The organism is Actinomadura sp. 6N118, assembly GCF_044326415.1.
GTDB lineage: Bacteria > Actinomycetota > Actinomycetes > Streptosporangiales > Streptosporangiaceae > Spirillospora.
The window spans coordinates 1-54,767 of sequence record NZ_JBIRAZ010000002.1 but is presented as its reverse complement, the minus strand read 5'-3'; the positions used below and the strand labels follow the sequence as shown (position 1 = coordinate 54,767).

The 54,767-nt window shown below is 69.6% G+C and carries 58 protein-coding genes (1 of these 58 running past the window's edge); 18 read left to right on the top strand and 40 right to left on the bottom strand.

Going from position 1 to position 54,767, the window contains the following annotated elements:
* From ACH34W_RS04190 to ACH34W_RS04170, 5 genes are all read right to left on the bottom strand, one after another.
* Positions 1–466 carry the 5' portion of a hypothetical protein gene (locus tag ACH34W_RS04190; RefSeq protein WP_395959352.1) on the bottom strand. 215 nt of this gene lie to the left of the window's left edge, so 466 of the gene's 681 nt are visible here — the first part of the coding sequence; the start codon lies at positions 464–466; the stop codon falls past the left edge of the window.
* Between the two features lie 237 nt (positions 467–703).
* Positions 704–2,164 carry a glycoside hydrolase family 3 protein gene (locus ACH34W_RS04185; protein ID WP_395959351.1) on the bottom strand — a complete coding sequence of 487 codons (1,461 nt, stop codon included), beginning with the start codon at positions 2,162–2,164 and terminating at the stop codon, positions 704–706.
* Positions 2,161–3,015, bottom strand: a complete 855-nt coding sequence (locus ACH34W_RS04180; RefSeq protein WP_395959350.1) for a carbohydrate ABC transporter permease — start codon at positions 3,013–3,015, stop codon at positions 2,161–2,163. The genes ACH34W_RS04185 and ACH34W_RS04180 overlap by 4 nt, the downstream gene beginning before the upstream one ends.
* The gene (locus ACH34W_RS04175) at positions 3,012–3,986 is read right to left on the bottom strand and encodes a carbohydrate ABC transporter permease (RefSeq protein ID WP_395959349.1); all 975 of its coding nucleotides are present in this window, start codon (positions 3,984–3,986) and stop codon (positions 3,012–3,014) included. The genes ACH34W_RS04180 and ACH34W_RS04175 overlap by 4 nt, the downstream gene beginning before the upstream one ends.
* A gap of 137 nt (positions 3,987–4,123) precedes the next feature.
* Positions 4,124–5,395 (bottom strand): extracellular solute-binding protein, encoded by a 1,272-nt coding sequence (locus ACH34W_RS04170; RefSeq protein WP_395959348.1) that lies wholly within the window; start codon positions 5,393–5,395, stop codon positions 4,124–4,126.
* Between the two features lie 259 nt (positions 5,396–5,654).
* Between ACH34W_RS04170 and ACH34W_RS04165 the strand changes: the two genes are divergently transcribed.
* A complete protein-coding gene (locus tag ACH34W_RS04165; protein WP_395959347.1) occupies positions 5,655–6,878 on the top strand; it encodes an ROK family protein in 1,224 nt (407 codons plus the stop codon).
* Between the two features lie 130 nt (positions 6,879–7,008).
* Here ACH34W_RS04165 and ACH34W_RS04160 read toward each other — a convergent pair whose 3' ends face one another.
* A complete protein-coding gene (locus tag ACH34W_RS04160) occupies positions 7,009–7,155 on the bottom strand; it encodes a hypothetical protein (RefSeq protein WP_395959346.1) in 147 nt (48 codons plus the stop codon).
* Between the two features lie 263 nt (positions 7,156–7,418).
* On the opposite strand from ACH34W_RS04160, the gene ACH34W_RS04155 reads away from it, so the two are divergent.
* From ACH34W_RS04155 to ACH34W_RS04120, 8 genes are all read left to right on the top strand, one after another.
* Entirely contained in the window at positions 7,419–7,883 is a 465-nt protein-coding gene (locus ACH34W_RS04155) for an RrF2 family transcriptional regulator (RefSeq protein WP_395959345.1), read from the top strand.
* Positions 7,884–7,901: 18 nt separating this feature from the next.
* Positions 7,902–8,696 carry a DNA-formamidopyrimidine glycosylase family protein gene (locus tag ACH34W_RS04150; protein ID WP_395959344.1) on the top strand — a complete coding sequence of 265 codons (795 nt, stop codon included), beginning with the start codon at positions 7,902–7,904 and terminating at the stop codon, positions 8,694–8,696.
* Positions 8,693–8,983: a hypothetical protein gene (locus ACH34W_RS04145; protein ID WP_395959343.1), complete on the top strand. Its 291-nt coding sequence runs from the start codon at positions 8,693–8,695 to the stop codon at positions 8,981–8,983. Before ACH34W_RS04150 ends, ACH34W_RS04145 begins: the two co-directional genes overlap by 4 nt.
* Positions 8,984–9,072: 89 nt before the next feature.
* On the top strand, positions 9,073–10,209 hold the full coding sequence (locus ACH34W_RS04140; RefSeq protein ID WP_395959342.1) for a sensor histidine kinase: 1,137 nt from the start codon (positions 9,073–9,075) through the stop codon (positions 10,207–10,209).
* A gap of 2 nt (positions 10,210–10,211) precedes the next feature.
* Entirely contained in the window at positions 10,212–10,877 is a 666-nt protein-coding gene (locus ACH34W_RS04135; RefSeq protein ID WP_395959341.1) for a response regulator, read from the top strand.
* 81 nt (positions 10,878–10,958) lie between these two features.
* Entirely contained in the window at positions 10,959–11,867 is a 909-nt protein-coding gene (locus ACH34W_RS04130) for an ABC transporter ATP-binding protein (protein ID WP_395959340.1), read from the top strand.
* Positions 11,864–12,631, top strand: a complete 768-nt coding sequence (locus ACH34W_RS04125; protein WP_395959339.1) for an ABC transporter permease — start codon at positions 11,864–11,866, stop codon at positions 12,629–12,631. The genes ACH34W_RS04130 and ACH34W_RS04125 overlap by 4 nt, the downstream gene beginning before the upstream one ends.
* Positions 12,632–12,683: 52 nt before the next feature.
* Positions 12,684–13,568 carry a LysR substrate-binding domain-containing protein gene (locus ACH34W_RS04120; protein ID WP_395959338.1) on the top strand — a complete coding sequence of 295 codons (885 nt, stop codon included), beginning with the start codon at positions 12,684–12,686 and terminating at the stop codon, positions 13,566–13,568.
* A gap of 1 nt (position 13,569) precedes the next feature.
* On the opposite strand, the gene ACH34W_RS04115 is transcribed toward ACH34W_RS04120, so the two are convergent.
* Entirely contained in the window at positions 13,570–14,001 is a 432-nt protein-coding gene (locus ACH34W_RS04115) for a RidA family protein (protein ID WP_395959337.1), read from the bottom strand.
* 92 nt (positions 14,002–14,093) lie between these two features.
* Here ACH34W_RS04115 and ACH34W_RS04110 point away from each other — a divergent pair, with 92 nt between their 5' ends.
* Together ACH34W_RS04110 and ACH34W_RS04105 are read left to right on the top strand one after the other, a co-directional pair.
* Positions 14,094–15,254, top strand: a complete 1,161-nt coding sequence (locus tag ACH34W_RS04110; RefSeq protein WP_395959336.1) for a methyltransferase domain-containing protein — start codon at positions 14,094–14,096, stop codon at positions 15,252–15,254.
* Between the two features lie 87 nt (positions 15,255–15,341).
* Positions 15,342–15,908, top strand: a complete 567-nt coding sequence (locus ACH34W_RS04105; protein WP_395959335.1) for an NADAR family protein — start codon at positions 15,342–15,344, stop codon at positions 15,906–15,908.
* A gap of 20 nt (positions 15,909–15,928) precedes the next feature.
* Here the strand turns inward: ACH34W_RS04105 and ACH34W_RS04100 are convergent, their stop codons facing one another.
* The 4 genes from ACH34W_RS04100 to ACH34W_RS04085 form a co-directional block, all read right to left on the bottom strand.
* On the bottom strand, positions 15,929–16,435 hold the full coding sequence (locus ACH34W_RS04100) for a hypothetical protein (RefSeq protein WP_395959334.1): 507 nt from the start codon (positions 16,433–16,435) through the stop codon (positions 15,929–15,931).
* Positions 16,436–16,553: 118 nt separating this feature from the next.
* Positions 16,554–17,021: a DNA starvation/stationary phase protection protein gene (locus tag ACH34W_RS04095; RefSeq protein ID WP_395959333.1), complete on the bottom strand. Its 468-nt coding sequence runs from the start codon at positions 17,019–17,021 to the stop codon at positions 16,554–16,556.
* 146 nt (positions 17,022–17,167) lie between these two features.
* Positions 17,168–17,509, bottom strand: a complete 342-nt coding sequence (locus ACH34W_RS04090; RefSeq protein ID WP_151564666.1) for a helix-turn-helix domain-containing protein — start codon at positions 17,507–17,509, stop codon at positions 17,168–17,170.
* A gap of 111 nt (positions 17,510–17,620) precedes the next feature.
* The gene (locus ACH34W_RS04085; protein ID WP_395959332.1) at positions 17,621–18,940 is read right to left on the bottom strand and encodes a CinA family nicotinamide mononucleotide deamidase-related protein; all 1,320 of its coding nucleotides are present in this window, start codon (positions 18,938–18,940) and stop codon (positions 17,621–17,623) included.
* A gap of 394 nt (positions 18,941–19,334) precedes the next feature.
* On the opposite strand from ACH34W_RS04085, the gene ACH34W_RS04080 reads away from it, so the two are divergent.
* Positions 19,335–19,970 (top strand): hypothetical protein, encoded by a 636-nt coding sequence (locus tag ACH34W_RS04080; RefSeq protein WP_395959331.1) that lies wholly within the window; start codon positions 19,335–19,337, stop codon positions 19,968–19,970.
* Here ACH34W_RS04080 and ACH34W_RS04075 read toward each other — a convergent pair.
* The 11 genes from ACH34W_RS04075 to ACH34W_RS04025 all read right to left on the bottom strand — a co-directional run bounded on the left by ACH34W_RS04075 (position 19,967) and on the right by ACH34W_RS04025 (position 32,972).
* Entirely contained in the window at positions 19,967–20,479 is a 513-nt protein-coding gene (locus ACH34W_RS04075; protein WP_395959330.1) for a DUF1990 family protein, read from the bottom strand. The two genes, ACH34W_RS04080 and ACH34W_RS04075, sit on opposite strands and share 4 nt — an antisense overlap.
* A 66-nt stretch (positions 20,480–20,545) precedes the next feature.
* Positions 20,546–21,139, bottom strand: a complete 594-nt coding sequence (gene pgsA, locus ACH34W_RS04070) for a CDP-diacylglycerol--glycerol-3-phosphate 3-phosphatidyltransferase (protein WP_395959329.1) — start codon at positions 21,137–21,139, stop codon at positions 20,546–20,548.
* Positions 21,136–22,545, bottom strand: a complete 1,410-nt coding sequence (rimO, locus tag ACH34W_RS04065) for a 30S ribosomal protein S12 methylthiotransferase RimO (RefSeq protein ID WP_395959328.1) — start codon at positions 22,543–22,545, stop codon at positions 21,136–21,138. The genes pgsA and rimO overlap by 4 nt, the downstream gene beginning before the upstream one ends.
* A gap of 80 nt (positions 22,546–22,625) precedes the next feature.
* Positions 22,626–23,390, bottom strand: coding sequence for a helix-turn-helix domain-containing protein (locus ACH34W_RS04060; RefSeq protein ID WP_395959327.1), 765 nt, complete (start codon positions 23,388–23,390; stop codon positions 22,626–22,628).
* A gap of 246 nt (positions 23,391–23,636) precedes the next feature.
* Entirely contained in the window at positions 23,637–26,219 is a 2,583-nt protein-coding gene (locus tag ACH34W_RS04055; RefSeq protein ID WP_395959326.1) for a DNA translocase FtsK 4TM domain-containing protein, read from the bottom strand.
* A gap of 171 nt (positions 26,220–26,390) precedes the next feature.
* The gene (locus ACH34W_RS04050) at positions 26,391–28,076 is read right to left on the bottom strand and encodes a ribonuclease J (protein WP_395959325.1); all 1,686 of its coding nucleotides are present in this window, start codon (positions 28,074–28,076) and stop codon (positions 26,391–26,393) included.
* Positions 28,073–28,993, bottom strand: a complete 921-nt coding sequence (gene dapA, locus ACH34W_RS04045) for a 4-hydroxy-tetrahydrodipicolinate synthase (RefSeq protein ID WP_395959324.1) — start codon at positions 28,991–28,993, stop codon at positions 28,073–28,075. Before dapA ends, ACH34W_RS04050 begins: the two co-directional genes overlap by 4 nt.
* Before the next feature lie 376 nt (positions 28,994–29,369).
* Positions 29,370–29,567, bottom strand: coding sequence for a hypothetical protein (locus ACH34W_RS04040; RefSeq protein ID WP_395959323.1), 198 nt, complete (start codon positions 29,565–29,567; stop codon positions 29,370–29,372).
* 137 nt (positions 29,568–29,704) lie between these two features.
* Positions 29,705–30,736: a hypothetical protein gene (locus tag ACH34W_RS04035; protein WP_395959322.1), complete on the bottom strand. Its 1,032-nt coding sequence runs from the start codon at positions 30,734–30,736 to the stop codon at positions 29,705–29,707.
* Between the two features lie 215 nt (positions 30,737–30,951).
* On the bottom strand, positions 30,952–31,977 hold the full coding sequence (locus ACH34W_RS04030) for a hypothetical protein (protein ID WP_395959321.1): 1,026 nt from the start codon (positions 31,975–31,977) through the stop codon (positions 30,952–30,954).
* Positions 31,978–32,003: 26 nt separating this feature from the next.
* A complete protein-coding gene (locus tag ACH34W_RS04025) occupies positions 32,004–32,972 on the bottom strand; it encodes a DMT family transporter (protein WP_395959320.1) in 969 nt (322 codons plus the stop codon).
* Between ACH34W_RS04025 and ACH34W_RS04020 the strand changes: the two genes are divergently transcribed.
* Complete coding sequence (locus tag ACH34W_RS04020; protein ID WP_395959319.1) at positions 32,971–34,368, top strand: PLP-dependent aminotransferase family protein; 1,398 nt, start codon at positions 32,971–32,973, stop codon at positions 34,366–34,368. The genes ACH34W_RS04025 and ACH34W_RS04020 overlap by 2 nt on opposite strands.
* Here the strand turns inward: ACH34W_RS04020 and ACH34W_RS04015 are convergent.
* Positions 34,344–34,652 carry a hypothetical protein gene (locus ACH34W_RS04015; protein ID WP_395959318.1) on the bottom strand — a complete coding sequence of 103 codons (309 nt, stop codon included), beginning with the start codon at positions 34,650–34,652 and terminating at the stop codon, positions 34,344–34,346. The two genes, ACH34W_RS04020 and ACH34W_RS04015, sit on opposite strands and share 25 nt — an antisense overlap.
* 126 nt (positions 34,653–34,778) lie before the next feature.
* On the opposite strand from ACH34W_RS04015, the gene ACH34W_RS04010 reads away from it, so the two are divergent.
* The 4 genes from ACH34W_RS04010 to ACH34W_RS03995 all read left to right on the top strand — a co-directional run bounded on the left by ACH34W_RS04010 (position 34,779) and on the right by ACH34W_RS03995 (position 38,644).
* Positions 34,779–35,327 carry a CGNR zinc finger domain-containing protein gene (locus ACH34W_RS04010; RefSeq protein ID WP_395959317.1) on the top strand — a complete coding sequence of 183 codons (549 nt, stop codon included), beginning with the start codon at positions 34,779–34,781 and terminating at the stop codon, positions 35,325–35,327.
* Between the two features lie 90 nt (positions 35,328–35,417).
* Complete coding sequence (locus ACH34W_RS04005; RefSeq protein WP_395959316.1) at positions 35,418–35,960, top strand: GNAT family N-acetyltransferase; 543 nt, start codon at positions 35,418–35,420, stop codon at positions 35,958–35,960.
* Between the two features lie 153 nt (positions 35,961–36,113).
* A complete protein-coding gene (locus ACH34W_RS04000) occupies positions 36,114–37,775 on the top strand; it encodes an MFS transporter (RefSeq protein WP_395959315.1) in 1,662 nt (553 codons plus the stop codon).
* A 2-nt stretch (positions 37,776–37,777) separates the two neighbouring features.
* Complete coding sequence (locus ACH34W_RS03995) at positions 37,778–38,644, top strand: 1,4-dihydroxy-2-naphthoate polyprenyltransferase (protein WP_395960035.1); 867 nt, start codon at positions 37,778–37,780, stop codon at positions 38,642–38,644.
* A 59-nt stretch (positions 38,645–38,703) separates the two neighbouring features.
* Here the strand turns inward: ACH34W_RS03995 and ACH34W_RS03990 are convergent, their stop codons facing one another.
* Entirely contained in the window at positions 38,704–39,393 is a 690-nt protein-coding gene (locus ACH34W_RS03990) for a uracil-DNA glycosylase (RefSeq protein WP_395959314.1), read from the bottom strand.
* Between the two features lie 113 nt (positions 39,394–39,506).
* Between ACH34W_RS03990 and modA the strand changes: the two genes are divergently transcribed.
* Positions 39,507–40,307, top strand: a complete 801-nt coding sequence (modA, locus tag ACH34W_RS03985; RefSeq protein WP_395959313.1) for a molybdate ABC transporter substrate-binding protein — start codon at positions 39,507–39,509, stop codon at positions 40,305–40,307.
* Between the two features lie 5 nt (positions 40,308–40,312).
* On the opposite strand, the gene ACH34W_RS03980 is transcribed toward modA, so the two are convergent.
* The 16 genes from ACH34W_RS03980 to ACH34W_RS03905 all read right to left on the bottom strand — a co-directional run bounded on the left by ACH34W_RS03980 (position 40,313) and on the right by ACH34W_RS03905 (position 54,564).
* Positions 40,313–40,825: an SRPBCC family protein gene (locus ACH34W_RS03980; RefSeq protein WP_395959312.1), complete on the bottom strand. Its 513-nt coding sequence runs from the start codon at positions 40,823–40,825 to the stop codon at positions 40,313–40,315.
* Between the two features lie 135 nt (positions 40,826–40,960).
* Positions 40,961–42,022 carry an endolytic transglycosylase MltG gene (gene mltG / locus ACH34W_RS03975; protein ID WP_395959311.1) on the bottom strand — a complete coding sequence of 354 codons (1,062 nt, stop codon included), beginning with the start codon at positions 42,020–42,022 and terminating at the stop codon, positions 40,961–40,963.
* 158 nt (positions 42,023–42,180) lie between these two features.
* A complete protein-coding gene (locus ACH34W_RS03970) occupies positions 42,181–42,399 on the bottom strand; it encodes a hypothetical protein (protein WP_395959310.1) in 219 nt (72 codons plus the stop codon).
* Between the two features lie 331 nt (positions 42,400–42,730).
* Positions 42,731–43,270 carry a transglutaminase family protein gene (locus ACH34W_RS03965; RefSeq protein ID WP_395959309.1) on the bottom strand — a complete coding sequence of 180 codons (540 nt, stop codon included), beginning with the start codon at positions 43,268–43,270 and terminating at the stop codon, positions 42,731–42,733.
* Positions 43,267–44,007, bottom strand: a complete 741-nt coding sequence (gene dapB / locus ACH34W_RS03960; RefSeq protein WP_395959308.1) for a 4-hydroxy-tetrahydrodipicolinate reductase — start codon at positions 44,005–44,007, stop codon at positions 43,267–43,269. Before dapB ends, ACH34W_RS03965 begins: the two co-directional genes overlap by 4 nt.
* An 80-nt stretch (positions 44,008–44,087) precedes the next feature.
* On the bottom strand, positions 44,088–44,711 hold the full coding sequence (locus ACH34W_RS03955; protein WP_395959307.1) for an FMN-dependent NADH-azoreductase: 624 nt from the start codon (positions 44,709–44,711) through the stop codon (positions 44,088–44,090).
* 79 nt (positions 44,712–44,790) lie between these two features.
* Entirely contained in the window at positions 44,791–45,171 is a 381-nt protein-coding gene (locus ACH34W_RS03950) for a phage holin family protein (RefSeq protein ID WP_395959306.1), read from the bottom strand.
* Positions 45,172–45,275: 104 nt separating this feature from the next.
* Positions 45,276–46,601 (bottom strand): M16 family metallopeptidase, encoded by a 1,326-nt coding sequence (locus ACH34W_RS03945; RefSeq protein WP_395959305.1) that lies wholly within the window; start codon positions 46,599–46,601, stop codon positions 45,276–45,278.
* Positions 46,602–46,721: 120 nt separating this feature from the next.
* The gene (locus ACH34W_RS03940) at positions 46,722–49,061 is read right to left on the bottom strand and encodes a polyribonucleotide nucleotidyltransferase (protein WP_395960034.1); all 2,340 of its coding nucleotides are present in this window, start codon (positions 49,059–49,061) and stop codon (positions 46,722–46,724) included.
* Between the two features lie 336 nt (positions 49,062–49,397).
* A complete protein-coding gene (rpsO, locus tag ACH34W_RS03935) occupies positions 49,398–49,667 on the bottom strand; it encodes a 30S ribosomal protein S15 (protein ID WP_151564710.1) in 270 nt (89 codons plus the stop codon).
* A gap of 194 nt (positions 49,668–49,861) precedes the next feature.
* The gene (locus tag ACH34W_RS03930) at positions 49,862–50,815 is read right to left on the bottom strand and encodes a bifunctional riboflavin kinase/FAD synthetase (RefSeq protein ID WP_395960033.1); all 954 of its coding nucleotides are present in this window, start codon (positions 50,813–50,815) and stop codon (positions 49,862–49,864) included.
* Positions 50,816–51,026: 211 nt separating this feature from the next.
* Complete coding sequence (locus tag ACH34W_RS03925) at positions 51,027–51,698, bottom strand: hemolysin III family protein (protein WP_395959304.1); 672 nt, start codon at positions 51,696–51,698, stop codon at positions 51,027–51,029.
* 136 nt (positions 51,699–51,834) lie between these two features.
* Positions 51,835–52,704, bottom strand: coding sequence for a tRNA pseudouridine(55) synthase TruB (gene truB, locus ACH34W_RS03920; protein ID WP_395959303.1), 870 nt, complete (start codon positions 52,702–52,704; stop codon positions 51,835–51,837).
* On the bottom strand, positions 52,701–53,726 hold the full coding sequence (locus tag ACH34W_RS03915; RefSeq protein WP_395959302.1) for a bifunctional oligoribonuclease/PAP phosphatase NrnA: 1,026 nt from the start codon (positions 53,724–53,726) through the stop codon (positions 52,701–52,703). The genes truB and ACH34W_RS03915 overlap by 4 nt, the downstream gene beginning before the upstream one ends.
* Complete coding sequence (gene rbfA / locus ACH34W_RS03910; RefSeq protein WP_395959301.1) at positions 53,723–54,214, bottom strand: 30S ribosome-binding factor RbfA; 492 nt, start codon at positions 54,212–54,214, stop codon at positions 53,723–53,725. Before rbfA ends, ACH34W_RS03915 begins: the two co-directional genes overlap by 4 nt.
* Positions 54,215–54,267: 53 nt before the next feature.
* Positions 54,268–54,564 carry a DUF503 domain-containing protein gene (locus tag ACH34W_RS03905; protein ID WP_395959300.1) on the bottom strand — a complete coding sequence of 99 codons (297 nt, stop codon included), beginning with the start codon at positions 54,562–54,564 and terminating at the stop codon, positions 54,268–54,270.
* Positions 54,565–54,767: the final 203 nt, after the last annotated feature.

Genomic DNA, 54,767 nt, shown 5'->3' with positions numbered 1-54,767 from the left:
TCCGTTCCGCCCGATAGTCGGCCAGGTAGAACCTGTCGCGCTCCTCGGAGAAGATGAAAATGCGCAGATCAGCGTCGCCAAGGTCCCGGATGGTACCGCCGACCACGAAATCGCGGTCCTCGTGAAGTGCCTGGCCAGGCTCCGGGAACTCCACATTCACCCGAGTCTGTGGAACGGTCCGCGTGGGAGTCGGAGTGGCAGTGGGAGTCGGGCTGGTCTGGCGCGGCGGACCCGGGACCACCGGCGCCGGAGGCGGCACAAATGTGGGCGTGGGAGACGGGGTGCCGGTCCGATCGCTGGGAAGGAGCGCGCGTGCCTGCGGCGGTGGTTGGCCCTCAGCCGCCCCGACCAGGCTGGGGAGTCCCCGCAGCACAAACCCCGCGAAGACCGCCGCGACGCCGAACGCCAGAATGAATCTGCGTTCGAGGAACGACCGGGTCTGCAGCCGCTCACGACGCGTTCCCACGTCAGCTCACCGGCTCGGCCAGCCGACCCCCGGGACCGCACGCATGGCCACGACTACCAAGAGCATGACGACCTAGAGCATGACGACCATGAGGCGGCCATCCTCCGAGACTCACTCCAACCGCCATGTCGAACTCCTTGCGCCATTCGCCCCACAAAGTGTCAGCTGTACTTTCTGCCCCATTGGTAACCACCGTCAAGGCAATTGGCACATTTAATGGCCCGACCTGGGGTGTTGCTAGGGGGTGGGGGTCAGGCCCAGGAGTTCGGCGGCGGCTTGGGCGTTGGCGGCGGCGGCGCCGTAGGTGGCTACGTGGACGGCTCCTTCAGGGATCCAGACGGGAAGGCCCATCTCGACCACGATCGCGTCGGGGCGGGACCGGAGGAGGGCGGTGGTGAGGGCCCGCTGGCCCGCGTGGCGGTGCGCGTCACGCAGGACGACCACGAGACCACGGCCGGTGGCACGTTCCAGCAGGGAGGCCGCCTCGCCGGGGACGCCCTCGGCGCGGACGGTGTCGAGGGCCCAGGGGCTCAGGCCCCACGGTGTCGGACCGACCGCGATGTTGCCTGTGGACGCCAGCTCCACCACGAGCGGCCCGGTCGACAGACCAGGGAGGAGGCCGGGGAACTCTCCGGTGATGTGGACGGCCCGGCGCGCGGCCTCGATGCCCGCGGCGCGGTCCACGACTGCGGGGCTTGGGTCGGCCAGCCACTCCTTCATCCGGCGAGTACGTTCGGCGGCGTCGTGGAGGCGTTCCAGCGGCAGGCGTCCCGCGCGTACGGCGTTCCCGATGGCGGCGAGTACGGCTTGCAGGCTTTCCTGGTGCTCGTTCGGACCCAGGCAGAGAAGGTCCGCGCCGGCCAGCAGGGCCCGCACGGAGGCCTCGGGGATGCCGATGGCGCCGCTCGCACCCTGCATGTCGAGCGCGTCGGTCACGATGACGCCCTGGTAGCCGAGGTGCTCACGCAGGAGCCCGGTGATCGCGGCCCGCGAGAGCGTGGACGGGACGCCCTTGGTGATCGACGGCAGATTGAGGTGGCCGGTCATGACCGCCTGGGTGCCGGCCTGGATCGCGCCGCGGAACGGGAGGAGGTCGCGGCGGTCGAGGAGCTCCAGGTCGGCGTCCACGATGGGCACGCCGAGGTGGGAGTCCTCGACGGTCGCGCCATGACCCGGGAAGTGCTTGGCGCAGGCCGCGACCCCCGCCTCCTGGGTACCGATCACGGAGGCGACGGCGTGCCGGGCCACCAGCTCGGGGTCGGAACCGAACGAGCGGGTGCCGATCACCGGGTTGTCGGCGGCGGTGTTGACGTCCACGGTGGGCGCGAAGTTGAGGTTCACGCCGACCTCGGCGAGCTCGGCGCCCAGCGAACGGTAGACCCGCCGGGTGAGCTCGGGGTCGTCCACCGCGCCGAGCGCCGCGTTCCCCGGGTACGGGGAGCCGGTCAGATGCCCGCCGAGGCGGGTGACGTCGCCGCCCTCCTCGTCGATCGTGATGATCGGGTCGGCGGCCTTGCGCATCTCGGCGGTGAGCCCGGCGAGCGCCTCGGGGCTGGGCACGTTGCCGATCAAGGCGAAGAGGGTGACCCCGCCGAGGCCCCGCTCCAGCTCGTCCTGCAGCCAGCGCGGCGCGCTCGCTCCCGGGAACGACGGGAGGAGGGTCCCGCGGGCCAGCCGTTCGATCGAGCCGTCGCTCATCCCTTCACCGCCCCGGCGGTCAGGCCCGACACCATGCGGCGCTGGACCAGGAGGAAGAAGATGATCACGGGAATGGTGAGCAGCGTGGACGCTGCCATGATGGGCCCCCAGGCGTTGCCGCTGCGGCCGAAGAAGAACTGCAGCATGATCGGCAAGGTGTACTTGTCTTGGTCGTCCAGGAACGTGAACGCGAAGATGAACTCGTTCCAGGCGGTGATGAAGGAGAAGATGCTCGTGGCCACCAGGCCCGGCGCCACCAGCGGCAGCAGGACCGTGAAGAAGGTGCGGATCGGGCTCGCGCCGTCGATGGCCGCGGCCTCCTCCAGCTCCTTGGGCACGGCGGCGACGAAGCCGCGCAACATCCAGATCGCGAACGGCACGGCGAAGCCGACGTAGACGATCACGAGCCCGGGCAGGCTGTTGAGCAGACCGAACTGCTTGAGGTTCAGGAAGAGCGAGATGACCAGCGCCTCACACGGGACCATCTGCACGACCAGCAGCATGATCAGGAACGTGGTGCGGAACCGGAACCGGAAGCGCGCCACGGCGGTGGCCGCCAGCAGCGCCAGCAGGCCGGAGACCAGCACCGTGACGAGGGCGAGCACCGCGCTGTTGCGGAAGTACACCCAGAACGACGTCTCCGCGATGCCGCCGTTCAGCACCAGGTCGAAGTGGTCGAGCGTCGGGTTCGACGGCAGCGGCTTGGGCGTGCTGCTGAAGATCTCGGTGTTGGGCTTGAACGCGGTGGACGCCATCCAGAAGACGGGGAACACCGCGAGCAGGAAGACCACGATCCCTGCGGCGTTGAGGGCGCCCTTGCGGAAGACGCGAATACGGCGCGCGCGGCTCATTTCGTCTCTCCCTGTCGAACCATGACCCGCACGTACAGGGCCGTGACGATGAGCAGGATCACCGTGAGCACCATCGCGATCGCCGAGCCCATGCCGAGCTTGGGATTGAGCGACCCGAACGCCTCGGAGTAGGCGTACAGCGACAGGTTGAAGGAGTCACGGTTGGCCATCCCGGCCATCACGAACAGCTGGGTGAAGACCTTGAAGTCCCAGATGATCGACATGACCAGCAGGACCATGAAGATGGGCTTGAGGATCGGGAACGTGATGCTCCAGAACGAGCGCCAGGGCCCCGAGCCGTCCACCCGCGCCGCCTCGTACAGCTCCCCCGGCACGCTCTTCAGCCCCGCGAGCACCGACACCGCGATGAACGGGCAGGCCTGCCACACCACGCAGATCGTCAGCACCGTGTAGGTCGACAGCGGCGTGCCGAACCAGTTGAAGTCGTTCCAGCCGCCGCCGACGAGCCAGTCCGGCAGCAGATCGAGCGTCCAGTTGACCAGGCCGCCGGTCGTGCCGAACAACCAGGAGAAGATGATCGCCGCGGTCACCGGCGGGGTGGCCCACGCGACCATCACGCCGCCCGCCACGAAACTCGACATGCGCTTGCCGAGCTGGTGCAGCAGCAGCCCGATCAAGGTGCCGACGACCAGCGTCAAGGAGACCGCGACCACCGCGAACAGCACGGTGTGCTTCAGGGTCTGCCAGAAGAACGGATCGCTGAAGATCTTGTCGTAGTTCTCGGTGCCCACCTGCTCGGCGGGCTCGCCGCGGAGCTGGCGGTTGCCGACCTTCTGGAACGACATGATCCCGATCTGGATCATCGGCCAGAACATCAGGAGGGCGATGACGACCAGCGTCGGGGCGATCAGCAGATACGGCCCGAAGCGGGGACGGCGGCGCGGCCGGCCTGCCGTGCCGGTGGTCTTCCGACCCGGGTTCTTCCGAACCACGGGGGCGGTGTCGAGCATGGACTCAGTCCGATCAGCCGGGGTTGGGCGGGTCCTGCGACAGCGAGCGAGGACGAAGAACGAAGGGTGCGCGCGGCTGGGATCTCGGGGGCCTCCGGCCGGGTGAGGTCTCGAAGACCCCCGAGAGTTCAGGCGTCCTACGACACGTTGAGCAGGGTGTTGGCCTGCTCGTTGGCCTTCTTCAGCTCGCCGTCCGAGGACTTACCCTGCATGATGGCCTTGACCGCGTTCGGCAGGACCTTCTTGGCCTGCTCGAACTCGCCCCAGCCGGCGCTGATCGGCGGGAACTTGGTGTTGCCCGCGATGTCGGTGAAGATCGCCAGCTTCGGGTCGGTGAACTTCACGTCCGAGCGCATCGACGAGAAGCCGCTGTAGTCCGCCCAGGCCTGCGCGTTCTTGGCGTTGTTGAGCACGGTGATGTAGTCGAACGCCGCGTCCTTGGCCTTGCTGTCCTTCCAGACGGCCAGGTCCGAGCCGCCGGCCATGACGGGCGCGTTGCCGCCGGCCTTGGTCGGGATCGGGAAGACGGCCCACTTGCCGGCGTCCTTCTCGGAGATCTTCTTCATCTCCTTGAACGCCCAGCTGCCGTCGAAGTACATGCCGAGCTTGCCGAGGGCGAAGTCGCGCTGCGGGCCTTCGAGCTCGTTCTTGCCGACGTACTTGGCGGAGGCGACCTTGTCCTTGGTCACCAGACCGGCGTAGAAGTCGACGGCCTCCTTGACCTGCGGCTGGTCGAGCTTGCCGACGAACTTGTCGCCCTCCTTGGCGGCCACGTCGCCGCCGTTACCCCAGATGAAGCTGAGGAGGGCGTTGGTCTGGTCGCTCGGCACGCCGATGCCCGGCACCTTCTTGGCGTCCTGGATCTTCTTGGCGGCGGCGCTCAGGTCGGCCCACGTCTTGGGCTGCTGGATGCCCAGCTCGTCGAACCAGTCCTTGCGGAACCACACGCCGCGGACGCCGCCGTACCACGGCACCGCGTAGGTCTTGCCGTCCGACTGGTCGTTCTCCAGCGCGGTCTTGTTGAGGGTCTTGCCGTCGGCCCACTTGCCGTACAGGTCGGTGACGTCGGCCAGGCTGCCCTGCTCGATGTGCGACTGGACGTCGGTGTTGCCGAGCTCGGTGACGTCCGGGCCCTCCCCGCCGGCGGCGGCCTTCTGGAACGTGGTGGCGACCTGCGCCCACGGCACGTACTTGATCACGACGTCCGTACCCGGGTGCTTGGCCTTGAAGTCGGTCTCGACTCCGTCGAGGAACTTGGTCTGCTCGGGCGTGCCATCACCCATCATCCAGACCTTGAGCTGCGCCGGGGCCTTGGCCGCCCCGCTGTCGGCCTTGTCATCGCCGCCGCCGCAGGCCGTGGCGGCCAGGGCGATCGCGGCCGCTACGGCCGCAACCTTGGTGTACTTCACTGGGATTTTCCTTTCCAGCATGGCATCGCCGTGAGTGCATCCCCGACCGTCGGGGCTATGGATCGGGCCTGGACCCTTTAGGGTCCAGCCATGCCCGACACTTGCTCGCACCGGCCGCGGGACGCCCTGCTCGCCAGTCGGCGCTCGATGTGCGTCTCATCACCCGGTCTGGGCTGCCGAGGCGCTTGGGCGTAAACTAACAAGAAACTTTCCTAAACAAAACCGCCTGTTAGCGGATTGAGACTTTGAGGGGTCCAGCATGCCGAGACGACCGGGGACACCGCGGCTGCTGCGCGAACTGAACGACCGCGCCGCGCTGGACCTGCTGGTCGGCCAGGGACCACTGACCCGCGCACAGATCGGCGAGCACACCGGGCTTTCCAAGGTCACGGCCTCCCAGCTGCTCTCCCGGCTCGAGGAGCGCGGCCTGGTCGAGGTCGTCGGGGAGCAGGCGGGCGGCAGGGGGCCGAACGCGGCGCTCTACGCGGTGGTGCCGTCGAGCGCGTACGTGGCGGGCCTGGAGGTGGGCCCCGACGGGGTCACCGCGGGCGTCGCGGACATCACGGGCAGCATCGTGGCCCAGGTCACCGTCGACCCGAACGGCGCGGACGATCCCGTCAAGACCGTTCACAACGCCGTCGTGAAGGCCTGCCGATCCGCCAAGGTCGCGCTCTCCCGCCTGAACGCCTTCGTCATCGGCACTCCCGGCGTCGTCGACCCGCGCACCGGTGACGTGCAGTTCTCGTTCGACCTGCCGTCCTGGCACGAGGGCGTTCTCGCCGGGCTGAAGACCGACCTCCGCCGCCCGGTGATCATAGAGAACGACGTGAACCTCGCCGCCATCGCCGAACGCGCGTACGGCGTGGCCAAGGATGACGAGGACTTCGCCCTGATGTGGCTCGACCGCGGTATGGGCCTGTCGGTCATGCTCGGCGGCCGGCTCCACCGCGGCCGGTCCGGCGGCGCGGGCGAGATCGGCTACCTGCCCGTGCCCGGCGCGCCCCTCCCGTCCGGCGACGTCCGCCGCGACCCGGCCGACGAGGGCTTCACCGAGTCGACCACCTGGGGCATCCCGGCGCTGGCCGGCGGTTACGGCTCGCTGGTCGGCGCCGACGCCGTCCGCGGCCTCGCCCACACGCACGGCTTCACCGAGCCCACCGCCGTCGAGTGCGTACGGGCCGCCGCTCTCGATGAGGAACGCGGCGGATCGTTCCTGGACGAGCTCGCCAACCGCATCTCGTACGGCGTCACGTCGGTCAACATCGTCCTCGACCCGGGCCTGGTCGTTCTGGCGGGCCAGCTGGGCCGCGCCGGCGGCGAGCCCCTGGCCACCCGCATAACCCGCGCCGTCAGCCGCATCTGCCCGACCACTCCCACGATCGCCGTGACCGGTGTGGAGGGCAACGCCGTCCTCCGAGGCGCACTCCACGCCGCCATGGAAAAGGCCCGCGACGAGGTCTTCTCCTCACCCCCTGGATCCTGACCCAGGAACGCGAAACGCCTCCGCGGGGGAGCGCGGAGGCGTTGATCAGGCGGGTTACTGCTGTTTGAGCGTTACTGCTGTTTGGCGGTTCATTACTGCCTGGCGGGTTATAGCTGGTCGGCGGGTTCGGTCAGGCGGCCACTGGCCGGTCTTCGGCCTTGGCGGGTCGGTGGCCGGCCTGGCGCCTCGGGTCCTGCAGGGCGCGATCCCGGACGGTCTGGCTGATGATCTGGCGCTTGCGCCGCTGTGCGGCCGCCCATCGTGCCGTCGGTGTCATCGTCATTCCCCGTTCCGCGGTGTGTCACCGCATCCACGTGGCCCCCTATGACCTCTATGGTCCTGAAGAAACAGGCGTATCGTCATCCACCACAGGGATGATTTGCCGTCAGACCTCTAGGGGAGACGCATCCGTCCCAAAGTCCCGGGTGCTTGCGAAATTCGCCCGGAAACGGTTCGGTGTGCATACCGAGAACCGGGACAGAGCGTGGACCAGCCCCCCGGTAAGCCCAACCAGTCCGATCGGCAAGGGATAATACGTTCATGCGATTGTCCGCCCGGGTTGACTACGCGCTGCGTGCCGCCGCGGAGCTGGCGGTGGCCGGGAGTCATCCGGTGACCGCCGTCCAGCTCGCCGAGGCGCAGCAGATCCCGCCCAAGTTCCTCGAGAACATCCTCGGCCAGCTCCGCCGGTCCGGACTCGTCCGGAGCCAGCGTGGCCCCGAAGGTGGCTACTGGCTGGCCAGGCCGGCTGAACAGATCTCCATGGCCGACATCATCCGCGCCATCGACGGCCCGCTGCTGGGCGTCCGTGGCGAACGCCCCGAGCACGTCGGGTACGAGGGGCCCGCGCGCTCGCTCCAGGAGTTGTGGATCGCGCTGCGCGCCAGCGAACGCGCCATCCTCGAACAGGTCTCACTCGCCCACATCGCGACGGGCGAACTACCCGCATTCGTGAAGAAGCTCACCGAGGACCCCTCGGCCTGGGAAAGCCCTTCCTTCATCTGACAGGACGGGACAGCTGACGTGCCGGAAGGCGATGTCGTCTGGCTGACCGCCCGGCGCCTGGACGAGGCGCTCACCGGGCGGCCGCTGACGCGCAGCGACTTCCGCGTCCCCAAGCTGGCCACCACCGATCTGCGCGGGCGGCCCGTCCTGGGGGTCCTCGCTCGCGGCAAACATCTGCTGATCCGGGTCGGCGGCGGCCTCACCGTGCACAGCCACCTGCTCATGGAGGGCTCGTGGCGGATCCGCCGGCCCGGCGCTCCGCCTTCCGACCATCGCATCCGGGTGATCCTGGCCAACGCCGAATGGCAGGCGCTCGGCTACTCCCTCGGCATCCTCGAACTGCTCCGTACGTCCGACGAGGGACGGGCCGTGGGGCATCTCGGCCCTGATCTGCTCGGCCCGGACTGGAACCCCTCCGAGGCTGTGCGCCGCCTGTGCGAGCAGCCCGACCGGGCCATCGGCGAGGCGCTTCTCGACCAGACGAGACTGGCCGGCATCGGAAACGTCTACAAGGCAGAGATCCTCTTCCTGCGCGGCGTTCACCCGTGGACCCCGATCCGGGATGTCACCGACCTGTCCGCGATGGCCGAGCTGGCCCACCGGCTCCTCGTGGCCAACAAGGAGCGGCACGGCCACATCACCACGGGCGATCTGCGGCGCGGCCACGAACACTGGGTCTACGGACGCGCGGGCCGCCCCTGCCGCCGCTGCCGCAGCCGAATCCAGCGGGCGGACCAGGCGTCCGACTTCGGCAACCGGGTGACCTACTGGTGCCCTCGCTGCCAGCCGGCCCCGCCGACCCCAGAGGCATGATGAGCGAGGGCACCTGGGCGTTGCTGGTCGAGGAGCGGAAGGGCTCCAACGGCGAGTGGCATGTCTCGCTGGTGATGCCCGCCGGGGACGATCTCGGCCGGGCACGCGAGGCCGCAGAGGACCTGGCGTTCGTCCATCGGCCGCAACTGGCCGGTCTGCGGATGCGGCGCGACGTCTACCAGGTGGGCGAGGACGTCTGGATCGTCTCCCACCGCGCCAAGCTGGGAGGCGGGCCGACCTACTTCAAGGTGAGCGTCGTCCGCCACCTCGGCACGGCCGAAGGGTAACGCCGAAGAACATCCAGGCCGCGATCCTCCCTGAGGATGATCCACGGTGGTCGGATGTGCGGCGCCGCGCCCCCGGATAGCGTGCGCACGTGAAGATCGCCCGTACCCGCCTGCTGGTCGGCCTGGACGTCCTGGTCGCGGTCCTGCTGGGGTTCGTACAGATCCAGATCGCGGGCAACCTGCTCAAGGACCGGCCGGACTTCGCATTCGCCTTCGTGGCGGCCTGCCTCACCGCCACCGTGCTCGCCGCCACGGTCGCGGTGCGCCGGCGGTGGCCTTACCAGGCGCTCGTCGCCGCGCTGGCCGTCTGGATCATCGCGTACGTCACCGGCGCGTTGTGGGGCGCCTATGTCGCAGTGGCCCTCGCGCTCTACACCGTCGCCGTCACGGAAGCGCCTCGGCGGTCACTGCGCGCCCTCGCGATCTGCCTGGCGGGCGCGCCGGTGGCGGTCGCCGCCGACCCGTACCACGGCTGGGTCGCCGCCGCCTGGGGCACCGCGGCTGCCTGGCTGCTGCTCGGCGGCACCTGGCTCGCCGGCCGTACGGTGCGCGGCCGCAGGCTCACGGCGCTCCAGGCCGAACGCGACCGCGCGCACCAGATCCTCGTGGACGAACGGCTCCGGATCGCACGCGAGCTGCACGACGTCGTCACCCACGGCATGGGGTTGATCGCGGTGAAGGCCTCGATCGCCAACCACATCGCCGACGACCGCCCGGAAGAGGCGCGCGAGGCCCTGCGCGTCATCGAGGCGACCAGCAAGGGCGCACTCACCGAGATGCGCCGCCTCCTGGGCGTCCTGCGCGAACCGGACGAGAGCGGCCTGGCGCCGTCCCCGGGCGTCGCCGCCCTGCCCGAGCTGGCCGAACGCGTGGCGGCGGCGGGAGTCCGGGTCGAGCTCACGATCGACGACGCCTACGATCTTCCCGAGGCCGTCCAGCTCACGGCGTACCGGATCGTGCAGGAGGCCGTGACCAACGTGGTCAAGCACGCGGCCCCCGCGCACTGTCAGGTAACGATCATGAGGGCAGCGACGGAGGTGAGGATCGAGGTGACCAATGACGGCACGGTCGTCCCGGCGGTCCGCCCGGATGGCGGCGGCCACGGGCTCGTCGGCATGCGCGAGCGGGTCGCGATGTACGGCGGGGTCTTCACCGCCGCTCCGCGCCCCGATGGCGGCTTCACCGTGACCGCCACCCTCCCCCACCAGGACCGGGACACCGCGTGAGCGTGGCGGCGATTCGCGTGCTGGTCGCAGACGACCAGGCGCTCCTGCGCGGTAGTTTCCGGGCCCTCATCGAGACCTCGCCCGGCCTGTCGGTCGTCGGCGAGGCGGCGGACGGAGCCGAGGCCGTCGAACTGTCTCGGGCGGTGGTGCCCGATGTGGTGCTGATGGACGTACGGATGCCGGGGATGGACGGCATCGAGGCCACCCGCCGGATCCGCGAGGCGCCCGCGACCGCGGGCGTACGGGTCCTCATGCTGACGATGTTCGACCTCGACGCGTACGTTTTCTCGGCACTGCGCGCGGGGGCCAGTGGCTTCCTGCTCAAGGACACTCCACCCGGCGATCTGCTGGACGCCATCCGGGTCGTCGCGGCCGGTGAGGCCCTGCTGGCGCCCACCGTCACCCGGCGGCTCATCGAGGAGTTCGCCGCGCGCCCGGAACCCGCCCGGCCGCTCCCCCGCACGCTCGAGGGCGTGACCGAGCGCGAACGGGAGGTCCTGACGCTGATCGCCCGCGGCCTGTCCAACACCGAGATCGCCGAGCACCTGCACCTCAGCCTGGCGACGGTCAAGACCTACGTGGGACGCCTGCTCGCCAAGCTCGGCGCCCGCGACCGCGCGCAGCTGGTGATCATCGCGTACGAGTCGGGCCTCGCCTCCACCCGCTGAGCCGTCATCCCGGAGAGGACGCCGCGAATGTCCATCGTGGGCTGATGTGCCGGTCGTGCGCCGACGGCGATCGTGGTCGGCATGATCGAAGTACGTGAGCTGACCAAACGCCATGGGCGTGTCACAGCCGTCGACGGGTTGTCGTTCGTCGTACGGCCCGGACGGGTGACGGGATTCCTCGGGCCGAACGGGGCCGGCAAGTCGACGACGATGCGCGCCATCATGGGCCTGGACCTGGCGGACTCCGGTGAGGCACTGGTGAACGGCCGCCGCTACCAGGCCATCGAGCGGCCCCTCCACGAGGTCGGCGCGCTGCTGGACGCGGGTGCGGTGCACAGCGGGCGGACCGCGTTCGACCACCTGGACTGGCTGGCCCGCAGCAACGGCATCGGCCGCGCGAGGGTCCTTGAGGTGCTCGAACGGGTCGGGCTGGGCTCTGCTGCACGGCGCCGCGTCGGCGGGTACTCGCTGGGCATGCGGCAACGACTCGGAGTCGCGGCGGCGATCCTCGGCGACCCGGCCGTGCTGCTCTTCGACGAACCGATCAACGGGCTCGACCCCGAGGGCATCCGGTGGATCCGCGAACTCATGCGGGCACTCGCGGCCGAGGGCCGCACGGTCCTGGTCTCCAGCCACCTCATGAGCGAGATGGCCCTGACCGCGGACCACCTCCTGGTCGTCGGGCGGGGGCGGCTGATCGCCGAGACGTCCATGGCGGACCTGTCAGCGCGGTTCAAGCGTGACGTGCTCGTACGTTCGCCCCGTACGACCGCCCTCGCCGCAGCCCTCACCGCCGCCGGCGCGACGGTCGCGCAGATGTCCGGCGAACTGGTCGTCGCAGGCCTGGACGCGACAGAGATCGGCGACCTGGCCTTCGCCCATGGCGTCCCCCTCCACGAACTCACGCCGCGCAGCGCCTCGCTCGAAGAGGTGTTCTTGCAGTTGACCGGAGAGACCGTCGAATACCGGGCCGAAGGAGTCAGCCGATGAACACTGCGATCTCGGCCGAGTGGCGCAAGCTGTGCACGGTCCGTTCGACGCGGTACATCCTCGGTTCGCCGCTCGTGGCGTTGGCCGTCGGCGGCCTGGTGGCGGTGTTGATGACGGCCGACTGGGACGGCTCGACGGCCGCCGAACGCACCACGTTCCCCGGCGCCGATCCCGCCATCCTGGCCGTGCCGTTCACCCAGTTCTGCCTGGCGGCTCTCGGCGCGCTCGTGATGACCTCGGAGTACGCGACCGGCATGATCCGCACCAGCCTGGCGGCCGTCCCGAGGCGGCGCAGGCTGATCGCGGCCAAGGCGGCCGTGGTCGCCTCCGTCGCCTTCGTCTCCGGCCAGACGATCGCGGTCGCCTCGTTCGCCCTCGGCGGGCTCATCACCGGCGACCGACCGGCGCCGATCGCGGCATGGGAGTCGGTGCCCGAGGGCCTGGCCGCCGCGTTCGGGAACGGCCTGTCGATCATGGTCATCGGTGTCGTCGGGCTCGGGTTCGGCGCGGTGCTGCGTTCGACGGCGGGAGCCTTCGTCGCTGTGGGCGCGGTGCTGTTCGTGCTGCCGACGGTGGCGCGCATGGTGTTCCCGAGCTGGGGCGAGGACATCGCGTCGCTGCTCCCCGCCGGGCTCGCACCGCAGTTCGCGGGCACGGCCGACGACCCTGTGCTGCCACCGGTCCTCGCGCTCGCCGTGATGCTGGGGTACGCGGCCTTCGCGCTGATCGCCGCGGTCTTCGCCCTGACCCGGCGCGACGCCTGAGTCCGTCAGGCGGAGCCTGCCCGCACGGCGATTAAGGCTTAGCTTTGGGCTCATGACGCTGGACGACCTGCGTGTGTTCGTCGCGGTGTGCGAGGCCCGCAACCTCAGCGCCGTGGCGAGGAGCCTGTCGTGCAGCCAGTCGGCGGTCAGCCAGCACGTCAAGCGGCTCGAACGGGAGACCGGGCTGACGCTGCTCGAACGCCGCCCGCGCGGTGTCGCGCCGACGCGGGCGGGCCAGGTCCTGCGGCGCGCGGCGGCCGAGGGCATCGCCGGGCTGGACGGCGCGTTGCGGCAGCTGGACGACCTTCGCCGGGGCGTCGCGGGCACGATCCGGATCGCCACCGGCGCCACCACGGTCCGGCACTTCATGGCCGCCGGGGTGACCTCGTTCCGGGCTGGCCATCCCGAGGTCAACCTGCAGTTCGTGACCGCCGACTCCAGCCGCCGCTGCCTTGAGGCGGTCCGGTCACACGAGGTCGACCTGGCCTGGGTGACGATCGGCCCGCCGATGGACGGGGTGGAGCAACGTTCGTCCTGCGACCTGCCCTGGGTGCTCGCGGTCCACGTCGCCGATCCGCTGAGCCACCGGCAGACGATCACCCCCGCGGAGCTCGCCGGCATCCGCCACATCGAACTGCCCGAGCACTCCACGTCCCGCGTTCACCTGGAAATGCATCTCGAACGCCACGGCGTGCGTCTCACCTCGACCACGAGCGTGGCCGACTGGGACACCGCGCTGCTCCTTGCCGAGCTGGGGCTGGGCCATGCCGTCCTCCCCGCCCTGCCGGGCTGGGGCCGGGGCCCGGGCGGGGTCGTACGGCTGATCCCGATCCCCGAACTCCCACCCCTCGGCGCGGGCTGGGCAGCGCGCCAATGGGACGCGCTGAGCCCGCTGGCCCTGGAGTTCGCCGACACCGTGGTGACCGCACTGGCCTGAGTCAGCCGGATTCGTGTTCTTCGATGATCACGGCTGTGGCCTCGACCTCGACCAGCTGGTCGAGGTAGCCCAGGACGGCCACTCCGAGCAGGGTGCTCGGGGCGTCGTGGTCGCCCATGTGCTCGCGGACGACGTTCCAGGCCTCGACGAGGTCCTGCTGGCGGGAGGACGCCACGTACACGGTGGTCTTCACGATGTCGTTCAGGGAGGCGCCCGCGCTCTCCAGGGCGGCCGCGAGATTGATCATCACCTGCCGGGCCTGACCGGCGACGTCCCCCACGGCGACGGTGTCGCCGCTCGCGTCGAGCGGGCAGGCGCCTGCGGTCCAGATCGCCCGCACCGGCGCGTCGGCCACCGCGGCGTAGGCGTAGTCCACGGTCTGAGCAAGATCCTTGTTGCGGATCAATCTGACGGAAGTGTCCGGACCGGTCATGGTCACAGTCTCGCAGACCAGCGCAAATGGTTTCAGACGGTGAATTCAGGCGCGGTGTTGAACCGTGGCGCCCGGGCTTGCAGGGTGGATGGATGACCACGGAAGAACGAGTCGAAGGCCTGGCCGAGCTGCTCGTGACGACCGGACGCCTCACCGATCCGCTCTGGCGTGAGGGACTGCGGGCCGTACCGCGGCATCTGTTCGTTCCGGAGACGGCATGGGCGGTACCGGACCGGCCGCGGTACGAGGGATTCGCGATCGACCGGAGAGCCGATCCCCAGACATGGTGGAACGCCGTCTATACCGACACCGCGATCGCGATCCAGCTCGACGACGGCGCGGGCGACCCGCTGAGCGGCACCGGGACCTGGACCAGTTCCTGCTCGGCGCCGGGGATCGTGGTCACCTTCCTGCAGGAGCTCGGCGCGCTCGACCATCACCGCGTTCTGGAGATCGGCACCGGAACGGGCTGGACGGCGGGGCTGCTGACCTGGCGGCTGGGGCCGGGGAACGTGACGTCGGTCGAGATCGACGAGACGCTCGCCGCCCAGGCCGCCGAGAACCTCGGGGCCGCGGGCCTGGCGCCCCAGCTGATCGTCGGGGACGGCGTCGTGGGCTTCGCCGACGGTGCCCCTTACGACCGGGTGCACGTCACGTGTGGAGTCGAGCGCGTTCCGCATGCGTGGGTCGAACAGTGCAGGCCAGGCGCGAGCATCGTCCTCCCGTGGTCGCCGGGCTGGGGCATCGGGCACCTCGCCCAGCTCACAGTGACCGGTGACGGCACTGCCCTCGGCCATCTCACCGGGCCGGCCGGATTCATGATGCTGCGCTCTCAGCGGCGCCCGTTCGGCGGTCCTGAACGCGCCGTCGAGCAGAGCAAGAAGGCGGAGGTGTCCACAGCCCGCCTCGACCCGCGTTCGGTGATGGCCCAGGCCCCTGGAGCCGAGGTGGCGATCGCCGCGCTCGTCCCGAACGTACGGTCGCATCTGGAGGCGGCGCCGGACGGCAGCTACCGCATCTGGGCGGTCGAGAGCCGGGGTGACGACCCGTCGTGGGCGTGCGCGGACTTCGAGCCCGGCCGGACAGACCGCGCCGTGCGGCAGTACGGGGCGCGGCGCCTGTGGGACGAGGTCGAGAACGCCTACCTGCAGTGGGTGACATGGGGCTCTCCCCCGCGTGAACGTTTCGGCCTCACAGTCGACGCGACCGCCCAGCAAATCTGGCTCGACGATCCCCACCGCATAGTCAGCTGACTGCAGCGCCGTTGAGAGGCAACTGGTCTTGTGGGCTTGACGGGAATGTGGTTGCGCGAGACCGGAGCGTTCGGCGAGAGTCGGCGCATGTCATTCACCGCCCGCGACGTTCGCAGCGTCGCTGACGTCCGCCAGTTGCACGATCAGGGAGAACGGCCGAAGTATCTCTACTTCTGGGGCCATCAGCCGGGCAAGGAGGGCGCCGTTGGCTCTGGTTGTCTGAGCCAGTGGTGGCCCCTGCATCCGTTCACCTTTGAGGGCGTTGACTACCGTTCCGCCGAGCACTGGATGATGGCCGGCAAGGCGCGGCTCTTCGGGGACGAGGCCATGCTTTCCCGGATCCTCGAAGCGAAAAGTCCCGCAGAGGCGAAGGCGTTGGGCGGGAAGGTGAAGGACTTCGACGAGGAGACCTGGGCCGCGCATCGCTTCGAGATCGTGGCCGAGGGGAACGTCGCCAAGTTCGGCCAGCATGACGATCTGAGGACCTACCTGCTCGGCACAGAGGCGCGCGTCCTGGTCGAGGCCAGCCCGCGTGACCGCGTCTGGGGCATCGGCCTCGCCGTGTCTGACGAACGAGTCGCGGACCCGCACAAGTGGCGCGGGCTCAACCTGCTTGGCTTCGCCCTCATGGAGGCCCGTGCCCGGCTCAGGTAGCTTCCGTGACGCGGGCGGGCTCAGGTAGCTTCCGTGACGCGGGCGTTGGTCACGACGAGCCTGGCCTGCGGGCCGCCTTCGCCGCAGTCCGGGCCGTTGGGGAACGTGGCGTGCGGGGTCACGTCCAGCCGTTCGCTGAGCAGGCGCTTGCCGGAGGCATCGCGAAGATCCACGGTCACCTGGACGGGAGACTTCGGTAGACCCTGAACGTCGGCGAAGCCGTGCTTGTCACCGGTGGGTGAGGCGATGGCGCCGCAACTGCCATCGGGGGCGTCATCCGTGCAGCCTTGGGGGACGCTCTTGCTGGACGTCATCAGCCGCACCTTGGACGTGCGGCAGGTCCCGTTCCAGCAGACCTTCATTGAGGCGCTGGCGACTTTGGCCGCGTAGGGGGCCTTGAGGTCAAGGCTCACGCCCTCAAGCGAGCCGATCGCTGTGCAGGGCCTGTCGCCGGCGGCGAGTCCGGTCCCGCAGGCGGTGGCGGCGGCGAGGGACGAGAACGCCACAAGCTTCGCAAAGGTGGCCATGACCTCTCGACGCGGCCCGGCGTTCCACGGTTCCCTGTGCACGCGAATTCCCTGCGAACGCGCTCCGCTGGAAACGCGAAGAGCCCCGATCCGGAGATCAGGGCCCTGCGCGTCAAGGTCAGTGCTGGACGGAGAACATCCAGTGCTGCTTCTCAAGCTCGGCGGTGAGGCCGATGAACAGGTCCTGCGTCACCGGGTCGGCGTCCTCGGTGGCCGCGATGCGCTCGCGGAACCGCGTGATGATCTGCGCGAGCACGTCGGTGATCGCGGCGACGACCTTGTCGTCGGTGATGTAGCCGGCGTCGAGCTGCGGGTTCGCGGTGCGGTCGGCCAGGGTGCGGACGCGGCCGTCCGGGTTGACGCCGATGGCCACGGCGCGTTCCGCCACGGTGTCGGCGTACTGGCGGGCCAGATCCACGACCTCGTCAAGGTGCTCGTGGACCTGCTTGAAGTGGCGGCCGGTGATGTTCCAGTGGGCTTGCTTGCCCACCAGCGAGAGATCGAGCAGGTCGACGAGGGCGCCCTGCAGTGTCTCCCCTGTGATCTTCTGGGCGGCATCGCCGAGGGGGCTCTTGACCATCGCCATAATGAGGGCTCCTTCCACGTCGTTCCGGTATGTCCGTTACAACGACGAAGGGTTCCCCCCTATGCCGTGATCACTCGTGAGCCCGCCCACACCTGAGGCCCGGTGGGAGCTGGGCTCAGGTGGGAGCTCGGCTCAGGCGGCCATGTTCAGGCCGCCACCATGTCGGCACGGAACTCGCCGGTGATTTCCTCCGGCGTCTCCGGAATGCGCTCGTGCTCGGGCGGCGCACCCGCCATGACGGGCTCGTGCTGCAGCTCGGCGAGCGCCAGTTGGTCCGCTACCTCTCTCAACACGTGCGAGAGCGGAACCCCCAGTGCCTTGCAGATTGACGCGAGCAACTCCGACGAGGCCTCTTTCTGACCCCGTTCGACCTCGGAGAGGTACCCGAGGGAAACGCGCGCCGCCGCGGACACCTCGCGGAGGGTGCGTCCCTGGCGCAGCCGCAGCTGCCGGAGTACGTCACCGAGCAGCTGGCGAAGCAGGACCATCGTCTCGCTCCCTCCCTCAGTTCGGACCATCTGACAGTTCCACCGTACCCGGCTTGAAGGCAGCCGTGGCAGACCGTGGATTTCGTGTTCGCTTGGAACGTAACGCTGTAATCAGCCCTTCTCTTCCCGATCTTCTTCAGATTCACCGGCTCCGGGCTCCGCGTCAAGCCCCAAAATATCGCGTCGTAGCAGCTCAAGCGCATGGACGACGGTGAGCCTGCGGATCACATCGCGAACCTCGGCACTGGCACCCGGCACGATGAGTTGCGGACTGACTACAATCGGTTCATTTCCAGGTCCGGCCACAGAAATGTAGACCGTTCCGACCGGGTGGCCATCCTGCGGTTCGGGGCCCGCCACTCCGGTCACCGCGACGCCGTAGGACGCCCCGAGGCGGTCCCGGACACCCGCCGCCATCGCCGCCGCCACCTCCGGATGCACGGCGCCATGCTCACGCAGGAGGTCGTCGGGGACACCGAGCAGCGTGTGCTTCCTGTCGGTGGCGTACGTGATCATGCCGCCGACAAAGGTCTTCGACGCCCCGGGGACGGCGGTGAGCTCGGCGCCGATCAGGCCGCCGGTGAGTGACTCGGCGGCCGCGACGGTCCGCTCGCGTTCGATCAAGAGCCGGTGCACCACGCCGGCCAGTGTTTCGTTATCGGCTCCGTACACCAATGTGCCCAGCAGATCCCGGGTCAGCTCCTCCGCGCCGCTGAGCCGCTGCACGGCGTCCGCCCCCGACGCCGTGATGCGGACCTTCACCTCGCCCGGCGACGGCAGATAGGCCAGCTTGATCCCGTCGAGCGCCTCGACCTCGGCCAGCCTGGTGGCGATCACCGACTCCCACACGCCGGCCGTCCGCAGCGTACGGCGTGCGACCTGAGGATCGCCGGCCCGCTCGACCAGCTCCGGGATCACCACCTCGGTCATGATCGTGCGCATCTCGAACGGGACGCCCGGCAGCGCGTACGCCACTCCCCCGGGCAGTTCGACCCGGAGCCCCGGCGCGCTCCCGGCCGAGTTGCCGAGCAGGCCCGCGCCCTCCGGCACCTCCGCCATGCGCAGGGCCATCGGGGCCAGCGGCCGGTTGGCCGCCGCGACCCGGGCGCGCAGCCGTTTCTCCAGCATCGGATCGCGGACGAGGGCCACGCCCGCCGCCTTGGCCAGCGCGTCCCTGGTCAGATCGTCGTACGTGGGCCCCAGGCCGCCGGTCGTGATGACGGCGTCCGCCCGGCCGAGCGCCTCGTCGACCGCCGCGATGATCACATCCAGCTCGTCGCTCACGACCACGCTGCGGGTGACCTCGATGCCGCTCTCGGCGAGCCGCTGCCCCATCCAGGCCGCGTTGCCGTTGATCGTGTCGCCCAGCAACAACTCGTCCCCGATGGTGAGCAACTCGATCCGCATGGCGATCCTCCCGATAGCGATCATGATTCCACCGTCGAATCTACCGCCGCCGCCGTTCCAGGGTCCGCACGGCCTGATCGCGCTCAGGGAGCGGAGGACGCCACCACCGTTCGAGGCGCCCACAAAAGGCACGGGAATTTCGTCAAAGGAAGCCAATATCGCCACCTTGAAACCACCACCAAGGAGGTCACAAGGTAAAGCGCGGCACCCTCCTCGAACCCGCCTGCTCGACGGGCTGTCCGTGCTCGCACGGCACGCCGTGAACGCGGGACCAGCATCTGTACGGTCTGTACGCCATTTCTCTAAACCATTCCCCATGGGTTAATGTTTGACGGCGCGCTGCCTGGATAAGCCGATCTATTAAGCGGACCATTACTTCGCTTGTAGGTGCAAATCGCGGGCTCTGGAAGGACGGCATATGTCAGTGCCGTACGACGCAAAAGACACTGGGCCGAGATGGCGGGCAGCCGTATCCCGGCGTCAATTCAGTCCGCTCCACTCGGCGATCCGCGCCACGACGAGCGTCCTTGTCGTCGGTTCGGCGGCTCTCTACCTGCCGGTCGCGGCCAGAGGGCTCCTCCTGCTGACCGCCCCGCCCGCCCAGATGGTGATGAAGGACACCAGGCCGCAGCATGTCGGCCGTGCCGTGGCAGAGAACGCCCCAGGGGCCGGGCCGTCCACTCTGTACGGGCCGCTTGCCATCGCGGGCGCCCTGATCGCCGGGCTGCTGCTGTTGTGGGCGGGAACGTCCGGCCTCTGTGCCTTCCGTGATCAACGAGCGTGGCGGCAGCGGCAAGGCCTTCCGCTGGTGGCCTACACACTTGGAGCGGTCGCGTTCGGCCTGGCACATCTGAGCGTCTCGGGCGCCCCCGTCATCTGGGACGGCCCGAACCCGCTCATCCCCAGTGCGCTGCTCGGCCTGCTGGTGGCGACCGCCACCCTCGTCCTGCCTCCCACGCGATCGTTGAAGGACTCCATGATCGACCACGCGGGAGGGCGGTACCGCCCGGGTCGGCCATCCGCGCCTGGCCCCCGCTCGGGCGCGGATGGCTAATGCGGGCGGGCGAGCCTGCGCAGCACCGCACCGCACCTGCGTGCGTACGCGCGCTGCATGAACGGCACCAGCGGCCCGCCCAGCCGCACCAGTCGTCCGCCCGGACGGCTGAACGCGGTGACGGTCAGCCAGACGTCCCCCGTGTCGTCCATGTGCACCACGAACGCCTCCTCACCCTCCTCGGGGTGACCGGGCAACGTCCCGTACGCCCAGCCGACACGCTTTTCCTCGTCCTCGACCCAGACCACGCGGCACGGCGCCTTGAGCCGCAACGGGCCGATGCCCAGCCCCACGACCACGCTGATCCCGGGCGCCACCCGCCGGGCCGAAGCCTCGATCCGCACCGGGATGGCCCGGTGCATCCAGAACTCCATGAGCGCGTCCGCCGCGTTCCGCATCGCGACCGGCCCCTCGCCGACCAGCGTGCGCACGCGCATATGGCTGTATCCGTCCGGCAAGTCCAGGGTCTGGGTCGCCCCCACCTCGGCGTACGTGAACTCCTGCGTCACAGGGCCTCCTCCTTCAACAACCGCCACGCCGGGATCAAGTTTCTGAACGCGTTCAACGGCTCGCGATCAAGAGTCGGACGGTGACGTGCGCCGCAGGCGCCAGGCCTGGACGACGTAGTCGAGGCCGGTCACGACGGTGACGACCAGCGCGGCGGCCATGAAGCCCCACCGCAGGGGATCGAGCGGGCCGGGCAGGATGTAGAGGCCGATCGCGATGACCTGCAACATCGTCTTGAGCTTGCCGCCCTTGCTGGCGGGGATCACGCTGGTCCGGATCATCAGGAAGCGCATCAGCGTGATGCCGATCTCGCGGACGAGGATCGCGATGGTCACCCACCACCAGAGCTCGCCCAGCACCGACAGGGTGACCAGCGCGGCGCCCGTCAGCGCCTTGTCGGCGATCGGGTCGGCGATCTTGCCGAAGTCGGTGACCAGGCCGCGGGCGCGGGCCAGGTCACCGTCGATCTTGTCGGTGATCGAGGCGACCGCGAAGACGGCGAACGCGGTGAGGCGCCACGCGGTGCCCTCCTGGAGGAGCAGCCAGACGAAGACCGGCACCAGCAGGATGCGCAGCAGCGTGAGGTAGTTGGCGACGTTGTAGATGCTCGCCTGCGGCGGTGTCGCGATCGGTTCGTCCCGATCCGACGGACCGGCGATCATGGCACGTCCGCCACGAGATCCACGCCGTCGCTGTCCACGACGACGGCGGTGACGATGTCGCCGAGGGCAAGACCCGCCCCGCGGACGAGGACGGTGCCGTCGACCTCCGGCGCCTGGTGCTCGGCGCGTCCCTCGAACGCGCCGTCCTCGGTCTTGTCCTCCAGGAGGACGCGGATCTCTGAGCCGATGCGGTCCTCGGCACGCTGGGCGGTGAGCTCCTCGGCGAGGGCGGAGACCTCCTCAACGCGCCGGGCGACCTCGTCGTGGTCGAGCTTGCCGTCGAGGGTGGCGGCCTCGGTGCCGTCCTCGTCGGAGTAGCCGAAGACACCGATCGCGTCGAGACGCGCCGCGCTCAGGAACTCGGTCAGCTCGTCCAGGTCGTGCTCGGACTCGCCGGGGAAACCCACGATGAAATTGGACCGCACGCCCGCCTCGGGCGCGTGGGCGCGGACCGTTTCGAGCAGCTCCAGGAAGCGCTCCCGGTCGCCGAAACGCCGCATGGAGCGCAGCACCGGGCCGCTGGCGTGCTGGAACGACAGATCGAAGTAGGGCGCGATGCCGGGAGTCGAGGCGATGACCTCGATCAGGCCAGGCCGGGTCTCGGCGGGCTGCAGGTAGCTGACGCGGACGCGCTCGATGCCCTCCACCGCCGCCAGCTGCGGCAGGAGTTTCTCCAGGGCCCGCAGGTCACCGAGATCCTTGCCGTACGAGGTCGAGTTCTCGCTGACCAGGACCAGCTCGCGGACGTCGTGACCCGCCAGCCAGCGCGCCTCCTCCAGCACCTCCGCAGGCGGGCGGCTGACATAGGCGCCGCGGAACGCGGGGATGGCGCAGAACGTGCAGCGCCGGTCACAGCCGGAGGCCAGCTTCAGCGGGGCCACCGGGCCGCCGCCCAGACGGCGCCGGAGAATCCGCGGGCCGGTCGCCGGGGCGACGCCCTCGGGAAGATCACCGTGGCCGGGAATGGAGATCTGAGGGGCCGCGGCGGTGCGTTCCACGGGGCTGATCGGCAGCAGGGTGCGCCGGTCCCGGGGCACGTGCGCCTCGCGCTGCCGGCCCTCGACGACGTCGTCCAGCCGTTCCCCGATCGCGGCGTAGTCGTCGAAGCTGATCACCGCGTCGGCCTCGGGCAGCGCCTCGGCCAGCTCCGCCCCGTACCGCTCGGCCATGCAGCCCGCCGCGATCACCTTGGCGCCGGAGTCGTGCGCGGCCAGCAGCGTGTCGATCGAGTCCTTCTTCGCCGCGTCGATGAAGCCGCAGGTGTTGACGACCACCACGTCGGTGCCGTCGGCCGACTCGCTCAGGTCCCAGCCCGCGTCCTCCATCCGGGCGGCGAGCTCCTCGGAGTCGACCTCGTTGCGGGCGCATCCGAGCGTGACGAGTGAGACCGTGCGGCGTGTGGACATGCCCCTAACGGTAATGGGCGCGGGCCCCTACACCGACCAGCGACCGCCCAATTGGGAGGTTGAACGCGGGTCGCCAGTGATCAGGCGCCGTCGGGGTCGTCGGGCGTGAAGCTCAGCCGGACGACGCCGCCGCCGTCCTGGTCGGGGGTGCCGAGGTCCTTGCCGTTGACGGTCAGCCGGACGCCGTCGCCGTTGCCGATCAGGATGCTGATCTTCTTCTTGGCCGACCACTCGCGGACGTCTCCGGTGCGGAGCATGCCGCTGAACAGCGTCTTGCCCTTGTCGCCGCGCACGTTGATCCAGGTCGTCCGGCGCGCCTTGACCTGCAGCTCGACCTTCTTGCGGGGCGCCATCGCGACCGGGTCCTTGCGGGTCGGGGTGGCCGATGGCGTCGGCGTCGCCGCGGGCTGCCCGGCTCCGGGACCGCCGGCCACCTGACGTGCCTGGCGCCTTTCCGTGCCGGTTTCGTTGCCGACGACCTGCACGATGCCGTAGATGACGACGAGTACCAGCGCCAGCGCCATGGCGGCGCTCCAGTTGGGCGCGCGGCGTTCGCGGAAGGCGACCGCCGTCTCCGGCTCGAACGCGGTGACCGCGGAGACCGGCTGCGGCGCGCCGCCGTGCATCTCGTCGAACTCGCGAACGAGCGGTTCGGAATCGATGCCGATGACGCGGGAGATGCTGCGGATGTGTCCGCGCGCATAGAAGTTGCCACCGCACGCCGAGAAGTCGTCGCGCTCAATGGCACGGATCACGGTCTCCCGGATCCGCGTCTGCAGACTCACCTGTGTCACCGTGAGACCAGCCTGCTGACGTTCTTGAGTCAAGGTCTCACCGATGCTCACTCCGAGCCTCCCTTAGACCGCCCCATGGCCGACCCCACACACTCCAGCAATCACCATCCTAGGAACGGCCATGCCCATTGGGCGACAGCCAACACGTTCGAAACAGGGCAAGATTTCGCATCATTCGTGAACGCGTGTTCCCAAGATCGCTCTCGCCCGCCCTGAGATCACCCGGATTCCGCCTGCGTTCATCCACACGCGCTGCGTTTTACACGGCGCGTTCACACGCCGCGTTCATGCGCGCGTTCACCCACCACCGCGGAGTTCTGCTAGGACGCCGGGGAGGTCGTCGGGTTTGGTGAGCACGTCGCGCGCCTTGGAGCCCTCGCTCGGGCCGACGATGTCGCGGCTCTCCATGAGGTCCATCAGCCGGCCGGCCTTGGCGAAACCGACGCGGAGCTTGCGCTGCAACATCGACGTGGAGCCGAACTGCGTGCTGACGACCAGCTCGATCGCCTGCACCAGCAGGTCCATGTCGTCGCCGATGTCCTCGTCGATGTCCTTCTTCGGCCCGGCCTTCTCGGCGACGTCCTCGCGGTAGACCGCCTCCATCTGGCCCTTGCAGTGCTCGACGATGCTGTGGATTTCTTTTTCGGCGACGTAGGCGTTCTGGATGCGCATGGGCTTGCTGGCGCCCATCGGCAGGAACAGCGCGTCACCTTGGCCGACGAGCTTCTCTGCGCCGGGCTGGTCGAGGATGACGCGGCTGTCGGCCAGCGAGGAGGTGGCGAACGCCAGCCGGGACGGCACGTTCGCCTTGATGAGCCCGGTCACGACGTCGACCGACGGCCGCTGGGTGGCCAGCACCAGGTGGATGCCGGCCGCGCGGGCGAGCTGCGTGATGCGCACGACCGAGTCCTCGACGTCGCGCGGCGCGACCATCATCAGGTCCGCGAGCTCGTCGACGATGACCAGCATGTACGGGTAAGTCGTGTAGACGCGCTCGCTGCCGGGCGGCGGGACGAGCTTGCCCGCGGTCACCGCCTTGTTGAAGTCGTCGATGTGCCGGAACCCGGAGGCGGCGAGGTCGTCGTACCGGCGGTCCATCTCGCCGACGACCCACTCGAGGGCCTCGGCGGCCTTCTTGGGGTTGGTGATGATCGGCGTGATCAGGTGCGGGATGCCCTGGTACATGGTGAGCTCGACCCGCTTGGGATCGACCAGGATCATGCGTACCTCGTCCGGCGTCGCCCGCATCAGGATCGAGGTGATGAGGCCGTTGATGCAGGTCGACTTGCCTGCGCCGGTCGCGCCCGCGATGAGGATGTGCGGCATCTTGGCCAGGTTGGCCACCACCGTGCGCCCCTCGACGTCCTTGCCCAGGCCGACGATCATCGGGTGGTGCTCGTTGGTGGCGGCGGGCGACCGCAGCACGTCGCCGAGGCTGACGATGTCCTTGTCGACGTTGGGGATCTCTACGCCTATCGCCGACTTGCCCGGGATCGGGGAGATGATCCGCACTTCGGCGCTCTTCACCGCGTACGCGATGTTCCTGGTCAGCGCGGTGACCTTCTCGACCTTGACCGCCGGGCCCAGTTCGATCTCGTACCGCGTGATCGTCGGTCCCCGGGTGAACCCGGTGACCTGCGCGTCGATGTCGAACTGCTCCAGCACGCCGGTGAGCGCGTTGACCACGGTGTCGTTGGCCTTGGTCCGCGGCTTGGCGATGCTGCCGGGCCGCAACTTCGCCGGTTCGGGCAGCTCGTAGATCTCACCGGACGACGACAGCGGCAGTTGCTCGGACCGGGTCGGCGAGGGGGTCGGGTCGGGCACGGCCGGCGGCGCCATCACCGGCTCGTCCATCGGCTCGTCCACGGGCGCGGCGGGCAGCGGCACCTCGGGCTCGAACGGCTCGGGCTCGAAGAGGTCGTCGGCGAGGTCGCGCTGCTTCTTCGGCTTGTCGTCGAGAACGGGAGTGTCGTACGGCTTGGAGTGCTCACCGACCTCAAGCCCGGGGTCGTCGCCGTCCGCCTTGCTCTTGCGGCGGCGCTTCGGCTTGGCTCCCGAAGCCGAGTGGGCCTCGCCCTTGTCGTCCTCGTTCTGCCGTACGGGCCGTCCCTGCAACGTCGCGACGGACCACAGCTCGGCCATCCGCTCGGGCACCCGGTTGATCGGGGTCGCGGTGACGACCAGCAGGCCGAACGCGGAGAGCAGGAGCAACAGCGGCACCGCCACCCAGCCGCTCAGGGCGGCCTCCAGCGGCGCCGACGCCAGCCAGCCGACCACACCGCCCGCATGGCGCACGCCGGGCATGTCCTTCGCGGGTGAAGGCAGGCCGGCGGCGATGTGCAGGACGCCCAGCGCGCCGACACCGAGCGCCGTCATGCCGATGATGATGCGGCCGGTCTCGTCGTTGTGCTCGGGGTGGCGCAATGTGCGCCATGCCAGCACGGCGAGCAGAACGGGCAGCGCCATGGCGATGACGCCGATCCCGCCGCGGACGACCTTCTCGAGTGCGATCGTCACCACACCGTCCGGCCGCCACCAGGTGACCGAGGCCAGCACGATCGATGAGCCGAGCAGCGCCAGCCCGAGCCCGTCACGGCGGTGTTCCTCGTCGAGGTCGCGCGCGCCCTGCCCGTACGCCCGGAAGACCGAGCCGACGGCGACCGCCGCCAGGGTGTAGAGCTTGACGACCAGCTGGAACAGGCCGCGGATCAGCTGGAGGAACGGGTCGTTGTTCTTCTGGGGAGGACGCCCGCGGGACGCGCCTCCGCCCTTGGCGCCACCGCTCGAACGTTTGCGGGGGGCCGAACCGGACGACTTGCCGCGGGCCGCACTGGCCCGGGTACGCGAGTTCTTCGTACCTCCGGACGCACGTGTGGCCATGCTGATGAGACTAACCAAACGCCCCACGGGTTCCCCAGACCTAGTGCGGCGTGTTGCGACCTGCGCCCATCAGAGACGCAGCTCACGCATCAGCGACGCAGCTCACGCAGCGCATTCTGGATGAACTCCCCCGGCCCTATCAGCCAAGCGGATAGGGCCGGGGGGCGGCGATCAGACTTCGACGACCACGGGGATGATCATTGGGCGGCGGCGGTAGTTGTCGCTCACCCACTTGCCCATGGTGCGCCGGATCAGCTGGTTGAGCTGGTGCGTGTCGTTGATGCCGTCGGCGGCGGCGTCCTGGAGCGTGCCCTCGATCCGGGCGATGACCTCGTCGAAATCCTGGTTGACGATGCCGGCGCCGCGGGCGTGGATCTCCGGGCCGGCGACGAGCTTGCCGGACGTGGAGTCGATGCCGATGACGACGGAGATGAAGCCCTCCTCGCCGAGGATCCGCCGGTCCTTGAGCGAGGTCTCGGTGACCTCGCCGACCGACAGCCCGTCCACGTACACGTAACCGGCCGGCACCGCACCGACGATCTTGGCCTGGCCGCCCACGAGGTCGACGACGACACCGTCCTCGGCGATGACGATGTTGTCGTCGGGCACGCCGGTGAGAGCGGCCAGCTTGGCGTGCGCCCGCAGGTGCCGCCATTCGCCGTGGATGGGCATGAAGTTGCCCGGCTTGGTCACGTTCAGCACGTACAGCAGCTCGCCCGCCGAGGCGTGCCCGGAGACGTGCACGAGCGCGTTGCCCTTGTGCACGATGCGGGCGCCCCACCGGGTGAGTCCGTTGATCACGCGGTTGACCGCGGTCTCGTTGCCCGGGATCAGCGACGACGCGAGCATGACGGTGTCGCGCTCGGTGATGCGGATCGAGTGGTCGCGGTTGGCCATCCGCGACAACGCCGACATCGGCTCGCCCTGCGAGCCGGTGCAGACCAGGACGAGCCGGTCAGCCGGGATGGCGTCCAGGTCCTTGGGGTCGACCATGATCTCGTCGGGCACGTTGAGGTAGCCCAGCTCGCGGGCGACCCCCATGTTGCGCACCATCGACCGGCCGACGAAGCACACCTTGCGGTTGTTGGCGACCGCGGCGTCCAGCACCTGCTGCACCCGGTGGATGTGCGAGGCGAAGCAGGCGACGATGATCCGTTCCTTGGCGGCGTGGAAGACCTCGTCGACCACCGGGCCGATGTTGCGCTCGCTGGTGACGAAGCCGGGCACCTCGGAGTTGGTCGAGTCGGACATCAGCAGGTCGATGCCCTCGGCCCCGAGCCGGGCGAACCCGGGCAGGTCGGTGAGCCGGCCGTCGAGCGGCAGCTGGTCCATCTTGAAGTCGCCGGTCGCCAGCACCAGCCCCGCCGGCGTGCGGATCGCCACCGCCAGCGCGTCCGGGATGGAGTGGTTGACCGCCAGGAACTCGCAGTCGAACGGGCCGAAGCTCTGCCGGCCGCCCTCGGCCACCTCGACCGTGACCGGCTTGATCCGGTGCTCGGTGAGCTTGGCCTCCAGCAGCGCCAGCGTCAGCCGCGAACCGACCAGCGGGATGTCACGGCGTTCCCGCAGCAGGTACGGGACGGCCCCGATGTGGTCCTCGTGGCCGTGGGTCAGGATGACCGCCTCGATGTCGTCGAGGCGATCACGGATGTATTCGAAATCGGGCAGTATCAGGTCGATGCCCGGTTGCTCGGTCTCGGGGAAGAGCACGCCGCAGTCGACGATGAGCAGGCGTCCGCCGTACTCGAAGACCGTCATGTTGCGGCCGATCTCCCCGAGCCCGCCCAGCGCGACGATGCGCAGGCCGTTCTCCGGCAGGGTGGGCGGGGTGGACAACTCAGGGTGAGGATGGCTCACCTATTAACCTCCGGAATTTTGACTCCCCCGTGCAGTAGGTCTTCACGCAGTCGCGCCGCGAACTCTGGTGAGGCCTCGCAGAGCGGGGGCCGCAAGGGGCCGCCCGGGAGGCCCTGCAGGTTCAGCGCTGCCTTGACGGCGATGGCGCCCTGCGTTCGGGTCATGATGGCGGTGACGACGGGCAGCAGCCGGCGGTGGATCTCCAGCGCCCGTCCGGTGTCACCGGCGCGGTATGCATCGATCATCTCATGGAGATCGGCGCCCACGACATGGCCGACCACGCTGACGAACCCGGCGGCGCCCATCGACAGCCAGGCCAGGTTGAGCGCGTCGTCGCCCGAGTAGAAGACCAGATCGGTCGCCGCGAGCACCTGGGAGCCGGCGAAGAGATCGCCCTTGGCGTCCTTGACCGCGACGATCCGCGGGTGCTCGGCGAGCCTGATCAGGGTCTCGGTGTGGATCGGCACCCCGGTGCGGCCCGGGATGTCGTACAGCATGTTGGGCAGGCCGGTGGCGTCGGCCACCGCGGTGAAGTGCCGCAGCAGCCCCTCCTGCGGCGGCTTGTTGTAGTAGGGGGTGACGACCAGCAGGGCGTCGGCCCCGGCGGCCTCGGCCGCCCTGGCGAGGCGCAGCGTGTGCTCGGTGTCGTTGGTGCCGGCACCGGCGACGACGCAGGCGCGATCACCGACCGCGTCCACCACCGTGCGGAGGAGCTGCTCTTTCTCCGCGTCGCTCGTCGTCGGCGACTCTCCCGTCGTCCCGCTGATGACGAGGCCGTCGTGGCGCTGCTCGTCGACCAGATAGGTCGCCAGGCGCGCGGCTCCGTCGTAGTCGACGCCGCCTTCGGAGGTGAACGGGGTGACCATGGCGGTCAACATCCGCCCGAAAGGAGCGTCGCTCGTTGTGCTGGGTGCCATGCACCGAAGGGTACTGTTCCAGCCGGTCGGCGTGGACCCGCAGGGCCCCTTCCAGTGTGTCTTCGCCCCGGAGTCCGGGCCGTCCGGCGCCCTGGACGGGGTCATACACGGGCGATCCGGACGCGGGCGGAACGGCGGCGGCCTCAGGCGAGGGATTGTCGCCGGAACGGGGGCGGAGGTTCCGGAAAGAGGGAAGAAGCCGCCGCCACACGCTCGGGGGTACGCGTGGCGACGGCTTCTACATCCACATCGTGGCACGCAAATGCCGCGTTACGGGGTCAGTCCAGCCAGTTTCCGGACTCGGTTGGATAACGTGCGCACGCCCTCCTCAAGGGGCCGGGTCGCGCGGCGGCTCCCGGGCCGCCGTACGGGTCGATCAGGCGCTTTGCCTCACGGAGGTGATTTCGTGCAGACGAGCGCGCAGTTCCTCGACGTTGGGGGTCCGGACGAGTTCGTTGCCTCGCACAGCCCACCAGTGCCCGGAACCTCCTCGGCCGAGCCGCCAGCCGGCGAACTCGGCCGACAGCTCCAGGAGCCGGTCGGCATCGTGCCACGCGGTCTGCTCAATGCTCATCGGCCTCGATCCCCACTTCCCTTTCGTCCGCCAGGAGGTGCTGATACCCCACCGAGCCTTACCCCTGGTTCGGGTCTGTGCAACAAGCCTTCTGAACTGCCGGAACCCGGGAAAAGGAACGTGACAAGCAGGCTTGCCTAACCGCCAACGTTTGCTGGCCCGCGCGGCAGCCATGTTGCCCGGTAACGGGCCCATTCCGCCGGACTGGTCGTCCAGTCGGCGTACACGCCCACGCCGAAGGGACGAGCGGGCGGTCTGTCCAGGGCGTCCAGCCCCCGCCGGACCCCGCGCAACGCCCCAGGCAGGTCCTCCGCCCACTCCATTGACGGCTCGTACGTGGGGACGCCGATGAAGACGGTGGTGCGGTCGCCGATGAGCCGCAGCGTCTGTTCGGTGTGCCAGGCGAAGTGCAGGCCGGCCAGCGACCGGGTGGGCAGCCCTACGTCGTAGGTCATGATCGCCACCTGGTCCGCCCGGTCGGCGATCTTCGTCAGGTAGTCGCGGGTGGGGCGCGGCGGGTAGTGGGGCCGACCCCAGCCGCGGGGCAGGAACGCCTCGTACACGGGCTGGAGCGCGTCGACGGCGGTGAGCTGCTCGATCGCGACCGAGAGCAGCCGGCCGCGGGCCCGGGTGAGCGCGCGGGTCTGGTCGAGCAGGGTCAGGAACGCCTGATCGCCCGGATAGATCGGCTCGAAGTCGTAGTGGATGCCGGCGAAGCCCAGATCGAGGAAGACCGTGTCGGTCTTCAGGACACGTTCCCGTACGGCCGGATCGTCCAGGTCCACCAGCCCGTACCCGTCCACCTTGCGGATCTGCCCCAGGTAGGCGTGCGGGCGCACGGCCGGCGCGTACTTCCGCATGGCGGCGATCAGCCTCGCGGCGTAGCGGTACTTGGCCGGCGGCACACTCCCGTCGGGCTCGAACGGCCCGGTGTGGAAGTAGACGTCGGTGATCCGATTGTCGCGGACGAGCCCGGCGAACGCCCGGTACTCGTCCTCGGTGTGCTCCTCCCCCACCCACTGGTGCCGCGCCCACAGCGCGTTCACCTCGGTGCCGCGCGCGTCCGGCTCCGGTTGCCACCACACCCAGGCCCCCGCGAACACCAGGGCCACCAGCCCCAGCACGTACGCGGCCAGCCAGGCGACCTTCTTGAGTACACCGCGGATCATGCTCATCACACGGACAGACGCGCCAGGACCGGTTCTCGTTCACGCAGGCGGACCACGAACACGCCGATGCCGCCCGATCGAGGAATGACCGGCCCCCGCCAGGCGGTGGCCTCATCCGGCCAAGATCACAGAGACACGATCGCAGAGAGTGGACGCCCCGGCCCCGTCCCAGGCCCACCGGGACCGGGGACCGCCGGGACCGGGGCCCGCCGGGATCAGAAGACCGGGATGATGTCCTCCGGGTCGATGACCTCGACCTTGACGCCGTCGATGTCGAGCTCGGGGATCGCGGGGAACTCGATGCCCCAGCGCTCCACGATGGCCCGGACGCGGGCGATGGCGAGCTTCCAGTTCTCCGCCTGCTCCTCGAACGAGAGCACGCCGAGACCGGCCTCGCGGGCGTGGCCCATCAGCACGCGGTGGTTGTCAAGGAAGTACGGGGGCAGGTCCCAGAATCCCTCCGGGGGCTCCCAGAGGATCATCGACAGGAAGACGAACCCGGCGCGCAGCTGCTTGGTGATCTGTCCCTTGACGTCATCGGTGAGCCCGGGCCACTCGTTCTCCAGGATCGTCATGCAGATCTGCAGGTGCCGGGACTCGTCGCGGCCGATGCGCTGGAACATCTCGCCGAACACCGGGTGCGTGGTGCCCGACGCCATGCCGCGGAACAGCGTGGACGCGGCCATCTCGCCCATCATGAAGCTGGTGAACAGCACGGCGAGCGAGTACTTCCCGACGGCGCTGGTGTAGCCCTGCCAGTAGCGGCCGCCGTTGTGGTAGAGCCAGCCGATGTTGTTGTGCGCGGCCTTCTCCAGGTCGGTCTCGGGCGTCCAGTTGAGCGGGCCGCCCGGCCACAGCGCGGCGATCGACCGCTGGCAGCACTCCTCGTGGTTCATCTCGTCCCGGGTGATCGAGAAGAAGCACTTGCGGACCGGGTCCTCCTCGTGCTGCTCGAACGCGTGGATGGTCGCGCGGGCGAACACCGCGGGCCCGGAGGCGTCGAAGTTGGCCAGCACCGCGAACCAGTACATGATCCCGAGCCGCTGTTCCGGCGTGAAGTCCTCGGCGCGCAGGCCGTCCCAGGGCAGGTCGGCGGGGTTCCAGACCATGCGCTTGGACTTCTCGTAGATGGCGGCGAGCTTCTCGGTCTCGACCCGCCACTCCATCGGATAGATGTTCGGCTGCGGGACCTCGGGGGCGGGCCAGAAACCACCCTCGGGAATGCTCAGATTGTCGGCCATGCGTGGCTCCTGAGGTCTGGCAGGCGTCACGGCCTTGTGACGCTTACTCTCTCATCGTGCGGGACGGTGTCACATCCCGCAAGGGTGTCGGGTGCCCTGCGGACCCGGGTGCGCTGGGTGAGGGCGACGCAGACCAGCACGCCCAGCGCCGCCAGGCCGGTGGTGGTGTCGATGAGCTCGTCCAGGAAGAGCCCGGACCACAGGAGCGTCAGGATCGGCTGCGTCAGCTGCACCTGGCTCGCCTGAGCGATTCCAATCTTGGCCATGCCCGCGTACCAGGCGAAGAAACCGAGGTACATCGAGCCCACCGACACGTACGTGAAACCGGCGACGGCGCGCCCCGTCCATTGCGGTCCGGTCGTGGCCAGCAGCCAGAACGTCACCGGGACCGTGATGGGCGCGACGAGTATCAGGGCCCACGAGATGACCCGCCAGCCAGGCATCTCGCGGGCCAGTCTGCCGCCCTCCGCGTATCCCACGGCACAGACGATGAGCGCGGCGAACAACAGCAGGTCCGCCATCGTGAAGTGACCCGCCCCGCGGACGAACGTGAAGCCCGTGATCCAGAGGGCCCCGGCGCCGCTCGCCAGCCAGAACGCACGGGACGGCCGTTCCCCCGCCCGCAGCACCGCCATGACGGCGGTCGCGGCGGGCAGCAGGCCGACGATCACAGCGGAGTGCGAGGACGAGGCGCCGCGGTCCAGCGCGAGCGTGGTCAGTACCGGAAAGCCGAAGACGACCCCGCCCGCGACCGCCGCCAGCCCCGCCCATTGACGGCCGCGCGGGAGCCGCGCCCGGACAGCGAGGAGGGCGACCGCGGCAAGGGCGGCGGCGACCGCGGCACGGCCCAGACCGATGACGTATGGATCGAGCCCGTCGAGGGCCAAGACCGTGCTGGGGATCGTGAAGGAGAAGGCCAGGACTCCTAGGGCGGCCAGTCCCAGGCCGCCGAGCGCTATCGACGAGGGGGCAGTAGCGCTATTGTCTACTCTCATGAATCAGGATAGCAGTGTGGTCACGCTCGCCGATCGGCTGCGTACCGACGTGGGTGGGATGCGCGCCGGTGAACGCCTGCCGTCCAGCCGGACGCTCGTCGAACGGCACAAGGTCAGCCCGGTCACGGTGTCGCGGGCGCTGGGCCTGCTGGCCGCCGAGGGCCTCGTGGTGACGCGGCCCGGCAGCGGTACATTCGCCGCAGACCGGCCCGCGCCCGCCCCGGGGCCGACCGATCTGAGCTGGCAATCGGTGGCGCTCGGCGAGCGTTCAGTTGACGCGAGCGGAGTGTCCTGGCTGCTCATGCCGCCACCTGAGGGAACGATTCCGCTCAGCGGCGGCTACCTGCATCCCTCGTTGCAGCCGCTCCGGGACCTGGCCGCCGCGGGTGCGCGGGCGGCGCGGCGGCCGGACGCGTGGGAGGCGCCGCCGCTGAACGGGATCTCCGGGCTGCGCTCATGGTTCGCCCGTTCGGTCGGGGGTGACCTCACCGCGGCCGACGTTCTCATCACCGCAGGCGGGCAGCAAGCGCTCACCTCCACGTTGCGAGCGCTACTCCCCCCGGGCGCTCCGCTGCTGGTCGAGTCCCCCACCTATCTGGGTGTCCTCGCGATCGCACGCGCGAACGGCCTGCAGCCGGTGCCGGTCCCCATCGACGCCGACGGTGTGCGGCCCGACCTGCTCGCCGAGGCGTTCGCCATGACGGGGGCGCGGGTCTTCTACTGCCAGCCCACGTTCAGCAACCCGAGCGGCACGCGGCTCACGGTCGAGCGCCGCGCGCAGGTCCTGGCCGTCGCCCGCGCGGCGGGCGCCTTCGTGATCGAGGACGACTTCGCGCGCTTCCTGGCGATCGAGCCCGCCCCGGCACCGATGATCAACCACGACACCGAGGGCAGGGTCGTCTACGTCGCGCCCGTGACCAAGGCGACCTCCGCCAGCATGCGGATCGCCGCGGTGATCGCCCGTGGCCCGGTGGCGGAACGTATCCGGGCGATCCAGATGGTCGAGGGGTTCTTCCCTGCCCGGCCCTTGCAGGAGGCCCTGCTGGACCTGGTGAGCTCGCCCGGCTGGCCGCGTCACCTGCGCACGGTGCGTACCGCCCTGAAATCCCGGCGGGACGCACTCCTGACCGCCCTCGCCCGTGAGCTCCCGCAGTTCCGCGTCGACCGCCCCGCCGGCGGGCCGCACATGTGGGCACGGTTGCCGGACGGCATCGACGACGTCGCGCTCGCCGAATCGGCGCTGCGAGCAGGGGTGCTGGTCAGCGCCGGCCGCCCGTTCTTCCCCGCCGAACCTCCGGGCCCGCACCTGCGGATCAGCTTCGGCTCGGCGACGTCCGAGGCAGAACTCGCCGAAGGCGTCCGCAGGCTCGCTCAGGCGGTCTCCACCACGTCGTAGTGGGTGACGACCCAGTCGCGGTCGACCAGGTAGCGGTCATCGTCGGGGTAGAAGACGGCGCGCTCGGGATCGTCTCCCGCGAAGGCGCGCACGGCGTCCCATGACTCCCAGAATGTGACGAAGCAGAACTCGGTGTTGTCCCCGACGTCCCGCCGGGTGAAGTGCACGCCGCGATTGCCCTCGGTCTTCTGGTAACCCACCAGCCCGGTGCGCCGCATATAGCCCTCGTACTCGTCGGCGTCGGATCGCCGGGTCCATCCCTTCCAGACGCGCATCACAGTCATCAGCCGGAACTCTCCCTCACGCAGACACCACCTATGACGTTATGACGGTGGCCTGGACGGCGCAACCGGTCATCACCGAATACCGGTGTCGTGTTGGTAGAGTGGGGAGAGGAGGCAGGAGAGGTGATGACCGAGACACGTTCGGGCGCCGCCTTGCTATTGCGGGACTTCGTCAACAGCCTCGACGTCGAGTGTGACGCCGACGAGCTGGCGACGCCTGCCAAGCTGACCGAGTGGCTGGTCGGCCACGGCCTCCTCCCACCTGGCTCACCCACTGCGGACGAGCGCGTCCTGGCAATGGCGATCGGACTCCGCGAGGGCCTCCGCGAGGCCATGCACAACCACCACGCGCCCTCTGCCGACCCGCTCCCGCCCGAGCTGGACGCAGCGCTCGCCAAGCTCCCGCTCCGCGTCACGATCACCGGACCGCACCCCGCACTGGTGCCCCTCGGCACCGGCGTTCCCGCCGCACTCGCCCGCCTGGCCGCAGCCATCATGGAGGCGTCGGCCGACGGCACCTGGACACGCCTCAAGGTCTGCCTTGAGAGCACCTGCCGCTGGGCGTTCCTCGACACCTCCAAGAACCATTCCCGCAACTGGTGCTCGATGCGAGTCTGCGGCAACCGCACCAAAACCCGCGCCTACCGTGCCCGTTCACGACTCTCACAGTCCTGAACGCGGCCCCTGGGCGTCGCGCAGTAGGGCAGCTGGCTTTGAGACACGCCCTAGGCTGAGCTCGTTCGGAACGAGAGGACGTGGAGCTTCATGGCCGATGTGGGCGTACGGCCCGCCAGGCGGGCGGACGCCGCCGCCGTCGCCGACATCCAGGTGCGCGCGTGGCGCCAGGCCTACCGGGACATCCTCCCGGCCGCCGCGCTCGACGAGATCACCAGCGCGGACGCCATGAAGGTATGGCGGGAACGCTGGGCGGAGGCTGCGAGCACGCCGCCGAGCCCCCGGCACCGCTTGCTCGTCGCGGTGGCGTCCGACTTGGTCGTCGGCTTCGCCGCGCACGGCCCGGCCGAGGACCCCGACCATGATCCTGCCCACACCGCCGAGCTCCTCACCCTGCTGGTCGACCCCCTCCACGGGCGGGCCGGTCACGGCAGCCGCCTGCTGGCCGCCACGGTCGACCTGCTCCGCGAGGACGGCGTCACCACGCTGATCAGCTGGGTCTTCGAAGACGACAAGGTGCTGCGGACGTTCCTCGGCTCCTCCGGCTGGGCCCCCGACGGCACCGCCCGCACCCTCGACATGGGCGAGCCCGTCCGCCAGATCCGCCTCCACACCGACATCGCCCCGGAATGAACCCGGCCGACCGTGCCGGCCGTACCGCGGGTATGCGGCCAGGAACGCCGGCCGCAAAGCCAAAAGGCAGGGGTTGGTGAGGGGCATTGGAGGCTCGGGATTATGTTTGAAGCCGAGTGCTTCGGGATCGAATGATCAGCATCGGGACTTCTATTGACGACCTCTGTGACGCCGCCGCTTGCCCCTGCGGCGAAAACGCCCTCGGGCCGGCGGCGCTGGCTGGCGATGGTCGTCATCAGCATGGGCGTGTCACTGATCGTCGTCGACGCGACGATCGTCGGCGTCGTGCTGCCCCAGATGGTGGACGGCCTGGGACTGACCACGTCCGACGCCGAGTGGGTCACCTCGGTCTACGCACTGGTCTTCGCGGCGCTGCTGATCCCGTTCGGGCGGGCGGGTGACCTGTTCGGGCGGCGCCGGATGTTCGTGGCCGGTGTCGCGGTGTTCATGCTGGCCAGCGTGCTCGCGGCGGTGGCGCAGAGCGGCCCGCAGCTGATCGGCTCGCGGGCCCTGCAGGGCGTCGGCGCTTCGATGATCATGCCCGCGACGTTGTCCACGGTGAACGCGGTGTTCACCGGCAAGGACCGGGCCGTGGCCTTCGGGCTCTGGGGCTCGATGATCAGTGGCATGGCCGCGCTGGGGCCGCTGGCCGGCGGTGCGCTGGCCACCGGCGGCGGATGGCGCTGGGCGTTCGGCATCAACCTGCCCCTGGGGATCCTGCTCATCGCCGGGGCGCTCGTGCTCATGCCCGAGACACGGCAGCCGGGGAACGGGCCGAGGGGGATCGACTGGCTCGGCGGCGCGCTGTCGGTGCTGGGGCTCGGCGCGCTGGTCTGCGGCCTCATCGAGGGGCAGTCGTACGGCTGGTGGACGGCGACCCGGCCATTCGAGCTAGGCCCCTTCGGCTGGCCGACCGCCGGGTTGTCGCCGGTGCCGGTCGTGCTGGCGCTGGGTGTGGGACTGCTGGCCGCGCTGGTGGTCGTCGAGCGGGCCCGGGCGGCGGCCGGTCGGTCTGTGCTGCTCGATCTGAGCCTCTTCGCGATCCCGAACTTCCGCCGTGGCAACCTGGCCGCCGCGCTGATCAACGTGGGCGAGCTCGGGCTGGTCTTCGTGCTGCCGCTCTTCCTGCTCGGCGTGCACGGCACCTCGCCGCTGCAGATCAGCCTGGCGATCCTGCCGCTGGCGATCGGCGCGTTCCTGTCCGGCGGGTACGCGGGGCGGCTCGCCAACAAGCGCGGCGCGCACCGGGTCGTGCAGATCGGCATGGTGATGGAGGTCGTGGCGGTCGTCGCGCTCGCCCTGACGATCACCGCGTCCACGGGCGGGTTGGGGTTGGCGCCGTGGATGTTGCTGTACGGACTGGGCCTCGGGCTGACCTCGGCCCAGCTCACCAACGTGTCGCTCGCCGACGTACCGCCCGCCCAGGCGGGCCAGGCGTCGGGCACGCAGTCAACGGCCCGGCAGGTCGGCGCCGCGCTGGGCATCGCGGTGATCGGCACCGTGTTCGCCACCAGTCTCGGCCACACGATGGCGGGCCGGCTGGAGGAGTCGGGCGTGCCGGCCGAACGGCGGGCGGCGATCGCCGAGGAGTTGCGGGAGAGCGCCGGCACGTACGCCCGTGAGCTGCACGGCACCCCGGCGCTCGCGGCCGCCGCGGATGAGAGCCTCGCCACAGCGGCCCGGCGCGGGGCGCTGACCACGGCGTTGATCCTGGCGCTGGGTCTGGGGCTTTCGTTGCGGTTGCGCCCGAGTAGTGATCAATATCGGCGACAATCGGAGCTGGAATCCCTGTCGTCCCACGAAAACGAACGGTGACTGTGGCCACGCTCTCGCAATGGGTCGCCGGCTCCCGGCCCCGCACCCTGCCCACCTCCCTTGTGCCCGTCGTCGTCGGCACCGGCGTCGCGATCGGCGAAGGGCACGCGGTGTGGTGGCGTGCCGTCCTGGCCGCGTTCGTCGCCCTGATCCTGCAGATCGGCGTCAACTACTCCAACGACTACAGCGACGGCGTGCGCGGCACCGACGAGGAACGGGTCGGCCCGCTCCGGCTCGTCGGCGCCAAGGTCGCCAAGCCCAAGCAGGTGCTGGGCGCGGCGCTGGGCTGTTTCGCGGCGGCGGCGGTCGCCGGGCTCGTGCTGGCCGCGGTGACCACGTGGTGGCTGCTCCTGGTGGGCGCGTTCGCCATCCTGGCGGCGTGGTTCTACACCGGAGGCAAGAACCCGTACGGCTACCGGGCACTCGGTGAGATCTCGGTGTTCGTCTTCTTCGGGCTCGTCGCCGTAGTCGGCACGGTGTACGTGCAGGTCGAGGACACCCCGTGGGAGGCGTGGGCGGTGGCCGTGCCGATCGGGCTGCTCGCGTGCGCGCTGCTGGTCGCCAACAACCTGCGCGACATCCCCACCGACGAGGTCTCCGGCAAGCGCACCCTCGCGGTCGTGCTCGGGGACCGGTGGACCCGCGTGCTGTATGCGGCGTGCACGGCACTGCCGTTCATGTTCGTGCTGGCGCTGGCCGCACCGCGTCCCTGGGTCTTGCTGGCGCTGCTCGCGGCGCCGCTGTCGATCCCGCCCACCCAGAAGGTGCTGAACGGCGCGAGCGGTCCCGCCCTGATCGCGGTGCTGGGCGAGACCGGCCGCCTGCAGATCGCCTACGGCGTGCTGCTCGCCGTGGGTCTCGCGCTCTGACGCCGATGGGCCTTGCGCGCTGACGCTGTGAGCCTCGCGCTCTGACGCCGTGGTCTGGCTCAGCCTCGCCCGTTGAGATTCCAGACGATCTCTGGTGAGCCGGCGTCGGCGAGCGCCTTGTTGACCGCGCTGAACGGCCGGGTGCCGAAGAACTTCTTGGCGCTCAGTGGACTCGGGTGGGCCGACTCGATCACGGTATGGTGCACGCCCGTGATGAGCCGGGCCTTCTTACGCGCGTAGGCCCCCCACAATACGAAGATGACGCGTTCAGGCTTGTCGTTGAGCGCCCGGATGGCGGCGTCGGTGAACTCCTCCCAGCCCTTGCCCGCGTGCGCGCCCGCCTCACCGCCGCGTACGGTCAGCACGGCGTTGAGCAGCAACACACCCTGGTCGGCCCAGGGTGTCAGGTCACCGGTCTTGGCGACCGGCACCTCCAGGTCGGATGCCAGCTCCTTGTAGATGTTGCGCAGAGACGGCGGCAGCCGCACGCCGTCGCGCACGCTGAAGCTCATCCCATGGGCCTGCCCTGGGCCGTGGTAGGGATCCTGGCCGAGGATGAGAACCCGCGCCTTGTCGTACGAGCAGTGCCGGAACGCGGCGAACAGGTCCTCCTGGGGCGGGTAGACCGTCTGCGTCGCGTATTCCTGCGCCACGAACGCGCTCAGCGCCGCCGTCGCGATCGGGTCGAGCAGCGGATCGAGTCGCTCCCGCCAGTCGTCGGACAGCAGTTCCATCAGGTCGAGGGACATTCGGGCCTCTCCGGGGAAGGGGTTCTCAGCTACTGGAGAGCCTATTGCGGAGGTCTGACACGCCAGCGGCGAATCACCGGAGGGAAGCACGACCAACTCTAGGATGAAGGCATATGCCCGACTCCCCCCGCGGGCGGCATGTCACCGTCTTCGCCGCCCTGCTCGCGTCTCTCGCCTCCGGCGCCGCCGGCTGCGGCGGGTCCGGCGGGCCCACGACCCTGACCGTGCTGGCGGGGTCGTCGCTGACCGACGTCGCAGGTGAGCTCGGTGCCGCGTACCAGCAGGAGCACCGGGACGTGAAGGTGCGGTTCGTGTTCGGCGGCTCGCAGGAGATGGCCGAGCGGGTCGCGGACCGTGACCCCGGCGACGTGCTGATGACGGCCGACGAGGCGAGCATGAACGCGGTGAGCCGCCATCTGACGGGCCGCCGCCGGATCGTGGCGCTGGGCTCGCTGACCATCGCGGTCGCGCCCGGCAATCCCAAGCGCATCCGTGGCCTGCGCGACCTCAGCCGCCGTGGCCTGCGCGTCGCGGTGGGCGCCGGGACGGTCCCGGCGGGCCGCTACGCGCGGGAGATCTTCACGCGGGCGGGGCTCACCGTGCGCTGGACGTCCGAGGAGATCAACTCGCGGTCCGTGCTCGACCGGGTGCGGGGCGGCGAGGCGGACGCCGGGCTGGTCTACATCACCGATCTGCGTTCCGCCGGGGCGGCCGCGAGCAGCGTCCCCATCCCCGCGGACGAGAACGTCACCGCGACCTATCCCGCGATGGCCGTGAAGGGCACCGACAACGAGGAACGCGCGCTGCCCTTCGTCACCTGGCTGACCTCCCCCACGGCCCGCAAGCTCTTCAACAAGCACGGCTTCGCCACTCCTGCCACGTCCACGACGGGTCCGCCACCTTCCGGAAATTGAGCAGGTCAGGCGCGCTCGGCGCGGGCCTTGAGCGCGGCGTTCATGGCCGCGAACTCGTCCTCCATCTGCAGCTGGCCGGTGGCGACCGGGACGAGGGCGCCGCTGAACCGCTCCCCCTGGGTCAGCCGGACCTTGCCGTCACCGGAGGGCTCGATGAGGAAGTAGTGCTCGCCGTCCACGATGCCGGGGACCCACATCCGGCCGATCCAGCGCAGTTCCCGGCCGGCGTCGGCCTTGAGGATCTCGGGCTTGAACGTCATCATGCCGCCGTCGCTGTCGCGGAGCTTGTTGTCGAGCTTCGTCCCCTTCTGGGCGGTGCCCTTGACGCTGACCATGAACGGGTTCCACTCGGGGTAGCTCTGGAAGTCGGTGAGCACCTGCCAGACCTTGTCGGCGGGCGCAGCGATCTCGACGGTGGTGCTGACCTCGTGCGGCTTCAGCTCACCCCAGGCGAAGAGCGTGCCGGCGGCGACGACGGGAAGGGCGGCGGCGGTGAGAGCGATGCGGCGGATCTTCATGGGGGGTCTCCCTCTCCAATGGAAACTAACTCTTGTTTCCGTTTGGCTAATCTCGTTAGCCAGAACATTAGCTAAAGAGATTAGCCAACGCAAGAGGGTCGGACGCCCGTCGTCGGCGGCAGGGCTTGCCCGGGGCTAGTCGCTGAGGCGCAGGGCGCGATTGAGCTGGGCGCGGAAGCGGAGGAACTCGGCCTCCGACGCGGTGAACTTGGTGATGCGGTTCTTCGGATCGGTGGTCACAAAGAAGCGCCAGTCACCCTGGGCGGGGTTGAGCGCACCCTTGAGAGCGTCTTCGCCGGGGTTGGAAATCGGTCCCGGCGGCAGGCCGCGATTGGCGTAGGTGTTGTACGGCGACCTCACGCGGGTGTCCCGCTCCGAGACACGCAGGTCATGCCGCTTCTGCACGTACAACACCGTCGAGTCGAGCTGGAGGCGCGCGCCGGCGCGGAGGCGGTTGTAGATCACGCGGGCGATCTTGGGATAGTCGGCCGGGACACCGCCCTCGGCCTGGGCGATGCTGCCCACGGTGACGGCCTGGAGCGGTGTGAGTCCGACGGCGCCCGCCCGGCGTTCCAGACCGACCTCGGCGGCGGCCTGGCGGAAGCGCCGGACCATCGCGCTCAGTACCGTCCTCGCGGTCGTTCCCGGCTCGACGGGATACGTGGCCGGAAACAGGAAGCCCTCCAGCTTGCCGCCCGCGTACGAGGGGAGCCCGAGCCCAGCCGGGTCTGCGGCTGCCTCCTTGAACTCGGCGTGCGGGATACCTGATCCCTTGGCGAGGATCGCGAGGGTCTCGTCCAGGCGCAGGCCCTCGGGCACGGTGACGTACCGCTGGACGCGAGCCACCGGATCGAAGAGCAGTCCTACTGCGGCGGAGGCCTTCATCTGCTTGCGCATGCGGTAGAGGCCGGGACGCAGCGCGGCGGCCTTGGCGGAGCCCTCGACCGCCTTGACGAACGCGTCATCACTCGCGACGACGCCCGCCGCCTCCAGGGAGGCGGCGACATCACGGGCGGACTGGCCCGCATTGATCCGGACCATCACCACACCTTCGCCGCGCCCCTCGAAGTCGTCCGGGGCGAGGGTCGACTTGACCCAGCCGCCGAAGGCGACCCCGCAACCCGCCAGCAGGGCGAGGAATGCCCCGCCTACTGAGAGCGACCACATGAGGGTGCTGCGGTCCAGACCGGTGCCCACCGTCTTCGATCCCCCAACGAATCTGATATCGCCCACCCGTTGTGTTCGGCGGCTGTCGGCCAAGCGCCTGCCTCAACACGGCGGAGGGGCGCACAGGCGACCTGTGCGCCCCACCCTGGCCTCAGGACCAGGTCAGATGATCTGAACCCGGGCGGTGCTCAGCGCCGCCGGTGGTCCTCTCCGGCGTCGCGGTCCCGGCCCTGCGGGTTCTTACGCTCGCGCGAAGCTTGGTCCTGCAGGTTCTCGCGCTGCTCGCGAGCCCTGTCCATGCTCTCTTCGCCGACATCGCGTGCACGGTCGGAGACCTTGTCGGCCCTTTCCTTGGCCTTGTCCTTGGCGTTCGAGGCCTTGTTCTTGGCTTCGTCGAAGATGCCCATTAAGTACTTCCCCCTTTTCACAGAGGTGCATGACCTGCACCAATACGGCCGTACCCGGAGGAAAGTAACGGGGAGCCCAGCGGATAGAGATTCTCCCGTTAACGTGCTGGAATCACTGGCGCGGTGGGAGCTTCGCCGCCTCGAAGCGGGGGCCGGACGGCGGGATCGGGCCGGTGCGCCGGCCGAATCTCCAGTTGTTCGAGAGCGACGGCAATGGCTCGTTCAAGCTGGGTATCGCGGCCCTCGGCGTGGTCCTCGGGCGTGATGTCCACGTCGATGTGGGGCGGTCGACGAGCCCGTGCCCAGTTCGCCTTGCACTTCCCAGAGCAGGTCAGAGGGCGTTGGGGGTGGGGAGGCCTTGCTCGCAGAGGGTTAGGGCGTTGGTGTGGGATTTCAGGGCGGTCAGGACGGCGGGGTGGGGGGCGGCGTAGACGGTGGGGTGGACCGGGGTGCCGGGAAAGGCCAGGCGGTGTTCGGTGGCGGAGAACTCTACGTCCTTGCCGCGGGGGTCGAGGAGGACCCAGCGGTCGTCGATGAGGGTGGCGACGAGGCCGTGGAGGACGTCGAACGGCTGGTAGCAGAAGCCGGCCTGGATGCCGCCGGCGCGCAGGAGTGCGACGAGGGCGTGCGCCTGGGCGAAGCAGAGGCCGACGCCCTGGTCGAGGACGTCGGAGGCTCGCCAGGTGACGCGGGGGTCGCGGACGTCCAGGGAATGCTCGATCTCGTCGCGGACGTACTCGAAGGCCGCCTTGGCGTAGGCGATGTCATCGCCCTCGCGGAGGGTGGAGGCGAGGGCCTGGACCAGGGGGTGTTCGAGGTCCACCGCCTCGTTGGCGGCGAGGTAGTCCCAGGGGTCGGCGTCGAAGATCACAGGCCGAGGAGGGATTCGATGCCGACCGTGAGGGGGTCGGGGAGGTCGCGGGCATGGCGGACGCCCAGGAGGACGCCGGGCATGAACGACTCGCGGTTCATCGAGTCGTGGCGGATCGTGAAGACCTCGCCGTGGCCGCCGAGGAGGACCTCCTGGTGGGCGATGAGGCCGGACAGGCGGATCGAGTGGACGTGCACGCCCTCGACGTCGGTGCCGCGGGCGCCGTGGAGCTCGGTGGTGGTGGCATCGGGCGACGGGGGCGTGCCCGCCTCCGCGCGGGCGGCGGACACGAGTTCGGCGGTGCGGTAGGCGGTGCCGGACGGGGCGTCGGCCTTGTTGGGGTGGTGCAGCTCGACGATCTCGACGGACTCGAAGAACGGGGCGGCCTTCTGCGCGAAGTGCATCATCAGGACCGCGCCGATGCCGAAGTTGGGGGCGATGAGGACGTTGGCCCCCGGCTTGGCCGCCTGCCAGCCGCGGACCTTGTCCAGCCGGCCGGGGTCGAAGCCGCTGGTGCCGACGACCGCGTGCAGGCCGTTCTCGACGCACCAGCGGAGGTTGTCCATGACCACGCCGGGATGGGTGAAGTCGACCACGACCTCGGCGGCGGCGAGGGAGTCCCGCTCGTCGTCCTGGTCGACGGCCGCGACCAGTTCCATGTCGTCGGCACCCTCGACGGCCCGGCACACCTCGGCCCCCATCCGGCCCCGCGCGCCCAGCACCCCAACCTTGATCACGTTTGCCCCTCCCGGCTTGACTGCTGGTCGAGCCTATCGCGAGGCCACCAAAGCCAATGGTCGCGGGCCGTGTCCGATCGTCAGAAGTGCTTGCCCTCCTCGCGGGCGAGCGCGTGCGCCTCACGGCGGTCGGTCTCGGCGTCCGCCGTGGCGAGGTTGGGGCGGAACTCGACGGTCGTGATGTCCGCGACCCCGGCCCAGCGCAGCCAGTCGTCGAAGAACCGGCGCTGGAAGTCGGTCCCGAAGGAGGGGCCGCGGCCGTCGCCGTAGACGGCGCTGGTGTAGACGACGGCGGCCTTCTTGCCCTGAAGCAGCCCGCTGTAGCCCTGCTCCGGGTCGAAACCGAACACCCAGCCGGGCTGGCTGATCACATCGATGAACTGCTTGAGGATGTACGGCACCCCGGCGTTCCACATCGGCACGCTGAACAGGTAGCGGTCGTAGGAGTCGAAGCGTTCGAACACGGACCTCGCGGCGGCCCAGGCGCGTTCCTGCGCACCTTCCGGGGCTGCTCCACCGAAGACGGTCATCTTGGCTCCGGCGGCGTCGGGACCGAACTCCGGCAGCGCGCCGTCCCACAGGTCGTGGTGGTCGACGGTGTCGCCGGGATGCGCCTCCCGGTAGGCGTCCAGGAAGGTTCCGGCGATCGCCAGCGATTCCGAATCGGTGCCGCGGGGGGAGGCGGAGATGTGCAGCAGGCTCATGGTGTGGCCCTCTCGAATAAGCGGACTATAGTCCGATTGATGCTTCGAGATTAACGGACCACGGTCCGGTTGGCAAGGGTCAGTCGTCGCCGCCCTCCGGGATGAGGATGCTGAGCAACCAGCTCACGACACCGACGATGATCGCGCCCCAGAAGGCGGGCCAGAACCACTCGACTTCGAACGGGAGGTTCAGCTGCTCGGCCGCCCAGCTGGTCAGCAGGAGCAGCGCCGCGTTCACCACCAGCGCGATCAGGCCCAGCGTCAGCACGTAGAACGCGCAGCCCAGGGTCTTGATCACGGGCTTGATGAACGCGTTGACGAGGCCGAAGATCACCGCGACCGCCAGCAGGGTCAGCCACTCCTTGGCCGCGGTGTCCCCGGCGACGCTGATCCCTTCGACGAGCACCGTGGCCACCCACAGCGCGACCGCGTTGATGAGCACCCGGATGAAGATCTTCATGGGCACCTCCCTCGCCCCGGAGGCCTACCCGGTCGCCGGCCTCGCGTAACGATCTTGGCCGCGGAGGGTGCCTGGCTTGGGGCCGGATGCCGCGCCGACCGCTGCTACAGGCTGAAGTCGCGGTCGCCGAAGGGGCCGATCACGGTGAGGGCCTGCGGGCCGGCGAGGACGTCGGCGGCCACCTCGCGGATGTCGTCCGGGGTGACGGCCTCGATGCGGCTGAGGACCTCGTCGACCGCGAGCAGCGACTCGTACACCAGCTCGCTCTTGCCGATGCGGCTCATGCGGGAGCCGGTGTCCTCCAGGCCGAGCACCATCGCGCCTCGCAGCTGACCCTTGCCGCGTTCGAGCTCCTCGTCGGTGATGCCCTTCTCGGCGGCCTTGGCGACCTCGTCACGGCAGATCGACAGGACCTCGTCGATCTTGGCGGTCTGGCAGCCCGCGTAGACGCCGAAGACGCCGGTGTCGGCGTACTGCGAGGTGTAGCTGTAGACGGAGTAGGCGAGGCCGCGCTTTTCGCGTACCTCCTGGAAGAGGCGCGACGACATGCCTCCGCCCAGCGCGGCGTTGAGCACGCCGAGCGCGAAGCGGCGGTCGTCGGTACGGGAGACCCCGACGCCGCCGAGCACCACGTGGGCCTGCTCGGTGTCCTTGTCGACGACCCGCACGGTCGGCGCGGCGGGCTGCGGCGTGCCGTCCAGGCGGGGCGCGCGGGGAAGAGCGGCGCCGTCGAGATGCCCCTCGAAGGCGCGGGCGACCAGCCGTACGACCTCGTCGTGGTCGATGTTGCCGGCGACCGCGACGACCAGGTTGTCCGGGACGTAGTGCTCGCGGTAGTACGCGTGGATGCGGTCCCGGCTCAAGGCGTTGATCGACTCGACCGTGCCGAGGATGGGACGGCCCAGCGGCGCGTCCCCGTAGAGCGCCGTGGAGAACTCGTCGTGGATCAGGTCACCGGGGTCGTCGTCACGCATGTGGATCTCTTCGAGGATCACGCCGCGTTCGGACTCGACGTCCTCGGGCCGGTTGACCGACGCGGCCACCATGTCGGAGACGATGTCGACGGCCAGCGGCAGGTCGGCGTCCAGGACCCGCGCGTAGTAGCAGGTGTACTCCTTGGCCGTGAACGCGTTGAGATCGCCGCCCACCGCGTCGATGGCCGCGGAGATCTCCAGCGCGGACCGCCGGCGCGTGCCCTTGAACAGCACGTGCTCCAGGTAATGGCTGGCGCCTGCGTCGGCGGGGGCCTCGTCGCGGGAGCCGACACCGGCCCAGATGCCGAACGCGGCGGACCGCACGGTCGGCATCGTCTCGGTGATGACGCGCAGGCCGCCCGGCAGCACCGAACGGCGGACGGCACCGGCGCCGTCCGCGCCGGGGTGCACGACGTGGGTGGTGCCGGGCTCCTGCGCACTCGCCAGAATCGTCACGGGGTTCACGATCCCTCGGTAGAGAATGCCGACCGGCCTGCCCTCAGGCGGGCAGGCCGGTCGGTCGGTGTGCTGTGTCAGATCAGATGGGTCAGATCAGATCGGGCCAGACCGGATCGGTCAGGAGTTGCGGTCGCCGCCGCCCTCGCCGCCGCGCCGGGTGCGGCGACGGCGCGGACCACGGTCACCGCCGCCCTCGGATCGGCGCTCGCCACGGTCACCGGCGGTCACGGCCTCGGCCGGACCGGAGTCCTCGTCGCCGTCGGCCTTGTCGGCCTTGTCGGCCTGCTCGCGCTCGACGACCTCGACCGGGACCAGCGACAGCTTGCCGCGCTGGTCGATCTCGGTGACCTCGACCTGGATCTTCTCGCCGACGTTGATGACGTCCTCGACGTTCTCGATCCGGGCGCCCCCGTGCAGCTTGCGGATCTGCGAGACGTGCAGCAGGCCGTCCTTGCCGGGCAGCAGCGACACGAACGCGCCGAACGTGGTGGTCTTGACGACCGTGCCGAGGTAACGCTCGCCGACCTCGGGCATGTGCGGGTTGGCGATCGCGTTGATCGCCTGCCGCGCGGCCTCGGCCGACGGGCCGTCGGTGGCGCCGACGTAGATGGTGCCGTCGTCCTCGATCGTGATGTCGGCGCCGGTGTCGTCCTGGATCGAGTTGATCATCTTGCCCTTGGGGCCGATGACCTCGCCGATCTTGTCGACCGGGACCTTGATGGTGATGATCCGCGGCGCGTTGGGGCTCATGTCGGCCGGAGCCTCGATGGCCTCCTGCATGACGTCCAGGATCGCGAGCCGGGCGCCCTTGGCCTGCTTGAGCGCGGCGCCCAGCACCGACGCGGGGATGCCGTCGAGCTTGGTGTCGAGCTGCAGGGCGGTGATGACGTCCCGGGTGCCGGCGACCTTGAAGTCCATGTCGCCGAACGCGTCCTCGGCGCCGAGGATGTCGGTCAGCGTGACGTACTCGCCGCCCTCGTAGATGAGGCCCATGGCGATGCCGGCCACCATCTGCTTGAGCGGCACGCCCGCGTCGAGCAGCGACATGGTGGAGGCACAGACCGAGCCCATCGAGGTGGAGCCGTTGGACCCGAGGGCCTCCGACACCTGGCGGATCGCGTAGGGGAACTCCTCGCGCGTCGGCAGCACCGGCAGCAGCGCCCGCTCGGCGAGCGCGCCGTGGCCGATCTCGCGGCGCTTGGGCGAGCCCACGCGGCCGGTCTCACCGGTGGAGTACGGCGGGAAGTTGTAGTTGTGCATGTAGCGCTTGGTGCGCTCGGGGTTGAGCGTGTCGATCATCTGCTCCATGCGGAGCATGTTGAGCGTGGTCACGCCCATGATCTGGGTCTCGCCGCGCTCGAACAGCGCCGAGCCGTGCACCCGCGGGATCACGTGCGCCTCGGCGGACAGCTGGCGGATGTCCTTGACGCCGCGGCCGTCGATGCGCAGACCGTCGCGGACGACCCGCTCGCGGACCAGCTTCTTGGTCAGCGCCCTGAAGGCGGCGGAGATCTCCTTCTCGCGGCCCTCGAAGTCGGCGCCGAGCTTCTCGGCGGCACTGGCCTTGAGCTCGTCCAGCCGGGACTCGCGCTCCTGCTTGACCCCGATCGTCAGCGCCTCGGCCAGCTCGGTGCTGACGGCGGCGGTGACGGCCTCGAGCACGTCGTCCTGGTAGTCCAGGAAGATCGGGTACTCGGCGGTCGGCTTGGCGGCCACGGCCGCCAGGTCGCTCTGCGCCTTGCACAGGACCTTGATGAACGGCTTGGCCGCCTCCAGGCCCTCGGCGATGGTCTCCTCGGTCGGCGCGGTGGCGCCGTCACCGACGAGCCGCAGCGTGCCCGGGGTGGACTCCGCCTCGACCATCATGATCGCGACGTCGCCGTCCTCCAGGACGCGGCCGGCGACCACCATGTCGAACGTGGCGTTCTCCAGCTCGGGGTGGGTCGGGAAGCCGACCCACTGGCCCTCGATCAGCGCGACGCGGACGCCGCCGATCGGGCCGGAGAACGGCAGGCCGGCCAGCTGGGTGGACATCGAGGCGGCGTTGATCGCCACGACGTCGTACAGGTGGTCGGGGTGCAACGCCATGATCGTCTCGACGACCTGGATCTCGTTGCGCAGGCCCTTGGTGAACGAGGGGCGCAGCGGCCGGTCGATCAGGCGGCAGGTGAGGATGGCGTCCTCGGAGGGACGGCCCTCACGGCGGAAGAACGAGCCGGGAATGCGCCCGGCCGCGTACATGCGCTCCTCGACGTCGACCGTCAAGGGGAAGAAGTCCAGGTTTTCCTTGGGCTTCTTGGAGGCGGTGGTGGCGGAGAGCACCATCGTCTCGTCGTCGAGGTAGGCGACGGCCGAGCCGGCCGCCTGACGGGCCAGCCGGCTCGTCTCGAATCGGATGGTACGAGTGCCGAAGGAACCGTTGTCGATCACGGCCTCGGTGCTCTGCGCCCCATCGATGCGCACAGCTTCTGTCACGGGAAACCTCCTAGGTTTCGGATGGTCCCCGCAGCTGCTTCCCGTGGCTTTTACGCAATGCCGGTCTTCGATCGAAGCTCACGGATTCCGGGGTCCCCGCCGTCTGTCAGGCGAGGAGCATGCTCCGAGAGCCACTACCGAGGACCGGCCGCACCAGGGCGCTGTCCGCGGGGTGATGATCATTCAGTTTTGTCTGGCTATGAAGAAAGGGGAGTGGCCCCGGGCACCCCCGGGCAACTCCCCGGAAGCACCTCGGGCAGTGGCGAACCGGCTCCGTACACGGAGCCGTCTCTCCACCGGCCACTCCCCTTCACCGTACTAGCGGCGCAGACCCAGACGCTCGATCAGCTGCCGGTAGCGGTTGATGTCCTTGTTCTGCAGGTACTTGAGGAGCCGGCGGCGGCGTCCGACCAGCAGCAGCAGCCCGCGGCGGCTGTGGTGGTCGTGCTTGTGCTCCTTGAGGTGCTCCGTCAGATCGTTGATCCGGCGGGTCAGCAGCGCAACCTGGACTTCCGGGGATCCGGTGTCACCCTCAGCGGTCGCGTACTCAGCAATGATCTTGTTCTTGGTGGCGGTGTCGAGCGACACGTGGCTCCTTCTGAAAGCTCGTCACCCGCAGATCCGGCCCGCAGGCTCGTGGGTCCGCATGGTGCGTATGGAAAGTGGGCGGCCACATGAGGGTGCAGCCGACCGAGCCGGGGCCTATCCCGGCGACTATTCACCGTACCACGTCCCAAAGGCGGCCCGTCACGGCGCGGAACGGACCGTGACCGGCGGCCGGATCAGGCCTGACCTGCGGAAGTGATCTCCCTGGCGCGGTCCACGTCGCGGTGCATCTCCTCGATCAGGGCCTCGATCGAGTCGAACTTGAGCGTGTCGCGGATGCGGGCCTCGAAGTCCACCGCCATGTGCTCGCCGTAGAGGTCGAGATCGTCACGGTCCAGCGCGTAGGCCTCGACGGTCCGCTCCCCCGCGCCTTCGAACGTCGGGTTGGTGCCGATGGAGATCGCCGCCGGCCAGCGGAAACGGGGGTAACGGTCGGAGTCGCAGACCAGCCAGCCGGCGTAGACGCCGTCGGCGGGGATCGCGGTGTGCGGCAGGGTCTCCAGGTTCGCGGTGGGGAAGCCCAGCTGGCGGCCTCGCTGATGGCCGCGGACCACGATCCCCTCGACGCGGTGGGGGCGGCCCAGCGCGTGGCCGGCCTCCTCGACCGCGCCGCTTTCGAGCAGCGCCCGGATGCCGGTGGAGGAGATCTTGTCCCCGTTCGCCACCAGGGGTGCGCCCTCCGCGGTGAAGTCGTACTTCTCGCCGAGCTCCTTCAGCAGCGCGACGTCGCCCTTGGCCTTGTGGCCGAAGCGGAAGTCCTCGCCGACGATGACGTGCGCCGCGTGCAGCCGGTCGACCAGCACCGACTGGACGAACTCGTCCGGGCCCACCTTGGACAGCTCCAGCGTGAACGGGACGACCACGACCGCGTCGGTGCCCAGCCCCTCCAGAAGCTCGATGCGTCGCTTGGTGGAGCTCAGCAGCGGCGGATGGGTGCCCGGCCGCACGACCTCGTCGGGATGCGGGTCGAAGGTGATCACAACGGACTTGAGTCCCCGTTCGCGGGCCTGCTCGGCGGCGCGGCCCACGATCCGCTGGTGGCCGCGGTGCACGCCGTCGAAGACGCCGATGGTGATCACCGATCTGCCCCAGTCGGCGGGAACCTCGTCGAGGCCGTGCCAGCGCCGCACCATGCTCTCCCTGCGTTGGACGTTCTGTAGCCTCACAGACTGCCATGCGCCGCATGACGTCACGACCGAGGGGGTTGCCCTCGCACGCCTGCTCCCCCCGAATGGTCGCCACTGGCATCGGCCTTCAGAAGTCTACTTGCCGGTAGTGGATCCCCCACCCCGCACAGCGACGACCATGCAGGCTTCGCCCCTCAGGCCGGCTGATAAACGACTAGGCCGACTGATAAACGACGAGGGAGACCGCGACGTACTGCATGACGTACGCGGCGAGCGTGCAGGCGTGGAACACCTCATGGAACCCGAACCAGCGCGGCGAGGGGTTGGGGCGCCGCAGCCCGTAGACGACACCTCCCGCGCTGTAAGCGACGCCGCCGAGCGCCACGAGCACGCAGGCGGCGATTCCGGCACCCGACAGGAACTGCGGCAAGAAGAAGACCGCGACCCAGCCGAGCACGATGTAGAGCGAGACGTACAGCCAGCGCGGCGCCCCTATCCACGTGGTCCGGAAGACCACGCCCGCGATCGCGCCGGTCCAGACCACGCTGAGCACCGTGACCCGGGCGGCCCCGTCCAGCGCGAGCACCGCGAACGGCGTATAGGTCCCGGCGATGATCAGGTAGATGTTGGCGTGGTCGAACCGCCGCAGCACCTCGACCATCCGGTTGGAGCTCTGCCGGTGATACGTCCCGGAGATCCCGAACAGCAACCCGGACATCGCCACGTACACGGCCGACGACAACCGTGCCTCAAGGCTCGGCCCCAGCGCGACCAGGACAAGCCCGGCTGCGAGCACGGCGGGGAAAGCGCCGATGTGCAGCCAGCCCCGCAGCCGGGGCTTGGTCGGCGATGGAACCGCCTGGGGCTGATGTGACAGTGTGGCCATGGACACCTCCTCCTCCTCCGCATTAAAACCTACGCTCCCGTAGGTTACGCAACCGTAGGTTAGAACGCACCCCTTCACCAGCGTGACACGTACCACGCTGCCCGGTCGAAACCAGGGGACGTCGAAATCAGGGACGTCAGGGGACGAAGACGGCGAGGGGTTTCGCGGCCTTGCCCTGCTCCTCCACCAAGGCCAGCAGGGTGCCATCGGGGCCGAAGACGCCGATGGGGCCCGGGCCCAGGCCTGCGGCGGGCAGCTTGCCGCCGTGCATGACCTTGCGGGCGTCGTCGGCGGAGACCTCGCGCCGCGGGAAGGCCGCGGCGACCGCCTCGGCCAGCGGGAGGATGCGCAGCTCCTCGCTGAGCTGGTCGATCGTCCGTGCCATGCCGAGGTCGTACGGGCCGACCCGGGTACGGCGCAGGGCCGTCAGGTGGCCGCCGGTGCCGAGCATGGCGCCGAGGTCGCGGGCCAGGGCACGGATGTACGTGCCGGACGAGCAGGTGATCGAGACGTCCACGTCGATCAGGTCGTCGTGGCGGCGGATCTCCAGGACGCCGAAGTCGTGGACCGTGACGGGCCGCGGCTTGAGCTCGACCTCTTCGCCCTTGCGGGCCATCTTGTACGCGCGTTGGCCGTTCACCTTGATGGCACTCACCTGCGGCGGGACCTGCTGGATCACGCCGGTCAGGGTGCTGATGCCCGACTGCAGCGCGGCGTCGCTCACGCCGGCCGCGGGTGCGGTGGCGGTGATCTCGCCCTCGGCGTCATCGGTGTTGGTGGACTGGCCGAGCCGGATCGTGCCGTCGTAGCCCTTCTCGGTCAGCGCGAGGTGGCCGAGGAGGCGGGTCGCCTTGTCCACCCCGATGACCAGGACGCCCGTCGCCATCGGGTCCAGGGTGCCGGCGTGGCCGACCCGGCGCGTGCGGGCCAGCCGACGCAGCTTGCCGACCACGTCGTGCGACGTCCAGTCGGCCGGCTTGTCCACGATGACCAGTCCTGACGTCACGCGCTGATCTCCGCGTCGTTGAGCGGTCCGCGCAGAGCGGCACGCAGCCTGTCGATCGTTTCGGCGGGCTCGGCCGTCGTGGTGAAGGCCGCGGCGAGACGGTGGCCGCCGCCGCCCAGCTCCACGCAGGCGCGGCCCACGTCCACCCGCCCCTTGGATCGGGTCGAGACGTACCAGCTGCCCTCGTCGGTCTCCTTGAGCACCACCGCGACCTCGGCCTCGTCGGCCCGCCGCAGCTGGTCGATCACGCCTTCGAGCTGGTCGTACGGTACGCCCTGGGCATCCCGGTCGGCACGGGTGATCGCCGTCCAGACCAGGCCGAGGCCGCCCGCCGCGTCGCGTTCGAGCCGGGCCCGGCCCAGCGCGCCCGCGAGCACCTGCAGATAGCCGAAGGGCGCACGGTCCCACAGCTCGTGGCCGACCGCGTCCGGGCGCACGCCCGCGTCGATCAGCCGGGCGGCCAGCTCGTGCACCTCAGGGGTCGTGCAGGGGTACTTGAACGAACCGGTGTCGCTGGCCAGCCCGGCGTAGAGACCGAGCGCGATGTCGCTGGTGAGCCGGACGCCGAGCCGCCGGATCAGCTCGTCCACGAGAACGGAGGTGGCCGCCGCGTCCGGGTCGACCAGGCGGACCCCGCCGAAGCCGGTGTTGGACGCGTGGTGGTCGACGACGATCAGCTCGCCGGCCCGCGCGGCGTTCTCCGCCAGCGGCCCCAGCCGGTCCACGGCGGCCGCGTCCAGAGTGATCATCAGAGTCGGGGCCGCGGGCATCCCGCCGGGCTCGACCAGCAGATCCTGGCCGGGCAGGAAGCGCAGGCTCGCCGGCACCGCGAACGGCTGGCCGAACGACGCGTAGCACCGCTTGCCGAGATCACGCAGAGCCTGGGCGAGGGCCAGCATCGAGCCGAGCGCGTCGCCGTCCGGGGCCACATGGCACGCCAGGCAGACCTCGTCCGCCGCCTCGATCAGCTGTAGAGCCCGGTCCCACTCAAGCCCACGCCCCAGAATCTCCCCACCACTCACAGTGACGAGTGTCCCGCTTCGCCGCGCTTGTCGTCGCCGGTTTCGTCAAGCTCGCCGGACTCGCCCGGCTCGTCGTCGGTGCGGTAGGGGTTGGCGTCACCGGCCGGAGCCGCGCCCTGGGCCGCCTTGGCGACCTCCTCGTCCCTGGCGCGCGCCTTGGCGAGGAGGTCGTCGATGTGCGCGGCGTTGTCCATGAGGGAGTCCTGGACGAAGGTGAGGCTTGGCGTGTGCCGGACGCCGGTCTGCCTGCCCACCTCCGACCGGATGATCCCCTTGGCGCTCTCCAGCGCCGCCGCGGTCTCCGCACGCTCGCCGTCCGAGCCGTACACCGTGTAGTAGACGGTGGCGTCGCGCAGGTCGTTGGTGATCCGGGTGTCGGTCACGGTCACGAAGCCGAGCCGCGGGTCCTTGACGCGCCGCTCCAGCATCTCGGCCACGATCTGCTGGATGCGGTCCGCGAGCTTGCGAGCCCGAGCTGCGTCCACCATGATCGCACTCCTTTTCTAGGTCCTCGCGAGGTGGCGTGGGCACCTCGTGAGGATCAGTCTTCGTCATTGAACAGCCGCTGCCGTGCCGACAGCAGTTCGATCTCCGGGCGGCCTGCCACCAGCCGCTCGCATTGGTCGAGCACCCGCTTGGCGTTGGCCGCGGTCGCGGCGACCACCGCCACGCCGATCTCGGCTCGCCGGTGCAGGTCGTTGTTCCCGGTTTCGGCAACCGCTACCGCCGGGAAGTGCTTGTGCACCTCGGCGATGATCGGCCGGACGACCGCGCGTTTCTGCTTGAGCGAATGCACGTCGCCCAGCAACAGGTCGAGTGTCAGAGCACCCACGTACACCTAGGGGGTCACCTCAGGTTGGTCTCGATGGTGGAACGAAGGCGGCGGGCTCGCGTGTTCCCAGGCCCGGATCTTCCGCGCTGGGCGAACCGCCGTCAGCCCCCCGACATGACATGACGCCAGGTTAGTGCTTCCACCTGGCGCCAGGACATGGGATTTCTTCCAAGATCCGTCGGGGCGGGGCCCTCGGCCCCCCCCGACAG

What these genes read in the sequence shown, in the direction of transcription:
- ACH34W_RS04185 (WP_395959351.1), bottom strand. Translation starts at nt 2,164, where the DNA reads ATGAGCGACGGCTCGATCGAACGGCTGGCCCGCGGGACCCTCCTCCCG.
- ACH34W_RS04180 (WP_395959350.1), bottom strand. Translation starts at nt 3,015, where the DNA reads ATGAGCCGCGCGCGCCGTATTCGCGTCTTCCGCAAGGGCGCCCTCAAC.
- ACH34W_RS04175 (WP_395959349.1), bottom strand. Translation starts at nt 3,986, where the DNA reads ATGCTCGACACCGCCCCCGTGGTTCGGAAGAACCCGGGTCGGAAGACC.
- ACH34W_RS04165 (WP_395959347.1), top strand. Translation starts at nt 5,655, where the DNA reads ATGCCGAGACGACCGGGGACACCGCGGCTGCTGCGCGAACTGAACGAC.
- ACH34W_RS04160 (WP_395959346.1), bottom strand. Translation starts at nt 7,155, where the DNA reads ATGACACCGACGGCACGATGGGCGGCCGCACAGCGGCGCAAGCGCCAG.
- ACH34W_RS04155 (WP_395959345.1), top strand. Translation starts at nt 7,419, where the DNA reads ATGCGATTGTCCGCCCGGGTTGACTACGCGCTGCGTGCCGCCGCGGAG.
- ACH34W_RS04145 (WP_395959343.1), top strand. Translation starts at nt 8,693, where the DNA reads ATGATGAGCGAGGGCACCTGGGCGTTGCTGGTCGAGGAGCGGAAGGGC.
- ACH34W_RS04130 (WP_395959340.1), top strand. Translation starts at nt 10,959, where the DNA reads ATGATCGAAGTACGTGAGCTGACCAAACGCCATGGGCGTGTCACAGCC.
- ACH34W_RS04125 (WP_395959339.1), top strand. Translation starts at nt 11,864, where the DNA reads ATGAACACTGCGATCTCGGCCGAGTGGCGCAAGCTGTGCACGGTCCGT.
- ACH34W_RS04120 (WP_395959338.1), top strand. Translation starts at nt 12,684, where the DNA reads ATGACGCTGGACGACCTGCGTGTGTTCGTCGCGGTGTGCGAGGCCCGC.
- ACH34W_RS04115 (WP_395959337.1), bottom strand. Translation starts at nt 14,001, where the DNA reads ATGACCGGTCCGGACACTTCCGTCAGATTGATCCGCAACAAGGATCTT.
- ACH34W_RS04110 (WP_395959336.1), top strand. Translation starts at nt 14,094, where the DNA reads ATGACCACGGAAGAACGAGTCGAAGGCCTGGCCGAGCTGCTCGTGACG.
- ACH34W_RS04105 (WP_395959335.1), top strand. Translation starts at nt 15,342, where the DNA reads ATGTCATTCACCGCCCGCGACGTTCGCAGCGTCGCTGACGTCCGCCAG.
- ACH34W_RS04100 (WP_395959334.1), bottom strand. Translation starts at nt 16,435, where the DNA reads ATGGCCACCTTTGCGAAGCTTGTGGCGTTCTCGTCCCTCGCCGCCGCC.
- ACH34W_RS04095 (WP_395959333.1), bottom strand. Translation starts at nt 17,021, where the DNA reads ATGGCGATGGTCAAGAGCCCCCTCGGCGATGCCGCCCAGAAGATCACA.
- ACH34W_RS04090 (WP_151564666.1), bottom strand. Translation starts at nt 17,509, where the DNA reads ATGGTCCTGCTTCGCCAGCTGCTCGGTGACGTACTCCGGCAGCTGCGG.
- ACH34W_RS04085 (WP_395959332.1), bottom strand. Translation starts at nt 18,940, where the DNA reads ATGATCGCTATCGGGAGGATCGCCATGCGGATCGAGTTGCTCACCATC.
- ACH34W_RS04080 (WP_395959331.1), top strand. Translation starts at nt 19,335, where the DNA reads ATGTCAGTGCCGTACGACGCAAAAGACACTGGGCCGAGATGGCGGGCA.
- pgsA (WP_395959329.1), bottom strand. Translation starts at nt 21,139, where the DNA reads ATGATCGCCGGTCCGTCGGATCGGGACGAACCGATCGCGACACCGCCG.
- rimO (WP_395959328.1), bottom strand. Translation starts at nt 22,545, where the DNA reads ATGTCCACACGCCGCACGGTCTCACTCGTCACGCTCGGATGCGCCCGC.
- ACH34W_RS04055 (WP_395959326.1), bottom strand. Translation starts at nt 26,219, where the DNA reads ATGGCCACACGTGCGTCCGGAGGTACGAAGAACTCGCGTACCCGGGCC.
- dapA (WP_395959324.1), bottom strand. Translation starts at nt 28,993, where the DNA reads ATGGCACCCAGCACAACGAGCGACGCTCCTTTCGGGCGGATGTTGACC.
- ACH34W_RS04040 (WP_395959323.1), bottom strand. Translation starts at nt 29,567, where the DNA reads ATGAGCATTGAGCAGACCGCGTGGCACGATGCCGACCGGCTCCTGGAG.
- ACH34W_RS04035 (WP_395959322.1), bottom strand. Translation starts at nt 30,736, where the DNA reads ATGATCCGCGGTGTACTCAAGAAGGTCGCCTGGCTGGCCGCGTACGTG.
- ACH34W_RS04030 (WP_395959321.1), bottom strand. Translation starts at nt 31,977, where the DNA reads ATGGCCGACAATCTGAGCATTCCCGAGGGTGGTTTCTGGCCCGCCCCC.
- ACH34W_RS04020 (WP_395959319.1), top strand. Translation starts at nt 32,971, where the DNA reads ATGAATCAGGATAGCAGTGTGGTCACGCTCGCCGATCGGCTGCGTACC.
- ACH34W_RS04025 (WP_395959320.1), bottom strand. Translation starts at nt 32,972, where the DNA reads ATGAGAGTAGACAATAGCGCTACTGCCCCCTCGTCGATAGCGCTCGGC.
- ACH34W_RS04015 (WP_395959318.1), bottom strand. Translation starts at nt 34,652, where the DNA reads ATGACTGTGATGCGCGTCTGGAAGGGATGGACCCGGCGATCCGACGCC.
- ACH34W_RS04010 (WP_395959317.1), top strand. Translation starts at nt 34,779, where the DNA reads ATGACCGAGACACGTTCGGGCGCCGCCTTGCTATTGCGGGACTTCGTC.
- ACH34W_RS04005 (WP_395959316.1), top strand. Translation starts at nt 35,418, where the DNA reads ATGGCCGATGTGGGCGTACGGCCCGCCAGGCGGGCGGACGCCGCCGCC.
- ACH34W_RS03990 (WP_395959314.1), bottom strand. Translation starts at nt 39,393, where the DNA reads ATGTCCCTCGACCTGATGGAACTGCTGTCCGACGACTGGCGGGAGCGA.
- modA (WP_395959313.1), top strand. Translation starts at nt 39,507, where the DNA reads ATGCCCGACTCCCCCCGCGGGCGGCATGTCACCGTCTTCGCCGCCCTG.
- ACH34W_RS03980 (WP_395959312.1), bottom strand. Translation starts at nt 40,825, where the DNA reads ATGAAGATCCGCCGCATCGCTCTCACCGCCGCCGCCCTTCCCGTCGTC.
- ACH34W_RS03970 (WP_395959310.1), bottom strand. Translation starts at nt 42,399, where the DNA reads ATGGGCATCTTCGACGAAGCCAAGAACAAGGCCTCGAACGCCAAGGAC.
- ACH34W_RS03955 (WP_395959307.1), bottom strand. Translation starts at nt 44,711, where the DNA reads ATGAGCCTGCTGCACATCTCCGCCTCCCCCCGCGGCACCGATTCGGAA.
- ACH34W_RS03950 (WP_395959306.1), bottom strand. Translation starts at nt 45,171, where the DNA reads ATGAAGATCTTCATCCGGGTGCTCATCAACGCGGTCGCGCTGTGGGTG.
- ACH34W_RS03925 (WP_395959304.1), bottom strand. Translation starts at nt 51,698, where the DNA reads ATGGCCACACTGTCACATCAGCCCCAGGCGGTTCCATCGCCGACCAAG.
- rbfA (WP_395959301.1), bottom strand. Translation starts at nt 54,214, where the DNA reads ATGGTGGACGCAGCTCGGGCTCGCAAGCTCGCGGACCGCATCCAGCAG.